General features: G+C 55.1%; 53 protein-coding genes. 36 read left to right on the top strand and 17 right to left on the bottom strand.

Annotated elements, in window-relative coordinates; translation table 11 throughout:
* Positions 1 to 122: 122 nt before the first annotated feature.
* The 5 genes from glgB to glgP all read left to right on the top strand — a co-directional run bounded on the left by glgB (position 123) and on the right by glgP (position 9,556).
* On the top strand, positions 123 to 2,309 hold the full coding sequence (gene glgB, locus LBW88_RS12170) for a 1,4-alpha-glucan branching enzyme (RefSeq protein WP_224932079.1): 2,187 nt from the start codon (positions 123 to 125) through the stop codon (positions 2,307 to 2,309).
* Complete coding sequence (gene glgX / locus LBW88_RS12165; protein ID WP_224932081.1) at positions 2,309 to 4,288, top strand: glycogen debranching protein GlgX; 1,980 nt, start codon at positions 2,309 to 2,311, stop codon at positions 4,286 to 4,288. Before glgB ends, glgX begins: the two co-directional genes overlap by 1 nt.
* A gap of 10 nt (positions 4,289 to 4,298) precedes the next feature.
* Positions 4,299 to 5,582, top strand: coding sequence for a glucose-1-phosphate adenylyltransferase (gene glgC, locus LBW88_RS12160; RefSeq protein ID WP_224932083.1), 1,284 nt, complete (start codon positions 4,299 to 4,301; stop codon positions 5,580 to 5,582).
* A gap of 71 nt (positions 5,583 to 5,653) precedes the next feature.
* Positions 5,654 to 7,087 carry a glycogen synthase GlgA gene (glgA, locus tag LBW88_RS12155; protein ID WP_224932085.1) on the top strand — a complete coding sequence of 478 codons (1,434 nt, stop codon included), beginning with the start codon at positions 5,654 to 5,656 and terminating at the stop codon, positions 7,085 to 7,087.
* A 21-nt stretch (positions 7,088 to 7,108) separates the two neighbouring features.
* Complete coding sequence (glgP, locus tag LBW88_RS12150) at positions 7,109 to 9,556, top strand: glycogen phosphorylase (protein ID WP_224932087.1); 2,448 nt, start codon at positions 7,109 to 7,111, stop codon at positions 9,554 to 9,556.
* 88 nt (positions 9,557 to 9,644) lie between these two features.
* Here glgP and LBW88_RS12145 read toward each other — a convergent pair whose 3' ends face one another.
* Both LBW88_RS12145 and LBW88_RS12140 read right to left on the bottom strand, forming a co-directional pair.
* Positions 9,645 to 10,202 (bottom strand): DcrB family lipoprotein, encoded by a 558-nt coding sequence (locus LBW88_RS12145; RefSeq protein WP_224932089.1) that lies wholly within the window; start codon positions 10,200 to 10,202, stop codon positions 9,645 to 9,647.
* Between the two features lie 125 nt (positions 10,203 to 10,327).
* Complete coding sequence (locus LBW88_RS12140) at positions 10,328 to 10,993, bottom strand: 7-cyano-7-deazaguanine/7-aminomethyl-7-deazaguanine transporter (protein WP_200573525.1); 666 nt, start codon at positions 10,991 to 10,993, stop codon at positions 10,328 to 10,330.
* 308 nt (positions 10,994 to 11,301) lie between these two features.
* Here LBW88_RS12140 and tusA point away from each other — a divergent pair, with 308 nt between their 5' ends.
* Complete coding sequence (gene tusA, locus LBW88_RS12135; protein ID WP_200573534.1) at positions 11,302 to 11,550, top strand: sulfurtransferase TusA; 249 nt, start codon at positions 11,302 to 11,304, stop codon at positions 11,548 to 11,550.
* Here tusA and LBW88_RS12130 read toward each other — a convergent pair.
* Entirely contained in the window at positions 11,547 to 13,823 is a 2,277-nt protein-coding gene (locus LBW88_RS12130; protein ID WP_224932091.1) for a zinc/cadmium/mercury/lead-transporting ATPase, read from the bottom strand. The two genes, tusA and LBW88_RS12130, sit on opposite strands and share 4 nt — an antisense overlap.
* A gap of 93 nt (positions 13,824 to 13,916) precedes the next feature.
* Positions 13,917 to 14,546, bottom strand: a complete 630-nt coding sequence (locus tag LBW88_RS12125) for a lysoplasmalogenase (RefSeq protein ID WP_100704241.1) — start codon at positions 14,544 to 14,546, stop codon at positions 13,917 to 13,919.
* A gap of 163 nt (positions 14,547 to 14,709) precedes the next feature.
* Between LBW88_RS12125 and LBW88_RS12120 the strand changes: the two genes are divergently transcribed.
* Positions 14,710 to 15,066: a DUF2500 domain-containing protein gene (locus LBW88_RS12120; RefSeq protein WP_200573538.1), complete on the top strand. Its 357-nt coding sequence runs from the start codon at positions 14,710 to 14,712 to the stop codon at positions 15,064 to 15,066.
* 27 nt (positions 15,067 to 15,093) lie between these two features.
* Here the strand turns inward: LBW88_RS12120 and LBW88_RS12115 are convergent, their stop codons facing one another.
* On the bottom strand, positions 15,094 to 15,363 hold the full coding sequence (locus LBW88_RS12115; protein ID WP_176970034.1) for a DUF1145 family protein: 270 nt from the start codon (positions 15,361 to 15,363) through the stop codon (positions 15,094 to 15,096).
* Positions 15,353 to 15,952 (bottom strand): 16S rRNA (guanine(966)-N(2))-methyltransferase, encoded by a 600-nt coding sequence (gene rsmD / locus LBW88_RS12110; RefSeq protein WP_224932093.1) that lies wholly within the window; start codon positions 15,950 to 15,952, stop codon positions 15,353 to 15,355. The genes LBW88_RS12115 and rsmD overlap by 11 nt, the downstream gene beginning before the upstream one ends.
* A gap of 230 nt (positions 15,953 to 16,182) precedes the next feature.
* Between rsmD and ftsY the strand changes: the two genes are divergently transcribed.
* The 4 genes from ftsY to rpoH all read left to right on the top strand — a co-directional run bounded on the left by ftsY (position 16,183) and on the right by rpoH (position 20,474).
* On the top strand, positions 16,183 to 17,727 hold the full coding sequence (ftsY, locus tag LBW88_RS12105; protein ID WP_224932095.1) for a signal recognition particle-docking protein FtsY: 1,545 nt from the start codon (positions 16,183 to 16,185) through the stop codon (positions 17,725 to 17,727).
* Positions 17,728 to 17,732: 5 nt separating this feature from the next.
* Positions 17,733 to 18,401 (top strand): cell division ATP-binding protein FtsE, encoded by a 669-nt coding sequence (gene ftsE, locus LBW88_RS12100; protein ID WP_224932097.1) that lies wholly within the window; start codon positions 17,733 to 17,735, stop codon positions 18,399 to 18,401.
* Positions 18,391 to 19,377: a permease-like cell division protein FtsX gene (ftsX, locus tag LBW88_RS12095; protein WP_224932099.1), complete on the top strand. Its 987-nt coding sequence runs from the start codon at positions 18,391 to 18,393 to the stop codon at positions 19,375 to 19,377. The genes ftsE and ftsX overlap by 11 nt, the downstream gene beginning before the upstream one ends.
* Before the next feature lie 239 nt (positions 19,378 to 19,616).
* On the top strand, positions 19,617 to 20,474 hold the full coding sequence (gene rpoH, locus LBW88_RS12090) for an RNA polymerase sigma factor RpoH (RefSeq protein WP_224932101.1): 858 nt from the start codon (positions 19,617 to 19,619) through the stop codon (positions 20,472 to 20,474).
* Positions 20,475 to 20,517: 43 nt separating this feature from the next.
* Here rpoH and panM read toward each other — a convergent pair whose 3' ends face one another.
* Entirely contained in the window at positions 20,518 to 20,904 is a 387-nt protein-coding gene (panM, locus tag LBW88_RS12085) for an aspartate 1-decarboxylase autocleavage activator PanM (protein ID WP_224932102.1), read from the bottom strand.
* Between the two features lie 404 nt (positions 20,905 to 21,308).
* Between panM and LBW88_RS12080 the strand changes: the two genes are divergently transcribed.
* The 10 genes from LBW88_RS12080 (at position 21,309) to ugpQ (ending at position 31,388) form a co-directional block, all read left to right on the top strand.
* Positions 21,309 to 22,436, top strand: a complete 1,128-nt coding sequence (locus LBW88_RS12080) for a branched-chain amino acid ABC transporter substrate-binding protein (protein WP_224932103.1) — start codon at positions 21,309 to 21,311, stop codon at positions 22,434 to 22,436.
* A gap of 154 nt (positions 22,437 to 22,590) precedes the next feature.
* Entirely contained in the window at positions 22,591 to 23,517 is a 927-nt protein-coding gene (gene livH, locus LBW88_RS12075) for a high-affinity branched-chain amino acid ABC transporter permease LivH (RefSeq protein ID WP_034827036.1), read from the top strand.
* On the top strand, positions 23,514 to 24,785 hold the full coding sequence (locus tag LBW88_RS12070) for a high-affinity branched-chain amino acid ABC transporter permease LivM (protein ID WP_224932104.1): 1,272 nt from the start codon (positions 23,514 to 23,516) through the stop codon (positions 24,783 to 24,785). The genes livH and LBW88_RS12070 overlap by 4 nt, the downstream gene beginning before the upstream one ends.
* Positions 24,782 to 25,549, top strand: coding sequence for a high-affinity branched-chain amino acid ABC transporter ATP-binding protein LivG (gene livG, locus LBW88_RS12065; RefSeq protein ID WP_038643684.1), 768 nt, complete (start codon positions 24,782 to 24,784; stop codon positions 25,547 to 25,549). Before LBW88_RS12070 ends, livG begins: the two co-directional genes overlap by 4 nt.
* A 1-nt stretch (position 25,550) precedes the next feature.
* Entirely contained in the window at positions 25,551 to 26,264 is a 714-nt protein-coding gene (livF, locus tag LBW88_RS12060; protein WP_224932105.1) for a high-affinity branched-chain amino acid ABC transporter ATP-binding protein LivF, read from the top strand.
* Positions 26,265 to 26,466: 202 nt separating this feature from the next.
* On the top strand, positions 26,467 to 27,783 hold the full coding sequence (gene ugpB / locus LBW88_RS12055; protein WP_224932106.1) for a sn-glycerol-3-phosphate ABC transporter substrate-binding protein UgpB: 1,317 nt from the start codon (positions 26,467 to 26,469) through the stop codon (positions 27,781 to 27,783).
* Positions 27,784 to 27,844: 61 nt separating this feature from the next.
* Positions 27,845 to 28,732, top strand: coding sequence for a sn-glycerol-3-phosphate ABC transporter permease UgpA (gene ugpA, locus LBW88_RS12050; protein ID WP_224932107.1), 888 nt, complete (start codon positions 27,845 to 27,847; stop codon positions 28,730 to 28,732).
* Positions 28,729 to 29,574, top strand: a complete 846-nt coding sequence (gene ugpE / locus LBW88_RS12045) for a sn-glycerol-3-phosphate ABC transporter permease UgpE (RefSeq protein WP_224932108.1) — start codon at positions 28,729 to 28,731, stop codon at positions 29,572 to 29,574. Before ugpA ends, ugpE begins: the two co-directional genes overlap by 4 nt.
* Entirely contained in the window at positions 29,575 to 30,648 is a 1,074-nt protein-coding gene (locus LBW88_RS12040; RefSeq protein ID WP_224932110.1) for a sn-glycerol-3-phosphate import ATP-binding protein UgpC, read from the top strand.
* Complete coding sequence (gene ugpQ / locus LBW88_RS12035; protein ID WP_224932112.1) at positions 30,645 to 31,388, top strand: glycerophosphodiester phosphodiesterase; 744 nt, start codon at positions 30,645 to 30,647, stop codon at positions 31,386 to 31,388. The genes LBW88_RS12040 and ugpQ overlap by 4 nt, the downstream gene beginning before the upstream one ends.
* Here the strand turns inward: ugpQ and LBW88_RS12030 are convergent.
* Positions 31,385 to 31,675: a DUF2756 domain-containing protein gene (locus LBW88_RS12030; protein WP_224932114.1), complete on the bottom strand. Its 291-nt coding sequence runs from the start codon at positions 31,673 to 31,675 to the stop codon at positions 31,385 to 31,387. The two genes, ugpQ and LBW88_RS12030, sit on opposite strands and share 4 nt — an antisense overlap.
* Positions 31,676 to 31,877: 202 nt before the next feature.
* Here LBW88_RS12030 and ggt point away from each other — a divergent pair, with 202 nt between their 5' ends.
* Positions 31,878 to 33,629 (top strand): gamma-glutamyltransferase, encoded by a 1,752-nt coding sequence (gene ggt / locus LBW88_RS12025; RefSeq protein ID WP_224932116.1) that lies wholly within the window; start codon positions 31,878 to 31,880, stop codon positions 33,627 to 33,629.
* A gap of 98 nt (positions 33,630 to 33,727) precedes the next feature.
* Here ggt and LBW88_RS12020 read toward each other — a convergent pair whose 3' ends face one another.
* Positions 33,728 to 34,219: a GNAT family N-acetyltransferase gene (locus LBW88_RS12020; protein WP_224932118.1), complete on the bottom strand. Its 492-nt coding sequence runs from the start codon at positions 34,217 to 34,219 to the stop codon at positions 33,728 to 33,730.
* A gap of 365 nt (positions 34,220 to 34,584) precedes the next feature.
* Between LBW88_RS12020 and LBW88_RS12015 the strand changes: the two genes are divergently transcribed.
* The 4 genes from LBW88_RS12015 (at position 34,585) to gntU (ending at position 38,475) form a co-directional block, all read left to right on the top strand.
* Positions 34,585 to 35,280 carry a pirin family protein gene (locus LBW88_RS12015; protein WP_224932120.1) on the top strand — a complete coding sequence of 232 codons (696 nt, stop codon included), beginning with the start codon at positions 34,585 to 34,587 and terminating at the stop codon, positions 35,278 to 35,280.
* A gap of 179 nt (positions 35,281 to 35,459) precedes the next feature.
* Positions 35,460 to 36,455, top strand: coding sequence for a gluconate operon transcriptional repressor GntR (gene gntR / locus LBW88_RS12010; RefSeq protein ID WP_224932122.1), 996 nt, complete (start codon positions 35,460 to 35,462; stop codon positions 36,453 to 36,455).
* Between the two features lie 140 nt (positions 36,456 to 36,595).
* Positions 36,596 to 37,132 (top strand): gluconokinase, encoded by a 537-nt coding sequence (gntK, locus tag LBW88_RS12005; RefSeq protein ID WP_224932124.1) that lies wholly within the window; start codon positions 36,596 to 36,598, stop codon positions 37,130 to 37,132.
* Between the two features lie 2 nt (positions 37,133 to 37,134).
* Positions 37,135 to 38,475 (top strand): gluconate transporter, encoded by a 1,341-nt coding sequence (gene gntU, locus LBW88_RS12000; RefSeq protein ID WP_224932126.1) that lies wholly within the window; start codon positions 37,135 to 37,137, stop codon positions 38,473 to 38,475.
* 32 nt (positions 38,476 to 38,507) lie between these two features.
* On the opposite strand, the gene LBW88_RS11995 is transcribed toward gntU, so the two are convergent.
* The 6 genes from LBW88_RS11995 to LBW88_RS11970 all read right to left on the bottom strand — a co-directional run bounded on the left by LBW88_RS11995 (position 38,508) and on the right by LBW88_RS11970 (position 44,941).
* Positions 38,508 to 40,133 (bottom strand): Na/Pi cotransporter family protein, encoded by a 1,626-nt coding sequence (locus tag LBW88_RS11995; RefSeq protein WP_224932128.1) that lies wholly within the window; start codon positions 40,131 to 40,133, stop codon positions 38,508 to 38,510.
* Between the two features lie 180 nt (positions 40,134 to 40,313).
* The gene (locus LBW88_RS11990; RefSeq protein WP_224932129.1) at positions 40,314 to 41,306 is read right to left on the bottom strand and encodes an ABC transporter ATP-binding protein; all 993 of its coding nucleotides are present in this window, start codon (positions 41,304 to 41,306) and stop codon (positions 40,314 to 40,316) included.
* A 2-nt stretch (positions 41,307 to 41,308) separates the two neighbouring features.
* A complete protein-coding gene (locus tag LBW88_RS11985; RefSeq protein WP_224932132.1) occupies positions 41,309 to 42,094 on the bottom strand; it encodes an ABC transporter permease in 786 nt (261 codons plus the stop codon).
* Between the two features lie 3 nt (positions 42,095 to 42,097).
* Entirely contained in the window at positions 42,098 to 42,946 is an 849-nt protein-coding gene (locus LBW88_RS11980; protein WP_166933937.1) for an ABC transporter permease, read from the bottom strand.
* Positions 42,947 to 43,756: an alkaline phosphatase family protein gene (locus LBW88_RS11975; protein WP_224932133.1), complete on the bottom strand. Its 810-nt coding sequence runs from the start codon at positions 43,754 to 43,756 to the stop codon at positions 42,947 to 42,949.
* Positions 43,757 to 43,879: 123 nt separating this feature from the next.
* Positions 43,880 to 44,941, bottom strand: a complete 1,062-nt coding sequence (locus tag LBW88_RS11970) for an ABC transporter substrate-binding protein (RefSeq protein WP_224932134.1) — start codon at positions 44,939 to 44,941, stop codon at positions 43,880 to 43,882.
* A 224-nt stretch (positions 44,942 to 45,165) separates the two neighbouring features.
* Between LBW88_RS11970 and LBW88_RS11965 the strand changes: the two genes are divergently transcribed.
* The 4 genes from LBW88_RS11965 to ubiA all read left to right on the top strand — a co-directional run bounded on the left by LBW88_RS11965 (position 45,166) and on the right by ubiA (position 47,845).
* Positions 45,166 to 45,864, top strand: coding sequence for a UTRA domain-containing protein (locus LBW88_RS11965; protein ID WP_182056453.1), 699 nt, complete (start codon positions 45,166 to 45,168; stop codon positions 45,862 to 45,864).
* A gap of 70 nt (positions 45,865 to 45,934) precedes the next feature.
* The gene (gene psiE, locus LBW88_RS11960; RefSeq protein ID WP_224932135.1) at positions 45,935 to 46,345 is read left to right on the top strand and encodes a phosphate-starvation-inducible protein PsiE; all 411 of its coding nucleotides are present in this window, start codon (positions 45,935 to 45,937) and stop codon (positions 46,343 to 46,345) included.
* A 90-nt stretch (positions 46,346 to 46,435) separates the two neighbouring features.
* Complete coding sequence (gene ubiC, locus LBW88_RS11955; RefSeq protein WP_224932136.1) at positions 46,436 to 46,954, top strand: chorismate lyase; 519 nt, start codon at positions 46,436 to 46,438, stop codon at positions 46,952 to 46,954.
* Between the two features lie 24 nt (positions 46,955 to 46,978).
* Positions 46,979 to 47,845 carry a 4-hydroxybenzoate octaprenyltransferase gene (gene ubiA, locus LBW88_RS11950; RefSeq protein ID WP_224932546.1) on the top strand — a complete coding sequence of 289 codons (867 nt, stop codon included), beginning with the start codon at positions 46,979 to 46,981 and terminating at the stop codon, positions 47,843 to 47,845.
* A 61-nt stretch (positions 47,846 to 47,906) separates the two neighbouring features.
* On the opposite strand, the gene plsB is transcribed toward ubiA, so the two are convergent.
* Positions 47,907 to 50,330: a glycerol-3-phosphate 1-O-acyltransferase PlsB gene (gene plsB, locus LBW88_RS11945; protein WP_224932137.1), complete on the bottom strand. Its 2,424-nt coding sequence runs from the start codon at positions 50,328 to 50,330 to the stop codon at positions 47,907 to 47,909.
* Between the two features lie 126 nt (positions 50,331 to 50,456).
* On the opposite strand from plsB, the gene LBW88_RS11940 reads away from it, so the two are divergent.
* The 4 genes from LBW88_RS11940 to LBW88_RS11925 all read left to right on the top strand — a co-directional run bounded on the left by LBW88_RS11940 (position 50,457) and on the right by LBW88_RS11925 (position 53,370).
* Positions 50,457 to 50,825, top strand: a complete 369-nt coding sequence (locus LBW88_RS11940) for a diacylglycerol kinase (protein ID WP_224932138.1) — start codon at positions 50,457 to 50,459, stop codon at positions 50,823 to 50,825.
* A gap of 105 nt (positions 50,826 to 50,930) precedes the next feature.
* The gene (gene lexA, locus LBW88_RS11935; protein ID WP_224932139.1) at positions 50,931 to 51,545 is read left to right on the top strand and encodes a transcriptional repressor LexA; all 615 of its coding nucleotides are present in this window, start codon (positions 50,931 to 50,933) and stop codon (positions 51,543 to 51,545) included.
* Positions 51,546 to 51,671: 126 nt separating this feature from the next.
* Entirely contained in the window at positions 51,672 to 52,994 is a 1,323-nt protein-coding gene (gene dinF / locus LBW88_RS11930; RefSeq protein WP_224932141.1) for an MATE family efflux transporter DinF, read from the top strand.
* 163 nt (positions 52,995 to 53,157) lie between these two features.
* Positions 53,158 to 53,370, top strand: a complete 213-nt coding sequence (locus tag LBW88_RS11925; protein WP_034826959.1) for a CsbD family protein — start codon at positions 53,158 to 53,160, stop codon at positions 53,368 to 53,370.
* A gap of 70 nt (positions 53,371 to 53,440) precedes the next feature.
* Here the strand turns inward: LBW88_RS11925 and zur are convergent, their stop codons facing one another.
* Complete coding sequence (gene zur, locus LBW88_RS11920) at positions 53,441 to 53,962, bottom strand: zinc uptake transcriptional repressor Zur (RefSeq protein WP_224932143.1); 522 nt, start codon at positions 53,960 to 53,962, stop codon at positions 53,441 to 53,443.
* A 452-nt stretch (positions 53,963 to 54,414) separates the two neighbouring features.
* Between zur and traF the strand changes: the two genes are divergently transcribed.
* Both traF and dusA read left to right on the top strand, forming a co-directional pair.
* Positions 54,415 to 55,665, top strand: coding sequence for a conjugal transfer protein TraF (gene traF, locus LBW88_RS11915; protein ID WP_224932145.1), 1,251 nt, complete (start codon positions 54,415 to 54,417; stop codon positions 55,663 to 55,665).
* 94 nt (positions 55,666 to 55,759) lie between these two features.
* Positions 55,760 to 56,755: a tRNA dihydrouridine(20/20a) synthase DusA gene (gene dusA / locus LBW88_RS11910; protein WP_224932146.1), complete on the top strand. Its 996-nt coding sequence runs from the start codon at positions 55,760 to 55,762 to the stop codon at positions 56,753 to 56,755.
* The last annotated feature ends 47 nt before the right edge of the window (positions 56,756 to 56,802 follow it).

The following is a 56,802-nucleotide window of genomic DNA, read 5'->3' as shown; positions in this document are numbered from 1 at the left end:
ATCTTTTCCCATGGACGGTGTCCTCCCTTGCTGGTGTACGTATGGCTCAATGAAAAGCAGCGCACCAGAGGCGACAATGTTGTCCACTCCGGTCGCCTGCGCAAAATCATAGGAAGAAAGTCATGTCAGAGCTTCCCGATCGCCATGCGATCAATGCCCTTTTTGCCGGGAATTATGCCGATCCCTTCTCTTTCCTGGGGATGCACCAGACTGTCGAAGGCCTTGAAGTGCGCGCGCTGCTGCCCGATGCCTCCGAAGTCTGGGTGATTGAAACCAACACTGGTCGTAAATGTGCGCAGCTAAAATGTCTCGATTCACGCGGCTTCTTCTGCGGAGTGGTTCCGCGCCGTAAAAACCTGTTTCGCTATCAGCTGGCGGTCACCTGGCACGGCCAGCAAAACCTGATCGATGATGCCTATCGCTTCGGCCCGTTACTCGCCGAAATGGATGCCTGGCTCCTTGGCGAAGGCACGCATCTGCGCCCGTATGAAACGCTGGGGGCGCACAACGCCACCATTGATGGTGTCAGCGGCACTCGTTTCTCGGTGTGGGCACCTAACGCTCGCCGGGTTTCCGTGGTCGGCGAATTCAACTTCTGGGACGGTCGTCGTCACCCGATGCGCTTCCGTCGCGAGCTGGGTATCTGGGAGTTATTTGTGCCTGGCGCGGTCAATGGTCAACTGTACAAATATGAAATCATTGATGCGTCTGGGCAGATGCGGATCAAAGCCGACCCGTTCGCCTTTGAAGCACAGATGCGCCCGCAAACCGCCTCAATGATCTGCGGTCTGCCACCTAAAGTGGAGATGCAGCCGCAGCGCAAAGCCGCCAATGCCTTTGATCAGCCGATCTCGATTTACGAAGTGCATCTGGGTTCGTGGCGCCGCCACACCGACAACAACTTCTGGCTGAGCTACAAAGAGCTGGCTGAACAGCTGGTTCCTTACGTCAAAGAGATGGGCTTCACCCACATTGAGCTGCTGCCGATCAACGAGCATCCGTTTGACGGCAGCTGGGGCTATCAGCCACTGGGCATGTATGCGCCAACGCGCCGCTTTGGTACGCGTGATGAGTTCCGCCACTTTATCGCCGCGGCGCACGATGCGGGCCTCAACGTGTTGCTCGACTGGGTGCCCGGCCACTTCCCCAGTGACGACTTCGGTCTGGCGAAATTTGATGGCACCGAACTGTATGAACACAGCGATCCCCGCGAAGGTTTTCATCAGGACTGGAACACGCTGATCTACAACTTTGGCCGCCGTGAAGTCAGCAACTATCTCTCCGGCAACGCACTGTATTGGATGGAGCGCTTTGGCATTGATGGGCTGCGCGTGGATGCCGTGGCATCGATGATCTACCGCGATTACAGCCGCAAAGAGGGCGAATGGGTGCCCAACCACTTCGGTGGTCGCGAAAACCTCGAAGCCATCTCGTTCCTGCGCCACACCAACCGCACCCTGGGTCGCGCCGCGCCAGGCACCATCAGCGTGGCAGAAGAGTCCACCGATTACCCTGGCGTGACCCGTCCTTCTGAAGATGGCGGACTGGGATTCTGGTTTAAATGGAACCTCGGCTGGATGCACGACACGCTGGACTACATGAAGCTCGACCCCGTACATCGCCAATATCATCACAATCTGATGACCTTCGGCATGCTCTACAACTACACCGAAAACTTCGTGCTGCCGCTGTCGCACGATGAAGTGGTGCACGGCAAACGCTCGATTCTCGATCGTATGCCCGGCGATGCGTGGCAGAAGTTCGCCAACCTGCGTGCTTATTACGGCTGGATGTGGGGCTTCCCGGGCAAAAAGCTGCAGTTTATGGGCAACGAGTTTGCCCAGGGACGTGAGTGGAACCACGATACCAGCCTGGACTGGCATCTGCTGGAAGGGGAAGACAACTGGCACAACGGCGTGCAGCGCTTAGTGCGCGATCTTAACCACAGCTACAAACACTTCACGCCATTACATCAACTGGATTTCGATGCACAGGGCTTTGAGTGGCTGGTGGTTGATGACCACGAAAACTCGGTGTTTGTGTTTGCACGCCGCGATCGCGAGGGCAATGAAATCATCGTTGCCAGTAACTTCACCCCGGTAGCGCGTCACGATTATCGCTTTGGCGTCAATCAACAAGGTGGCTGGCGTGAAGTGCTGAATACCGATCAGCAAGACTATCACGGCAGTGATACCCGCAATCACGGCATTGTGCACACGGACAATATCGAGAGCCACGGCCGTGCTCAATCGCTGAGCCTGACCTTGCCGCCACTGGCCACGATTTGGCTGGTGCGGGAGGGCGACTGATGCTGGAAACCGGGCAGCCAACGCCGTTGGGCGCCCATTATGACGGGCGCGGCGTTAACTTCACGCTGTTTTCCCGCCATGCCGAGCAGGTGGAGCTGTGCCTGTTTGATGCGCATGGTGCTGAACGGCGCTTTACGCTGCCCGCACGCAGTGGCGATATCTGGCACGGCTATTTTCCGGCGTTAAAGCCCGGCCAGCGCTATGGCTATCGGGTACACGGCCCGTGGGCTCCGCAGCAAGGACATCGGTTTAATCCGGCTAAATTGCTGGTCGATCCCTGCGCTAAAGCGGTCGCCGGGGATATACCTGACGATCCGCGATTTCTTAGCGGCGAGCAGGAACGCGACCTGCAGGATAACGCCGCCATCGCGCCAAAATCATTGGTGATCGCCGAAGATTTCGACTGGGACGATGAAAAACCGCTGCGCACGCCGTGGGGCAATACGGTGATTTATGAGGCGCATGTGCGTGGCTTGACCCGGCAACATCCGGAAATTCCGGAAAGGCTGCGCGGGACTTATGCGGCACTGGGCCATCCTGCTATGGTGAAGTACTTACGCCATCTCGGCATCACTGCGCTTGAGTTGCTGCCCATTGCCCACTTCGCCAATGAACCGCGTCTGCAGCGGCTGGGGCTGAGTAACTACTGGGGCTATAACCCGTTTGCGCTGTGGGCGGTGGATCCACGCTACGCCTCAGGCGACCACGGCCTTACGCCCTTGCAGGAGTTTCAGCAGGCGGTTAAAGCGCTGCATGCGGCGGGTATCGAGGTGATCCTTGATGTGGTGTTCAACCACACCGCCGAACTGGAAGAGTTTGGCCCCAACATATCGCTGCGCGGCGTGGATAACGCCAGCTATTACTGGCTCGACGCGCAGGGGGAATACCAGAACTGGACCGGCTGCGGCAACACGCTGAATCTGAGCGATCCGCAGGTGATGGAATGGGCATTAGAAGCGCTGCGTTACTGGGTGCGCGATTGCCATATTGATGGCTTCCGCTTTGACCTTGCCAGCGTGCTGGGCCGTACGCCTGAATATCGTCAGGATGCCCCGCTGTTCGCCGCCATCAAAGCCTGTCCGCTGCTGTCACAGGTCAAATTGATTGCTGAGCCGTGGGATATCGGGCCCGGAGGCTATCAGGTGGGCAATTTTCCTGAGGGATTCGCCGAGTGGAATGACCATTTCCGCGATGCCGCGCGCCGTTATTGGCTGCACGCCCAGCTCAACAACGGTGAATTTGCCCGGCGGTTTGCCGCGTCCAGTGATGTGTTACAGCGAGAAGGGCGCCTGCCACACGCCAGCGTCAATCTGATCACCGCGCATGACGGCTTTACGCTGCGTGACGTGGTGAGTTTCAACCACAAACACAATCAAGCCAACGGCGAAGACAATCGTGACGGCAGCAGCAGTAACTTCAGCCATAACCATGGCAAAGAGGGGCTGCAGGTCAATTTCGATATTGTCGAACGGCGGCGGCGCAGCGTGCACGCCTTATTGACCACGCTATTACTGGCACAAGGCACGCCGATGTTGCTGTCGGGTGATGAGCGCGGTCATAGCCAGCACGGCAACAACAATGCGTACTGTCAGGACAACCCGCTGACCTGGTTGAACTGGCATCAGGATGATTTTGGACTGGTCGACTTCACTGCCGCGTTAATCCGGCTGCGTCAGCGCATTCCCGCGCTGACAGCGGACCGCTGGTGGCAGGAGGGCGATGGCAACGTGCAGTGGTTCAATGCCAGCGGCAAACCACTGGGAAATGAGGAGTGGGAACAGGGGGCGCACAGAATGCAGATCCTGCTCTCCAGCCGCTGGTTAATAACAATCAACGCCACGGAATCGGTGAGTGACCTTGCCTTACCAGACGGAGAGTGGCGTGCCATTCCTCCTTTCGCCGGGGAAGATAACCCCATCCTGACAACTGTCTGGCACGGGCCCGCACACGGCGTGTGTGTGTTCCTAAAGCAATCATAAGGAGTCAGACATGGTTAAGTTAGATAGAACAGACCCACTGATGCTGGCGCGCCAGCTCCCTACACAAACGGTGGCGTTGATCCTGGCTGGTGGACGCGGTACGCGTCTGAAGGATCTCACCGCAAAACGCGCCAAACCTGCCGTTCACTTCGGTGGCAAGTTTCGCATCATCGACTTTGCGCTGTCGAACTGCATCAATTCAGGTATTCGGCGCATCGGTGTTATTACCCAATATCAGTCACATACGTTGACGCAGCATATTCAGCGTGGCTGGTCCTTGTTCAATGAGGAGATGAACGAATTTGTCGATTTACTGCCTGCGCAGCAGCGTGCCGCGACCGAACATTGGTATCGCGGGACTGCCGATGCCGTTTCGCAGAACCTCGACATCATTCGTCGCTACAACGCGCAGTACATCGTGATTCTCGCCGGGGATCACATCTACAAAATGGATTACTCGCGCATGCTGCTCGACCACGCTGACAAAGGGGCGAAATGCACTATTGCCTGTTTGCCCGTCCCGTTGGCGGAAGCCACGGCGTTTGGCGTGATGGCGGTGGACGCGGAAAACAACGTTATCGATTTTGTGGAAAAACCCCCCAAGCCGCCGTCAATGCCGGGAGATGACACCAGGGCGCTGGCCAGCATGGGCATTTACGTGTTCAACGCTGATTACCTCTATCAGTTACTGGAGGAGGATTTGCTGATACCCGAATCCAGCCACGATTTCGGCAAAGATCTGCTGCCGAAGATTGTCGCCAGCGGTGAGGCGTATGCGCACTCCTTTACCTTGTCTTGCGTACAGAACGATGAGAATGCCGAGCCGTATTGGCGTGACGTCGGGACGCTGGAAGCTTACTGGCGCGCCAATCTTGATCTGGCTTCTGTCACGCCGGAACTGGATATGTACGACCACGACTGGCCGATTCGCACCCATATGGAACCGTTGCCGCCCGCCAAGTTTGTGCAGGATCGCTCGGGCAGCCACGGTATGACGATGAATTCGCTGGTATCTGGCGGCTGCATCATCTCTGGCTCCGTGGTGGTGAATTCGGTGCTGTTCCCGCGCGTGCGCATTAACTCGTTTTGCAATATTGACTCTTCGGTGCTGCTACCGGATGTGGTGATCAATCGTTCCTGTCGTCTGCGTCGTTGCGTGATCGATCGCGCCTGCGTCATTCCGGAAGGCATGGTGATTGGTGAAAACCCTGATGAAGACAGCCGCCGTTTTTACCGTTCAGATGAAGGCATCGTTTTGGTGACGCGCGCCATGCTGGCCAAACTGGCTGGCTGACTACGCAAGTAACGAACAAGCACACAGGCAATCGACGCGGGGAACGCGCGATAACACAATAGGGGTCCAGGATGCAGGTTTTACATGTCTGTTCAGAACTTTTCCCGCTGTTAAAAACCGGCGGGTTGGCTGATGTTGTCGGCGCATTGCCTCAGGCTCAAATTGCCGGTGGAACGGATGCGCGGGTACTGATTCCCGCGTATCCGGATCTGCGTAAAGGGATTCCTGATACCGAAATCGTGGCGGAGTTACACACTTTTGCCGGGCCGGTCCGTTTATTATTTGGACAATTCAACGGTGTTGGCATTTATTTAATAGATGCGCCGGGATTGTATGAACGTCCCGGCAGCCCTTATCACGACACATCGCAGTTTGCTTACGTGGATAACTATCTGCGTTTTGCGCTACTGGGATGGATGGGCGCAGAGATCGCCAGCGGGTTGGATATACAGTGGCAACCCGATGTGGTGCACGCGCACGACTGGCATGCAGGGTTGACCTGCGCCTACATTGCAGCACGAGGTCGCCCGGCGAAAACGGTGTTTACCGTGCATAACCTGGCGTACCAGGGCTTGTTCAATGCGCGTCACCTGGATGAGATTCAGCTACCGCGCGCCTTTTTCGACATGCACGGGTTAGAGTTTTTCGGGCAAATTTCGTATCTCAAGGCGGGATTGTTTTATGCCGATCATATTACGGCAGTCAGCCCGACGTATGCTCTGGAGATCACCCGACCTGAGTTTGGGTATGGCATGGAGTCGTTACTGGAACAGCGGCTGAAAGAGGGGCGGTTGAGCGGCATTCTTAACGGGGTCGATCCCGGTATCTGGGACCCGGCGCATGACCTGCTGCTCACCGCGCGTTACGACCGCGAAACGCTGGAGAGCAAGGCCGAGAACAAGCGTCAATTGCAGATCGCCATGGGGCTGAAGATTGATGAGAAAGCGCCAGTCTTCTGTGTGATCAGCCGCCTGACCAAACAAAAGGGGCTGGATCTGGTGCTGGAAGCCTTGCCAGGGTTATTAGCTCAGGGCGGCCAACTGGTGCTGCTGGGCCAGGGCGATGCGGAGCTGCAACAAGGTTTTCTCGCCGCGGCGGCTGAGCATCCGGGTAGCGTCGGCGTCCAGATCGGTTATCACGAAGCCTTCTCGCACCGCATTGTCGGTGGCGCAGATGTGATTATGGTGCCAAGCCGCTTTGAGCCGTGCGGCCTGACACAGTTATACGGTTTGAAGTACGGCACACTGCCGTTAGTGCGCCGTACCGGCGGGCTGGCGGATACGGTACAAGACAGTTCGCTGGAGAACCTCGCTGACGGGGTCGCAAGCGGTTTCAGTTTTGAAGACAGTAACGCCTGGTCGCTGCTCCGCGCGATTCGACGTGCTTTTGTACTGTGGTCCCGTCCTTCACTCTGGCGTTACGTTCAGCGGCAGGCGATGGGGATGGATTTTAGTTGGCAGGTGGCCGCACAAGCCTACCGCGATCTTTATCAACGTTTGCTGTAATCAGAGATTGGGATACTGGATATGAATGCACCTTTCACCTATGCCTCACCCACGCTAACGGTTGACGCACTGAAGCACTCCATCGCCTATAAACTGATGTTTACTATTGGTAAAGACCCGTCGATTGCGAATCAACATGAGTGGCTCAACGCCGCGCTGTTGGCGGTGCGTGACCGCATGGTCGAGCGCTGGCTGCGTTCCAGCCGTGCGCAACTGTCGCAGGATGTGCGTCAGGTTTATTATCTGTCGATGGAGTTCCTGATGGGACGCACGCTGGGCAATGCGTTGCTGGCGATGGGCATTTATGACGATCTCAATCAGGCACTGGATGAAATGGGTCTCGACCTCAGTGAACTGATGGATGAGGAGAACGATCCAGGGCTGGGTAATGGCGGCCTGGGACGTTTAGCGGCCTGCTTCCTGGATTCTCTCGCCACGCTCGGCTTGCCGGGACGCGGTTACGGTATTCGCTACGACTACGGCATGTTCAAACAGAATATCGTTGATGGCCAGCAGCGCGAATCGCCGGATTACTGGCTGGAGTATGGCAATCCGTGGGAATTCCAGCGTTTTAACACGCGCTACAAAGTGCGTTTTGGCGGTCGCCTGCAACACGAGGGCGCGCGCGTGCGCTGGCTGGAAACCGAAGAGATTATCGCGGCGGCTTACGATCAAATCATCCCGGGTTTTGACACCGATGCGACCAATACGCTGCGGTTATGGAGCGCGCAGGCCAGCAATGAGATCAACCTCGGCAAGTTTAACCAGGGCGATTACTTTGCTGCGGTGGAAGACAAAAACCACTCGGAAAACGTGTCGCGCGTGCTTTATCCCGATGACTCGACAAACTCAGGTCGAGAACTGCGTCTGCGCCAGGAGTATTTCCTCGTGTCGGCCACGGTGCAGGATATTCTCAATCGCCATTGGCAGATGCATGAAACCTGGGACAATCTGGCGGATAAAATCGCCATCCATCTCAATGACACTCATCCGGTTTTAGCCATCCCCGAATTAATGCGCTTGTTGATTGACGAGCACAAATACACCTGGGATGACGCCTTTGAAGTCACCTGTCAGGTGTTCTCTTACACCAACCACACGCTGATGAGTGAGGCGTTGGAAACCTGGCCGGTGGATATGTTCGGCAAGATCCTGCCGCGCCATCTCAGCATCGTGTTCGAAATCAACGATTACTTCCTGAAAACTATCCAGGAGTACTATCCGGATGACTGGGATTTAATGTCGCGCATCTCGATTATCGATGAGAACAACGGCCGTAAGATCCGCATGGCGTGGCTGGCGGTGGTGGTCAGCCACAAGGTGAATGGTGTATCGGAGCTGCACTCAAATCTGATGGTGCAGTCGCTGTTTGCGGATTTTGCGCGCCTGTTCCCTGGTCGCTTCTGTAATAAAACCAATGGCGTGACCCCGCGTCGCTGGCTGGCACTGGCCAACCCGGCGCTGTCCGAGGTATTGGATGAGACCATTGGCCGCACCTGGCGTACCGACCTCAGTCAGCTGAGCGAACTGACGCCGCACGTTGATTATCCTGCCTTCATTGAGCAGGTTGCCGACGCTAAGTTTGCCAACAAGAAGCGTTTAGCGGATTGGGTGGCGAAGAACATGGACATCGTGCTGGATCCGCATGCGCTGTTCGATGTGCAGATCAAACGCATCCACGAATACAAGCGTCAGCTGCTAAACGTGCTGCACGTGATCACGCGCTACAACCGCATCAAAGCCGATCCCACTGCGGATTGGGTGCCGCGCGTCAATATCTTCGCCGGTAAAGCGGCGTCGGCCTATTACGTGGCGAAGCACATCATTCACCTGATCAACGACGTTTCCAACGTGATCAACAACGATCCGCAGGTGAAGAACAAGCTGAAAGTGGTGTTTATCCCCAACTACAGCGTGAGCCTGGCGCAGATCATTATTCCGGCGGCGGATCTCTCTGAACAGATTTCTACGGCGGGCACCGAGGCATCGGGCACCAGTAACATGAAGTTTGCGCTGAATGGCGCGTTGACGATTGGTACGCTGGATGGCGCGAACGTTGAGATGCGCGAGCACGTTGGCGCGGAGAATATCTTTATCTTCGGCAACACCACGCCGCAGGTCGAGCAACTGCGCAAGGATGGTTATAACCCGCGTAAATATTATGAGGAAGATGCCGAGTTGCATCAGGCACTGACGCAAATTGCCAGCGGTGCATTCAGTCCGGGTGAACCGGGTCGCTATCGTAATCTGTTTGATGCGTTAGTGAATTTCGGCGATCACTATCAATTGCTGGCCGATTATCGCAGCTATGTGGATGCGCAGGATAAGGTGGATAAGCTTTATCGTCAGCCGGATGAGTGGCAGCGCCGTGCGGCATTGAACATCGCCAATATGGGCTATTTCTCATCGGACAGAACGATTCAGGAGTACGCGGACGAGATATGGCATATTTCGCCGGTGAGATTGTAAGGTGTGAATGGGGTCGTCATAAATGACGACCCTACACTGAATAGATGAGATTTTCGTAGGGTGCGCATTCATGCGCACCTGGAAAGCATTACTTGAGGGTGATGCTTTTCACGATAGCATCAGCATCGCTCTGCGCCTGCTGCTGATTGTCGGCTGGCAGAGTGATCTGCAGGGTCAGCAGTTTGCCATCCACTTTTGCCAGAATCACGGAAGACCACGACGTCTGGTTGTTGGCCGAAATTACGGTATCCAGCTGCTGAGCAGGCTGATCTTTCAGCGTCACGGCTTTATTGGAAACGACCTGCAACTGCGGATCGCGACCGCGCTGTTGCTGCTCCAGACGCTGTGCCAGTGCATCCAGCGCTTCGTTGGTCGGATCGCCCGCAATCACGATAATCGCGCGCTGGCCGGTTTCGTCGGCATACACATGCATATTGGTAGATTCAGAACCAAGCTTGCCGCTCTTATCTGACATGCCCGCAGGCAGACTGAAGCTCAGCTTACCGTCCATCAGGTTGACCGTTTGAGCTGACTGGCTGGCGCTGGCACCGTTACTGCCTGCAGCCGCATCCTCTTTCTTCTGATCACAGGCCGCAAGACCTAACACCAACAAACCAATACCCGCATATTTCACTAAGTTACGCATTCTTTTCCCTTTGATGATCCCAGTCAGGTGCTTTCTACCCGGTATAAAAACGGAATCGGCGGTCAAAAGCAACCGCCGGTTTGTCAGGAAATCTTAGCGCGCTGCGGCGTTTCGTCTATGTGCAATTAGCCGAAATTGATCTGACGCTGTGTCGAGCGCTCTGCCAGACGTTTCAGCAGGCTGTTCAGCAGTACACCGTAAGCAGGCAGGAAGAAAATCATGCAGATCAGCACTTTGAAGCTGTAATCCACCAACGCAATCTCTACCCAATGCGCGGCCATAAACGGGTCCGGACTCTTGTAGAAGGCGATGAAAAAGAAGGCCATCGTATCGCTGATATTACCGAGGAACATGGCGGATGCAGGAGCAATCCACCACTGCGGTAAACGACGCAAACGGTTAAAAACGTGGATATCCAGAATCTGACCGAGCGCATAAGCCATAAAGCTGGCGCTGGCGATACGCGCGACAAACAGGTTCACCTGCTCCAGCGATGCCCATCCCTGCCATTCGCCCTGGTAAAACACACAGGACACGACGTAAGAGATAAACAGCGCCGGGATCATCACCGCCAGAATAATACGACGGGCTAACGGCGCGCCAAAGATGCGCACGGTGAGATCGGTAGCGAGGAAGATAAACGGAAAACTAAACGCACCCCAGGTGGTATGGAAGCCGAAGATGGAAACCGGCAGCTGTACCAGATAGTTACTGGAGGTGATCACCAGCAAATGGAATAGCGATAGCCAAAACAGCGCATGCATGCGCTGACGTGCAGAAAAATCAATCATGTCTGACCTTTTTGAGTAATGGGGTGAGGGAACCCAACAATCCTCTTCATACTTCAAATTATATGTGCGTTGGCTACGCTCGTTCACCCCAGTCACTTACTTAAGTAAGCTCCTGGAGATGACCAAGCTTGCCGCCTTGCGACAACGTGAATTATTTCGAGGATTAAGCAATTTGGTAAAAAAACGGCGGCGATCTTAGCGCGTTGCGCAATTAATGCAATGGTTAATTTTAACGCAATCGTTATCGCCTTGCGCTGTGTATTTAGCGCGCTAGAATGAGCGCCCACCTTGAATGAAGACAGAGAATCATGAGCGATCCCTTTTCTGCGCCGGACCACACGCTTGATGCACTTGGCCTGCGCTGCCCGGAACCGGTAATGATGGTGCGTAAGACCGTGCGCACCATGCAGGCGGGCGAAACCTTACTGATCATTGCCGACGATCCGGCTACCACGCGTGATATTCCTGGTTTCTGCCGTTTTATGGAACATCAGCTACTGGCACAGCAGACGGAAACGCTGCCGTACCAGTATCTGATTCAGAAAGGTGCGGCTTAACGCTGACGCAGTAATCGCAAGGCGTTGGCCGTAACCAGCGCCGTCGCGCCTGAATCCGCCAGCACCGCCAGCCACAAACCGGTAAAGCCAAGCAGCGTGGTGACGAGGAAAATGCCTTTCAGCCCCAGCGCTATCGCGATGTTCTGACGGATAATGGCGCGCGTGCGGCGTGCCAGTGCGATGGTGCGCGGCAGGATCGCCAGACGGTTTTGTGTCAGTGCGGCGTCGGCGGCCTCCAGCGCGACATCGGTGCCGCTGCCCATGGCAATGCCCATCGTGGCGGCTTTCATCGCCGGTGCATCGTTAATGCCATCACCTACCATCGCCAGTGACTGCTGCTCTCCCAGTTTGCGCACCGCCTCCACTTTATCGGCAGGTAAAAGCCCGGCGCGATAATCAATGTTGAGTGCAGCCGCCATCGCCGCCGCTGCACGCGGGTTATCACCGGTCAACATCAGGCTATTAATGCCCATCGCTTGCAACTGTGCCAGCGCGGTGACGGCTTCCTCTCGCAGTTGATCCTGTAACGCCAGGCTGCCGAGCACCGTCTCATCCTGCAACAGCACCACCACGGTTTTACCCTCTGCTTCGCGTTGCGCTATCGCCTGCTGCTGGTCGACCGTGAGTGTGGTGACATCACGCGGCGCCAGCAGCTGATAGGCCGCGCCATCAATCTGCGCGCGGATGCCGCTGCCGGCCAGGGTTTGCTGCAGCTGGGCGTGGGGTAGCGTGAGCTGGCGCTGTTCGGCCTCGCGCACGATGGCGATTGCCAAAGGATGGCTGGAACCTTGTTCAACTGCGGCTGCAATGCTCAGCAGCGCGCTTTCTTCCAACGCGCTAAAAGATTCGACCTCGGTCACCTGCGGTTTGCCGAGGGTGAGGGTGCCGGTTTTATCGAATGCCATGGTCTGGATGCGGCTGAGACGCTCCAGCGCGGCGCCCCCTTTTATCAGGGCGCCCTGACGCGCTGCCGCCGCTAAGCCAGAGGTGATCGCGGCGGGTGTTGAAATCACCAGCGCACAAGGGCAACCAATCAATAGCAGCGTCAGGCCTTTATAAATCCACGGCAACCAGGCGGCACCTGCCAGCAGTGGCGGTAGCACCATCACCAGCAGCGCCAGCAACATAATGGCGGGTGTATAGATGCGGCTGAAGCGATCGATAAAGCGCTCAACCGGTGCACGGTGGCTTTCAGCTTCTTCAATGAGCTGCAGGATGCGATCAATCGCGCTATTGCCGGGTTGGGAAATGACTTTCAGCGTGACCAATCGATCCACGCTGGTCGCGCCTGCCATCACCGCTTCGCCCGGCTGACGAGCAACCGGCACTGATTCACCGGTCAGCGCGCTTTCATCAAAGCTGGCGCCCAGTTTAAGCAGCTCACCATCCGCAGGTAAACGACCGCCAGCAGCGACTTCAATCGTATCGCCGGGACGTAAGTCAGCCAGCGCCACCTGCTCACGTTGGGTGCCGGTCAACCGCGTAGCGGTGTCGGGACGGAGTGCCATTAATGCGGTCACACCGCGACGGGCACGCGAAGCGGCGTAAGATTCAAGACGTTCGCCCAGCTGGAACAGCAGCAGCACCATGGCAGCTTCGGCGTGCGCACCAATCACTAACGCACCGGCGGCGGCGAGGGTCATCAGCGTTTCGATACTGAACGGGGAACCGCTTCGCAGCAGTTTCCAGGCGCTAAGTGCAATGGGCGCTAAGCCTATCAGCGTGGTCGCCACAAACAGGCGATCGCCCCATACAGGAGACACCTGACTCAATAGCCAACTGGCGAGCATCAGCAATGCCAGTAATAGCAAACCGGCATTTTCCTGCCAGCGGCGTTGAGGCGCGGGCTGAGTTTGCGGATCGGTTGAGGTCAGGGTAAAACCGACATTTTTCACGGCCTGTTCGATGGCCGGGCGGATATCCTGGTCGGCATCCACCTCCAGTTTTTCACTGGCAAAAATCACGCGAGCGGTGCGCACATGCGCCAGTTGTTGTACGGCAGTTTCAATTTTTCGCGCGCAGCTGGGGCAATCCATACCGGCAATCTTCCAGCGGAATTGATGGGAGGTGGACGAGAGCCTGTCGCTTTCGGCGTCGCTTTCGCCGCCGGGACTGCCGCTGTCGTTATCGCAGCAGCCGCAGCCACTTTCGGGTGTGGCGGGCAGGGCAGCCGAGATTTTTAGCGCGGTAGGCGTTGCAGAGCGAATGCTGCACAGCGGCTGGAGTTTGCTGTGGGATTTCCCACAACGGCATGAATGAGAATGAGCGTGCATATGACCTCCGGGATCAATGCGGGCCACTGCCCGCATCCCGAATGCTACACTCTGGAGTCAACTCCAGAGTCAAGCAGTAAGGTCATCTTTTCTTCAATACAGCCACAGTGAACGCACAATCATAAAGTGACCGGCGAAGTAGCAAGCGGCAACAATGGCGCTATCGGCACTGAAACGGCGGCGATAGTGGGTGATAAACCAAACAATATTGCCTAACAGTAGCAATCCTGCACCAACCAGCAGCGAGAAGCTGTAATCCGTCGGACGGAAGAAGTAATTCTCTGCTGCCATCCAGTTCATCACCAGCGTCATGCCAATCAAGGTACAGATTGGCCAGCGCAAATCTTCCAGTTTCGACCAAATCACGCCGATGACGACGGCCCCAATCACCAGCAGTGTCACTGGAATCGGCCAGAAGAAACTCATGGTCATGTGCGCGGCGAAGCTGATGGTGTAGAGCAGGTGCGACAGGAAGAATGCACCCAGCGCATACAGCATTTGCTGGCGAGGCAGTAACGTCAGCGCATCGCCCACCAGGGTAGCAACCAGACCCGCCAGAATCAGGTAATCGGTAGTGTTGAGTGTGGGCGCTTGCCAGGCCCAGGCGACCAGCAACAGCAAGGTAACAGGTTTGAACAGCCAGCGTTGCCACTGCGGGCCACGGTATGAAGCATCAACGTAAAGCCAACCGGAAAAAAGTACGGCAAGGAAAGACCAAAGCATGTTTTCTCCCTTTTCTGAACGCAGCGTCCAGAGTCATGAATTTTCCCAAAATAGCGATCTCAGTGTAAGTTACCGGCGACGAATGTGACAATCGGTCAACTCTGGTTGTATGCTTTGTCGTCTTTTTACTGTTCCGACACTAACGCAAAGCGCGAGAGAAATCATGAGCAAACCACCGCTAATCTTTTTTATCGTTCTGGCGATTATTGCCGTTTTGGCGACCCGTCAGTTTATCAAGCAACGCCGTGAAACCGCGGTAAATGATGCTTCACCGGTTCGCTCACTGAGCGTTGAAGTGAAAACCAAACGTGAGTTCCCCTCGCCTAATCGTCGTTCGCGGCAGCGTGAAGAGATTGTGGCGGAAGATATGAAGTATGAAGCCTGGTTCCACCCGCTCAATGGGGCGAGTGACATCAAAGTGGTGGTGAGCGCCAATGACTATCATCACATTGATAAGGGCGCGAAAGGGGAGTTGAAAATGCAGGGCAGTCGCTTTGTTAGTTTTACCCCCGCGCAATAACAAGGGCCGCTGTAGCGGCCCTGAACGTTACATCTTCGGATAATGCTTCTTTTGCCACGCCAGCAGTTCGAACACACCAAAAAAGAAAATTTTCGCTTGAGTGACACCACTGAGTTTTGGCGCATCCTTCGGCTGCGTGGCGCGCAGTAGCACCAGCTGCAAGCCATGCATGATCACCATGAAGAACAGTGCCACATGCACGAAGTAGCGCAGCGGTGTCGGGAAAGGGTGCACCAGATTCAGCAGCAGAAATGCCCAGACGCAAATCATCAATAGTCGTCCCAGATTAAGCCACATCGTGCGTCTCCTGTTGGCGTTGGTAGAGGCGATAAGCCACCTGTCCGGCAATTTTCTCGCGGTATAAATCCCAGTTAGCGGGCGCGACCGGCGAACCGTGCTCCACTTCGCTTTCGACGTAAATCAGTGCGTTCTCCGCCAGCCAGCCGTTATTTTCCAGCAGCGTCAGGGTTTCTAAAAGCAACCCTTTACGGAATGGCGGGTCAACAAACACCACATCAAACGGCTCACCCGGTTGGCTCAGCCACTGCAAGGTATTGGTCTGCACGACTTTGCCCTGTGTCGCACGCAGCGTTTGCAGATTCTGCGACAGCTGCTGGGCGACGGAACGTTCCATCTCAAGCAGCGTAGCAGATGCCGCATAGCGTGACAGTGCCTCTAACCCGAGTGCACCGCTGCCGGCGAAGCAATCGAGGCAGCGCGCTTCCTGAATGTCCGGCGCTAACCAGTTGAACAGGGTCTCACGCACACGATCGGTGGTAGGGCGCAGACCCGCGCTATCTGGCACCGGTAATTTGCGGCCACGCCACTGTCCGCCAATGATACGAATTTGGCCAGCAGCGCCGCTGCTGCGGGGGGATTTACTCATTTCGCTCACAACTCGTCATAATTTGTTGCGTAGTTTAACGGGCGTAGCAGGCAGAAGAAACGTAAAAAAGGGTGCTGTGGTGCGCTGGCTGGAAAGTGTTAGACTACTGAGTTGATATGGTGCGCGTAATTGCCTGATTTTTACGCCGCTCGCGAACAAAAAATTGAATTTTTTATCCCCTGGGAACAGCGTGCTACCGGGAATAAGCCATCGAGGAGTGTGGTTACACAATGGCAAAAGAGAAAAAACGTGGCTTTTTTTCCTGGCTAGGCTTTGGCAAAGAAGAAGAGAAGCAGCAGCCTGCGGAAGAGCAGCAACCGGCCGAAGCGCCGCAACAGCCGATCGCTGAAGAGAGCGCGTTAGCAAGCGCCGAAGCGCAGGCAGAAGAGACGGTTGCCGTTACTGAGCACGTAGCTGAAGAACAACTGGCACAGCCAGAAGCGGTGGTGGCCGAGCCGATCACCGCGATTGAAGAGGAAGTGCTGCCGGAAGAGGAAATCCATCCGGAAGTGGCACCTGTCGAAGAAGAGCCGCAGGCAGAAGAACTGATTATTGACGCGCCTGCTGCGCAGCATGAGCCAGAGATCGAAGAAGCGGTCGTCGAGCCAGGGATTGTGCAGCACGAGCCGGAGATCGACGAAGCGGTCGTCGAGCCAGTGATTGTGCCGCATGAGCCGGAGATCGACGAAGCAGCCGTTGAACCGGAAGACGACGCGTTAAGCGACGAGGAACTGGAAGCGCTGGCGTTGGCAGAGACCTGCGCGGAAGACGCTGAAACCGAAGCGCAGGATACCGTCAGCGACTTACCGCTGGCCGCTGCGCCACTGGTGACGCAAGAGCAGGAGCGCCCGACGAAAGAGGGCTTCTTTGCTCGCCTCAAGCGCAGCCTGGTTAAAACGCGTGAAAACCTCGGTTCTGGCTTTGTCAGCCTGTTCCGTGGCAAAAAAATTGATGATGACCTGTTTGAAGAGCTGGAAGAGCAGCTGCTGATTGCCGATGTCGGAGTGGAAACCACCCGCCGCATCATCACCAATCTGACTCAACAGGCCAATCGCAAGCAGTTGCGTGACGCAGAAGCATTGTACGGGCTGCTGAAAACCGAAATGGCCGGCATTCTGGAAAAAGTTGATCGGCCGCTGGATGTAGGCGGCAAAGCGCCGTTTGTTATCCTGATGGTAGGCGTCAACGGTGTCGGTAAAACCACCACTATCGGTAAGCTGGCGCGTCAGTATCAGGCGCAGGGCAAATCAGTGATGCTGGCGGCAGGTGATACTTTCCGCGCAGCAGCAGTTGAACAGCTGCAGGTCTGGGGCGAACGTAACAACATTCCGGTGGTCGCGCAGCACACCGGTGCTGATTCCGCCTCCGTCATTTTTGACGCTATTCAGGCCGCTAAATCTCGCAATGTGGATGTGCTGATTGCGGATACTGCGGGTCGCTTGCAGAACAAAGCGCACCTGATGGAAGAGCTGAAGAAAATCACTCGTGTGATGAAAAAGCTGGATGGCGATGCGCCGCACGAGGTGATGCTGACCCTTGATGCCAGCACCGGGCAGAATGCTGTGAGCCAGGCCAAACTGTTCCATGAAGCAGTGGGCTTGACCGGCATCACCCTGACCAAGTTAGACGGTACCGCCAAAGGTGGCGTGATCTTCTCGGTTGCCGATCAGTTTGGTATTCCGATTCGCTATATCGGTGTCGGGGAAGGCATCGAAGATTTACGGCCATTTAAGGCCGCCGATTTTATTGAGGCACTGTTTGCCCGAGAGGATTAATTGGGATGATTCGCTTTCAAGAGGTCAGTAAAGCTTACCTGGGGGGACGTCAGGCGCTGCAGGGAGTCGATTTCCATCTGCGCCCCGGCGAAATGGCATTCCTGACCGGCCACTCTGGCGCCGGGAAAAGTACCTTGCTGAAGCTGATTTGTGGCATTGAGCGCCCGAGCGCCGGGCAAATCTGGTTTAGCGGCCACGATATTTCGCGTCTGCGTCGCAGTGAAGTGCCTTTCCTGCGACGTCAGATCGGGATGATTTTCCAGGATCACCACTTGCTGATGGATCGCTCGGTCTATGACAACGTGGCGATCCCGCTGATTATTTCCGGCGCCAGCGGTGAAGATATTCGTCGTCGCGTATCGGCAGCGCTGGATAAAGTCGGCCTGCTCGACAAAGCGAAGAGTTACCCGATCCAGCTCTCTGGCGGTGAACAGCAACGTGTCGGCATTGCCCGTGCGGTGGTGAATAAACCTGCGGTGCTGCTGGCGGACGAACCCACCGGTAACCTGGATGACGCGCTGTCGGAAGATATCCTGCGTCTGTTTGAAGAGTTCAACCGCGTGGGTGTGACCGTCTTGATGGCCACGCACGACACCGGTTTGATTGCACGCCGCAATTATCGCTTGATGACGCTGAATCAGGGACGCCTGCACGGAGGCCATGATGGTCAATAAACGCAATAAGCGCCCGGCGGCGCCAAAGGCGACGAAGCAGCCCTCCAAAAGCAAGGCGCTGAAAGGCGGCTGGCAGGAGCAGTGGCGATATGCACTGCGCGGCACGCTGTCGGATATGTGGCGTCAGCCGCTGGCGACGCTGCTGACCGTGATGGTGATTGCCATCTCACTGACGCTGCCCAGCGTCTGCTACATGGTGTGGAAGAACGTCAGCCAGGCTGCCACGCAGTGGTATCCCGCGCCGCAGCTGACGGTGTATCTGGATAAAGCGTTAGATGATACGGCTGCCGAGAATGTGGCGGCTGAACTGAAAAAGTTAGATGGCGTAGATAACGTCAACTATCTGACGCGTGAAGAAGCGCTGAATGAGTTCCGTAACTGGTCTGGTTTCGGTGGCTCGATGGATATGCTGGAACAAAACCCGCTGCCAGCCGTCGCTATCATCACGCCGAAGCTGAATTTCCAGAATTCAGACACCATGGCTAATCTGCGTGATAGCGTGGCGAAAGTGCAGGGCGTGGATGAAGTGCGCATGGATGACAGCTGGTTTGCCCGTTTGGCGGCATTAACCGGGCTAGTGGGGCAAATCGCTTCGATGATTGGCCTGCTGATGGTGGTGGCGGTGTTCCTGGTGATCGGTAACAGCGTGCGCCTGAGCATCTTTGCCCGCCGCGATACCATTAACGTGCAAAAGCTGATTGGTGCCACCGATGGCTTTATCCTGCGCCCATTCCTCTATGGCGGCGCACTGTTAGGTTTCAGTGGTGCAGTGCTTTCACTGCTGCTGTCCGAAGTGCTGGTGCTGCGTCTGCAATCAGTTGTAGCGCAGGTGGCGACGGTGTTTGGCACCACCTTTGTTCTGGAAGGTTTTTCCTGGGATGAAGGGCTGCTGCTACTGTTGATTGCCGCCATTATTGGCTGGATTGCCGCGTGGTTAGCGACTGTACAACATTTACGCCGATTTACGCCGCAGTAACCAACAGCAACGTTTTTTGATATAATCTTCCTCTGCTGCCGACGATCTGGGAGCAGAGGATTTTTCCTATTTCCCCCGCCGTCATCTGTGTGTAAAATATTCACTGCTATAATTGAACTTGTGGATAACTTTGTCGTCAAAGTAGCACAGATTGCTTTTGGTTTTTTCGCGACGTTGACATAATGTAACGTCTGCGCAAAACACCGTGCAGCAAGTCCATTGAATTTGTGAGGGTTTGAATGACCAAAGAAATGCAAACTTTAGCGATTGCGCCTCTGGGTAACCTGGAATCTTACGTCCGGGCTGCTAACAACTGGCCGGTACTGACGGCAGAACAGGAGAAGGCATTAGCGGAGAAACTGCATTACCAGGGCGATCTGGATGCAGCTAAGACGCTGATCCTGTCTCACCTGCGCTTTGTTGTTCATATTGCTCGTAACTACTCCGGTTACGGCCTGCCACAGGCGGACCTGATTCAGGAAGGTAACATTGGCCTGATGAAGGCGGTGCGTCGCTTCAACCCTGAAGTCGGCGTACGTCTGGTGTCATTTGCCGTGCACTGGATCAAAGCAGAAATTCACGAATACGTGCTGCGTAACTGGCGTATCGTGAAGGTCGCGACCACTAAAGCACAGCGTAAGCTGTTCTTTAATCTGCGTAAAAGCAAACAGCGTCTCGGTTGGTTCAATCAGGACGAAGTGGAGATGGTTGCGCGCGAGTTAGGCGTGAGCAGCAAAGACGTACTCGAGATGGAATCTCGTATGGCCGCGCAAGATATGACTTTCGACATGTCTTCGGATGACGAAGCAGGCGAAGGCAAGCCGATGGCACCGGTGCTGTATCTGCAGGATAAAACCTCCGACTTTGCCGATGGCATTGAAGAGGACAACTGGGATGCACACGCTGCCGACAAGCTGAGCGATGCCATGCTGAGCCTTGATGAGCGCAGCCAGCACATTATCCGCGCCCGTTGGCTGGATGATGAGAACAAAACCACGTTGCAGGAGTTGGCCGACAAATATGGCGTCTCTGCAGAGCGTGTGCGTCAGCTGGAAAAGAACGCCATGAAGAAACTGCGTATGGCGATCGAAGCCTGATTCGCATCAGGTAAAAACGGGGCGACTTTCATAGTCGCCCTTTTTATTTTACCCAGCCATCTGCCTGCGCGCGAAAACCACAGGCCTGCATAAACGCCGCGCGGACACTCTGATCGGCTTCGCCGTCATCGGCTATCCACCAATCCGACAGTGCGCTGTTCTGCGCCATGGTCTCTTCCAGTAAATATTGCCCGACGCCGCGCCGCTGCGTCACTTCGCGCACGCTAAGGTGCGAAATCTTCCCCTGCGTGCCACAAATCTCCAGCTGTAACCCACCCAACAGACGATCGTTAAACCTTGCCGCATAAAAGCGCTGCGTCTCGCTTAATGCGGTTTCCAGTTGCGAAATATCGATCTGCGGCCAGACTTTAGCTAAATCCAACTGATCCTGCGGCGTGAGTGCGGTGATTCGCTGAATAGTGAGCTTCATTACCCTTACCTGTACTGCCAGAAAGGCCATAGTGTAGCGAATTTAGACAGTCAGCGTGCTGTCACTTTTTTGCAATGAAAATAGGTCAAATGCCAGCCACTTTGCCAGGATTGTGGAAGAAGGCATCAATGATCGTCGAAAAAGCCAGCATAAAGCCCTGGTAACCTGACTAAATTGCGGCCAGATAAACCAGATGATTCTGCTGTTCCACGCGACTAATACTGAATATGTCAGTTGATTTACAGAAGAAAGTTCCTGTTTAATAACCTGAAAAATAAAGCCTTCTTAACAAAAAATGCCAGAAAAGTGCGCTAACTCATTATTCTAAAATCAGTTTTCCTCTTTGACTGGCTGAAAATAAACCAAACACAACGACACACGACACAACAGATGGGGAAGTTCGCATGAAAATGAGTAAAGGACGCGCATTATTGGCAGGTTGCGTCGCGCTGGCGCTGAGCCACGCGGCACTGGCGAAAGACATCAAAATTGCCATCGTTGGCGCAGCAACCGGCCCGGTTGCGCAATACGGTGATATGCAATTCACCGGTGCAGCGCAGGCGATCAAGGACATCAACGCCAAAGGTGGCGTTAACGGTGACAAACTGGTTGGCGTGGAATATGACGACGCCTGTGACCCGAAACAAGCGGTTGCGGTTGCCAACAAAGTGGTTAACGACGGTATCAAATACGTTATCGGTCACCTGTGCTCCTCTTCTACTCAGCCTGCATCTGACATCTATAACGATGAAGGCATTCTGATGATCACCCCAGCGGCAACCGCACCGGAACTGACGGCACGTGGCTATGCGGACGTGCTGCGTACTACCGGTCTGGATTCCGATCAGGGCCCAACCGCTGCGACTTATATCCTCGACCAGATCAAACCAAAACGTATCGCTGTCGTGCATGACAAACAGCAGTACGGTCAGGGCCTGGCAGAATCGGTGCAGAAAACCCTGAAAGCCAAAGGCGGCAACGTGGTGCTGTTCGAAGGTATCACCGCGGGCGATAAAGATTTCTCAACGCTGATTGCGCGTCTGAAGAAAGAGAACGTCGATTTCGTTTACTACGGCGGTTACTACCCAGAGCTGGGCCAGATTCTGCGTCAGGCTAAATCAGCCGGTCTGAAAGCGGGCTTCATGGGGCCAGAGGGCGTGGGCAACGCTTCACTGTCTAATATCGCCGGTGATGCTTCAGAAGGTCTGTATGTGACTCTGCCGAAGCGTTATGACCAGCTGCCAGAGAACAAGGCGATTGTTGACGCGATCAAAACCAACACTGCCTCAAACCGTAAGGATCCAACCGGCCCGTTCGTGTGGACCACTTATGCTGCGATTCAGTCACTGGTGGCCGGTATCGAGCGTAGCAAGAGCGATGAGCCTGATGCGATTGCTAAAAACCTGAAAGAAGGCGCTGCGGTGCCAACCGTGATGGGCAACCTGAACTGGGATCAGAAAGGCGACCTGAAGGGCTTCGAATTTGGTGTCTTCAAATGGCACAAAGACGGTTCTTCTACCGCTGTTAAGTAATTCCCGAGCTCAAATAGATTGGCCCTCTCTCTTGCCGGAGAGGGCTGGGAGAGGGACAGCGCGCACGACTCTCATGACGCGCGCTTCTGTTCCCTCACCCTAACCCTCTGCCAAAAGGGAGAGGGGATTTTTAGTCCACATGCAGGTCCTCACTATGTCCGAGCAGTTTCTCTATTTCATTCAGCAGATGTTCAACGGGGTCACCCTCGGAAGCACCTACGCGCTGATCGCCATCGGTTACACCATGGTTTACGGCATTATCGGCATGATCAACTTCGCCCACGGCGAGGTGTATATGATCGGCAGCTATGTCTCCTTTATTGTGATTGCCGCCCTGATGATGATGGGCATCGATACCACGTGGCTGATGATTGCCGCCGGTTTCGTGATGGCGGTGATCATCTCCAGCGCCTACGGCTGGAGCATCGAGCGCGTGGCGTATAAACCCGTGCGCTCCTCTAAGCGTTTGATCGCGCTGATCTCGGCGATCGGGATGTCGATCTTCCTGCAGAACTACGTCAGCCTGACGCAAGGTTCGCGCGATCTGGCGTTGCCAAGCTTGATCACCGGCCAGTGGACGCTGGGCGAGAGCAACGGTTTTGCCGCCACGCTCTCCACCATGCAACTGGTGATTTGGGTAGTGACCTTCCTGTCAATGCTGGCCCTGACGCTGTTCATCCGTTATTCACGTATGGGCCGCGCCTGTCGCGCCTGTGCTGAAGACCTGAAAATGGCCAGCCTGCTGGGTATCAACACCGACCGCGTGATCTCACTGACCTTTATTATCGGTGCCGCGATGGCCGCAGTGGCTGGCGTGCTGCTGGGCCAGTTCTACGGCTCGATTAACCCGTTCATCGGCTTTATGGCCGGGATGAAGGCGTTTACCGCTGCGGTATTGGGCGGCATCGGCAGTATTCCGGGCGCGATGATTGGTGGTCTGGTGCTGGGTATCGCGGAAGCGCTGACCTCGGCTTATCTGTCGACGGAATATAAAGATGTGGTGTCATTCGCGCTGCTAATTGTGGTGCTGCTGGTGATGCCGACCGGGATTCTGGGCCGTCCGGAGGTAGAGAAAGTATGAAACGCCTCGGTCTGGTCAACGCCGTTATCTCTACGGTGATGTTATTGATCCTTGCCACCTTCTTTATGGGCGTCCGTCTCGATCTGGATGGCACCAAACTGGTGGTGGCTAACGCTGGTGCCGCACGCTGGAACTGGATTTTCATCGGCTGTGCGGTGGTGTTTGTCTTCCAGCTGCTGCGTCCGCTGTTCCATGGCAAGTTTAAGCGCAGCGGTAAAAGCTTCGTGCTGCCGGGCTTCGATGGCTCTACGCCGAAACAAAAGTTGGTGATGGCGCTGCTGATCGTTGCTGCGGTGCTGTGGCCGTTTCTGGTGTCACGCGGCAGCGTAGATATCGCGACGTTAACACTGATCTACGTGATGCTGGGTCTTGGCCTCAACGTGGTGGTGGGCCTCTCTGGTTTGCTGGTGCTGGGCTATGGTGGTTTCTATGCCATCGGCGCATACACCTTTGCGCTGCTCAATCACTATTACGGCTTTGGTTTCTGGGAAAGTCTGCCACTGGCGGGGATTGTTGCGGGTGCGTTTGGCTTGATGCTGGGCTTCCCGGTGCTGCGTCTGCGCGGTGACTATCTGGCGATTGTGACACTCGGTTTCGGTGAGATCGTGCGTATTCTGCTGCTCAACAGCACCTCGATCACCGGCGGTCCGAACGGTATCGCGCAAATTCCTAAACCGAGCCTGTTTGGCATTGAGTTTGGGCGTCGCGTCAGTGAAGGCGGCTGGACCACCTTCCACGAGCTGACGGGCCTGCAATACGATCCCAACCACCGCGTGATCTTCCTCTATCTGGTGGCGCTGCTGCTGGTGGTGCTGACGCTGTTCGTGATCAACCGTTTGCTGCGTATGCCCTTGGGTCGTGCGTGGGAAGCGCTGCGTGAAGATGAGATCGCCTGTCGCTCGCTGGGCCTCAGCCCAACGCGTATCAAGCTGACCGCTTTCACCATCAGTGCCGTGTTCGCCGGTTTTGCCGGCACGCTATTTGCCGCACGTCAGGGCTTTGTCAGCCCGGAATCCTTCACCTTCGTCGAATCAGCCTTTGTGCTGGCGATTGTGGTACTGGGGGGCATGGGTTCGCAGTTTGCGGTGATCCTCGCGGCGGTACTGCTGGTGGTGTCACGCGAATTGATGCGTGATTTGAACGAGTACAGCATGCTGGTGCTGGGTGGTTTGATGGTGCTGATGATGATTTGGCGTCCACAAGGGCTGCTGCCGATGAAGCGTCCTCACCTGAAGTTGAAAAGCAGTAAACAAGGAGAGCAGGCATGAGTCAGCCTTTGTTAGCCGTTGAAGGCTTGATGATGCGCTTCGGCGGTCTGTTGGCCGTCAACAACGTGGCGCTGGAACTGCATCCCCAGGAAATCGTGTCACTGATCGGGCCGAACGGCGCCGGTAAAACCACGGTGTTCAACTGCCTGACCGGCTTCTATAAGCCGACCGGCGGGACTATTAAGCTGCGCGACCAGGAGTTGCAGGGCCAGCCGGGCCAGAAGATTGCGCGCATGGGCATCGTGCGTACTTTCCAGCACGTGCGTCTGTTCCGTGAGATGACGGTGATTGAAAACCTGCTGGTGGCGCAACATCAGCATCTGAAAAGCGGCGTGTTCTCCGGCCTGTTCAAAACCCCGGCGTTCCGTCGTGGTGAGAGTGAAGCGCTCGATCGTGCGGCCACCTGGCTGGAGCGTATCGGTTTGCTGGAGCTGGCCAATCGCCAGGCGGGTAACCTCGCTTACGGCCAGCAGCGTCGTCTGGAAATTGCGCGCTGCATGGTGACGCGTCCGGAAATCCTGATGCTGGATGAACCTGCAGCCGGACTTAACCCGCGTGAAACCCACGAACTGGATGAGCTGATTGCTGAACTGCGTGGCGAGCACAAGGTCTCCGTGCTGTTGATTGAACATGATATGAAGCTGGTGATGGGTATTTCTGACCGCATCTATGTGGTGAATCAGGGAACGCCGCTGGCCAACGGGACACCGGAAGAGGTGCGTAACAATCCGGATGTGATCCGTGCTTATTTAGGTGAGGCGTAATATGGCAAACCCGATTTTAACTTTACAGGGTATCAATGCCCATTACGGCCCGATCCAGGCACTGCATAACATCAACCTGCACATCAGTCAGGGTGAAATTGTCACCCTGATTGGTGCTAACGGCGCGGGCAAAACCACGCTGTTGGGTACGCTGTGCGGTGAACCTCGCGCCACCAGTGGCACTATCGTGTTCGACGGTAAAGAGATCACAGACTGGCAAACGGCAAAAATCATGCGTGAAGCGATTGCGATTGTGCCGGAAGGCCGCCGCGTATTTTCGCGCATGACGGTGGAAGAGAACCTGGCGATGGGCGGCTTCTTCGCTACCCGTCAGGAGTATCAGCAGCGCATTGAGCGCGTTTACCAGCTGTTCCCTCGGTTGGCAGAGCGTAAAGTGCAGCGTGCGGGCACCATGTCCGGTGGTGAGCAACAGATGCTGGCGATTGGTCGTGCGCTGATGAGTCAGCCACGCTTGCTGTTGCTGGATGAGCCTTCACTGGGTCTGGCGCCGATTATTATTCAGCAGATTTTCGATACGATTGAACAGCTGCGCAAAGAGGGCATGACCATCTTCCTCGTTGAGCAAAACGCCAACCAGGCGTTGAAGCTGGCCGATCGTGGCTACGTGCTGGAGAACGGTCATGTGGTGCTGGAAGACAGTGGTGAAGCGTTACTGTCCAACGAAGCGGTACGCAGTGCTTACCTCGGCGCCTGACCTGGCTTACTTACCGCCAACGGTCTGAACAGTGGCACGAGTTTGCGATAACTCGTGCCACTTTAAACTTTCTAATACGCGCAATCCCTGTCACATCTCCGTCATAAACCTGTTATTAATCCGTCATTTCCCCGTGTCATGTTACTTCGCGAACAAAAAAATGCGTGATATCGCGCGTACCTAACAGCACAGGAAAAAACTTATGTCCGCTTTTACGCTTCGTCCCCGCCTGATGAGTGTGTTGCTCGGTCTGGCGCTCAGCGGTAACGCGCTGGCAGCAACTGACATCCCTTTCTGGCACTCAATGGAAGGCGAGTTAGGCAAAGAAGTCGATTCTCTGGCACAACGTTTTAACCAGGCTCACCCAGAATACAAAATCGTACCGACTTACAAAGGTAACTACGAGCAGAGCCTGGCAGCGGGTATCGCTGCTGTGCGTACCGGTAAAGCGCCGGCTATTCTCCAGGTTTACGAAGTGGGTACGGCGACCATGATGGCCTCGAAAGCTATCGTGCCAGTGCATGACGTGTTCAAAGACGCGGGCGTGCAGATGGATCCAAAACAGTTCGTGCCAGCAGTCGCGGGCTATTACAGCGACAGCAACGGCCAGCTGATCTCTCAGCCGTTCAACAGCTCAACGCCTGTGTTGTACTACAACAAAGATGCTTTCAAAAAAGCCGGCCTGAACCCAGATCAGCCGCCAAAAACCTGGCAGGAACTGGCGAAAGACGCCGACGCACTGCGTAAAGCGGGCATGACCTGTGGTTACGCCAGCGGCTGGCAGGGCTGGATCCAGATCGAGAACTTCAGCGCCTGGCATGCACTGCCGGTTGCCACCAAAAACAACGGCTTCGATGGCACTGACGCGGTACTGGAGTTCAACAAGCCAGTACAGGTGCGCCACATCCAGATGCTGGAAGACATGAACAAGAAGGGTGATTTCACCTACTTCGGTCGTAAAGATGAATCTACCGCTAAGTTCTATAACGGCGACTGCGGCATCACCACGGCCTCTTCTGGTTCTCTGGCAGATATCAAGCATTACGCCAAGTTCAACTTCGGCGTTGGCATGATGCCTTACGACTCAACTGTGCCTGACGCACCGCAGAACGCCATCATCGGCGGCGCGAGCCTGTGGGTGATGAAAGGCAAAGATGCCGACACCTATAAAGGCGTAGCAGAGTTCATGAAGTTCCTGGCACAGCCAGAAATCGCCGCAGAATGGCACCAGAAGACCGGTTACCTGCCGATCACCACTGCTGCGTATGAGCTGACCAAGAAGCAAGGTTTCTATGACAAGAACCCAGGCGCAGACATCGCCACGCGTCAGATGCTGAACAAAGATCCCCTGCCGTTCACCAAAGGCATGCGTCTGGGCAACATGCCACAGATTCGTACCATCGTGGACGAAGAGCTGGAAGGCGTGTGGACCGGCAAACAGGCCCCACAAGCTGCACTGGATAACGCTGTGAAGCGCGGAAACGAACTGCTGCGTCGTTTTGAACAGCAAGTGAAGTAATTCCGTTGTCTCGGGGCTGGCGCATAGCGTCAGCCCCGATTTCTCTTTTGGCGAGTCTGCTATGTCCTCATCACGCCCCGTATTTCGCTCCCGATTTTTGCCTTATTTGCTGGTTGCACCGCAGCTGGTGATTACCGCCATTTTCTTCTTATGGCCTGCCGGTGAAGCGCTGTGGTACTCACTGCAAAGCATCGATCCCTTTGGTATTTCCAGCACCTTTGTCGGGTTGGAGAACTTTAAACGTCTGTTCAGCGATGAGTATTACCTCGCGTCGTTCTGGACCACCATTGAGTTCAGCGCACTGGTCACCGTGTGTGGCATGACTTTCTCGCTGCTGCTGGCGGCGCTGGTCGATTACGTCATACGGCTGAAAAAACTTTATCAAACCTTGCTGCTGCTGCCTTACGCCGTTGCGCCCGTGGTTGCCGCGGTACTGTGGATGTTCCTGTTCAATCCCGGCCTCGGCCTGTTCAGCCATCTGCTGAACCAGATCGGTTACAACTGGAACTACGCGCAAAACAGCGGTCAGGCGATGTTCCTGATCGTGCTGGCGTCCATCTGGCAGCAGATGAGCTACAACTTCCTGTTCTTCTTCGCCGCGCTGCAGTCGATTCCCAAATCGCTGGTGGAAGCCGCGGCGATTGACGGGGCCGGTCCGGTGCGTCGCTTCTTCAATCTGTCACTGCCGTTAATCACCCCGGTGAGTTTCTTCCTGCTGGTGGTTAACCTGGTGTATGCGTTCTTCGATACCTTCCCGGTGATCGATGCCGCGACCGGCGGGGGTCCGGTGCAGGCGACCACCACGCTGATTTACAAAATTTATCGCGAAGGTTTTACCGGTCTGGATCTTTCGTCTTCTGCCGCGCAGTCGGTGGTGCTGATGCTGCTGGTGATTGGCCTGACGATCCTGCAATTCCGCTTTGTCGAGCGTAAGGTGCAATACCAATGATTGAGAATCGACGCGGGCTGGATATCTTCAGCCATACCTTGCTGGTGCTCGGCGTGCTGACCATTCTGTTCCCGCTGTACGTGGCGATTGTCGCCGCCACGCTGGATAACGAAGCGGTGTATCAGGTGCCGATGACCTTAGTGCCCGGCACGCATCTGTGGGAGAACATTTCGCGCATCTGGACCCAGGGCGTCAACGGCAGCGGTCCGGCCTTTGGCATGATGATGCTCAACAGCCTGATCATGGCGCTGGGCATTACGGTGGGCAAAATCGCGGTGTCGATGCTCTCCGCGTTCGCGCTGGTGTGGTTCCGTTTTCCGCTGCGCTCGCTGTTCTTCTGGCTGATCTTCATCACCCTGATGCTGCCGGTGGAAGTGCGTATCTTCCCCACGGTGGAAGTGATTTCAAACCTGAACATGCTCGACAGCTATAGCGGCTTAACGCTGCCGTTGATGGCCTCGGCCACCGCAACGTTCCTGTTCCGCCAGTTCTTTATGTCACTGCCGGATGAGTTGATTGAAGCGGCGCGTATTGATGGCGCCAGCCCGATGCGTTTCTTCTGGGATATCGTTTTGCCACTGTCCAAAACCAACCTTGCCGCGCTGTTCGTGATCACCTTTATCTACGGCTGGAACCAGTATCTGTGGCCGCTGTTGATCATCAACGATCCGAGCCTCAGCACCGCGGTTGCCGGGGTGAAAAGTATGATCAACACCAGCGGTGGCCCAACGCAGTGGAACGAAGTGATGGCGGCAATGTTATTAACCCTGATCCCACCGGTGGTGGTGGTTCTCGTGATGCAACGTGCCTTTGTGCGTGGCCTGGTGGAGAGTGATAAATAAATGGCAGGCGTAACCCTTCAGACCGTCACCAAATCGTATGACGGCAAAAATCAGATCATCCAGCCGCTGAATATTACCATCAATGATGGTGAGTTTATGGTGATGGTCGGCCCTTCCGGCTGTGGCAAATCGACGTTGCTGCGCATGGTGGCGGGGCTGGAACGTGTGACTTCGGGCGATATCTACATCGACGACAAGCGCGTCACCAATATGGAACCGAAAGATCGCGGCATCGCCATGGTGTTCCAGAACTATGCGCTTTATCCGCATATGACCGTGGGCGAAAACATGGCTTACGGCCTGAAAATTCGCGGCATGGGCAAAGAGCAGATTGAGCAACGCGTGATGGAAGCGGCGCGCAGCCTGGAGCTGGATCATCTGCTGGCTCGCCGTCCACGTGAGCTGTCGGGCGGTCAACGTCAGCGTGTGGCAATGGGCCGTGCGATTGTTCGTGAACCGGCGGTATTCCTGTTTGATGAGCCGCTGTCGAACCTCGATGCACGTCTGCGTGTGCAGATGCGTCTGGAGCTGCAACAGCTGCATCGTCGCCTGAAAACCACCAGCCTGTACGTGACACACGATCAGGTAGAAGCCATGACGCTGGCTCAGCGCGTCATGGTGATGAACAAAGGTGTGGTCGAGCAAGTGGGTACGCCAGTTGAAGTGTATGAGCGTCCGGCGAGCCAGTTTGTGGCATCGTTTATCGGTGCGCCTGCCATGAACCTGCTGCCAGGCCAGATCAACAGCGACGGCACGCGCTTTACGCTCGATGCGCTTAATAGCCTGCCATTGGGTGAAAGCAAAGCGAAGTGGGCGAATCGTCCCCTCACGTTGGGCATCCGTCCTGAACATCTGGTGCTTAGCACGCAGGCGGCGGGCGGTATCCCGCTGGTGGTTGATACGCTGGAGATGCTGGGTGCGGATAACCTCGCGCACGGCCGTATCGGCAATACCCGTCTGGTAGTGCGTTTGCCGCACAGTGAGCGTCCACAATCGGGCAGCACCTTATGGCTGCAACTGCCGCCAGATGCGTTACACTTCTTCGATTCAACCCATGGAAAGCGTCTGGAATGAGTGTAGAAAATTGGCCATACCCACAGATCGTCGCCCATCGTGGCGGCGGTAAACTGGCCCCGGAAAATACCCTGGCGGCGATTGATGTCGGCGCGCAGTACGGCCACACCATGATCGAGTTTGATGCCAAGCTGTCGGACGACAAGCAGGTGTTCCTGCTGCATGACGATACGCTGGACCGCACCAGCAACGGCTGGGGCGTGGCGGGCGAACTTAGCTGGAGTAAGTTATCGCAGCTGGATGCCGGTAGCTGGTACAGCCGCGAGTATGAAGGTGAGCCGCTGGCGTTGCTGCGTGACGTGGCCGATCGCTGTCGCCAGCATCAGATGATGGCGAACATCGAGATCAAACCGACCACTGGCAAAGAGGTGGAAACCGGACGCGATGTCGCTTTAGCCGCACGTGAACTGTGGCAGGGGCAAACCGCACCGCTGTTGTCTTCCTTCTCTTATGAAGCGCTGGAAGCGGCGATGCAGGCGGTGCCAGAGCTGCCGCGAGGGCTGTTGCTGGATACGTGGCACGATGATTGGTTAGCACTCACTTCTGCGCTGGGCTGCGTCTCCATCCATCTTAACCACAAACTGCTGGATGCCGAACGCACCGCGCAGCTAAAAGCCGCCGGATTGCATATTCTGGTGTACACGGTGAATCAGCCCGCGCGGGCGCGCGAGCTGTTGAGTTGGGGCGTCGATGCCATCTGTACTGACCGCATCGATATCATCGGTCCAGACTTCCATTAATTCCCGCTCTGAGAATTACCGTTCTGCTGGCCCGGCTGCGATTGAATCACGCGCTGCTGGGCACTATCCCGCCGCTCCTGCATTTTCCGCTGCAATTCCTGATTCTGCTGTTGCTGATCCTGTTTCAGCTTCAACTGTTGTTGCTGCTGCTGAGTCTGCATTTGCGACTGCATGCGCTGCTGACTTGGGTTATAGCCAGGCTTGTTCGGGTCATTTGTGCTGTTCAGCATATTTGCCATGCTGCTTAATGGCAGCAACGCAGCGATAACGATTAGCCATTTTTTCATGGTCTTCCTCCATTAATGCAGCCTGCTGTGTGCTGTTGCCATCAGTATGGCAACAAGGGCTGCTGTCATAAGTTTATGCGATGTCACAAAGTCCTGAACCAGGAGTGCGCCGAATTTGGCTTACTGCTACGCTTTTTATCGTGTTTGCAAACACTTGCATCAAAAAATAACAAATGTAAATAACCGCAAAGGAAGATCGCAAATGAGACTAAAGGGCAGCGTGCGCCAGGTTGGCTGGGCATTATTGATGAGTTTTACCGTGGTGCAGGGCGCGTTTGCCGCGCCAGCCAGTGCGCCACCGGTGTCATACGGGGTGGACAGCGATACCTTCCATCCGGTGAAGGCACAGCACGGTATGGTGGCGTCAGTGGATGCGATGGCCACTCAGGTCGGCGTCGATATTCTGAAGCAGGGCGGTAACGCCGTGGATGCCGCTGTTGCCGTCGGCTTTGCGCTGGCGGTGACCCATCCGCAGGCCGGTAACCTCGGCGGCGGCGGCTTTATGATGCTGCGCACCGCATCGGGCCGCACTGCGGCGATCGATTTCCGTGAAATGGCACCCGCTCACGCCACGCGCGATATGTTCCTCGATAAACAGGGCAATGCCGATCCTAAGCTGTCGCTCACTTCTCACCTGGCCTCCGGCACGCCGGGCACTGTTGCCGGTTTTGCGTTGGCGGCACAGAAATACGGCACGCTGCCGCTGAGCACTTTGCTGGCGCCGGCCATTAAGCTGGCGCGTGAAGGCATCATTGTTAACGATGCGCTGGCGGACGATCTGGCGACCTACGGCAAAGAGACGCTGATCAATCACGACAACAGCCGGGCGATTTTCTACAAAGCCGACGGCAAGCCGTATCAAAAAGGCGAGCGTCTGGTGCAGAAAAACCTCGCGCACAGCCTGCAGCTGATTGCCCAACAAGGGCCTGATGCGTTCTATAAAGGCAAAATTGCTGATGAGATCGCCGGAGAAATGGCACAGCATGGCGGGTTGATTGGCAAACCGGATTTGGCGGCCTATCGCGCAGTGGAGCGTAAGCCGGTCAGCGGCACCTATCGCGGTTATGAGGTGTTCTCAATGCCACCTCCGTCATCGGGTGGCATTCACATCGTGCAGATCCTGAATATCCTCGAAAACTTCGATCTGGCGAAGTGGGGCTTTGGCAGCGCCGATGCGATGCAGGTGATGGCCGAAGCTGAGAAGTACGCTTATGCCGACCGCTCGGAATACCTTGGCGATCCTGATTTCGTCAAAGTGCCGCAGCAGGCACTGACCAGCAAAGCCTACGCCAAAACCCTGGCGCAGCAGATTGATGTCAATAAAGCGCGTCCATCGAGCGAAATTAAACCGGGCAAGCTTGAGCCGTACGAAAGTAACCAGACCACCCACTTCTCGGTGGTGGACAAAGACGGTAATGCGGTCGCAGTGACCTATACCCTGAATACCTACTTCGGCAGCGGCATCGTCGCCGGCCAGAGCGGCATCCTGATGAATAATGAGATGGATGACTTCTCCGCCAAACCGGGCACGCCGAACGTCTATGGCTTAGTCGGCGGCGAAGCGAATGCGGTGCAGCCGGCGAAGCGCCCGTTGTCATCCATGTCTCCGACCATCATTGCCAAAGACGGTAAAACCTGGCTGGTAACCGGCAGCCCTGGCGGCAGCCGTATTATCACCACCGTGCTGCAAATGGTGGTGAACAGCATTGATTTTGGGATGAACGTAGCCGAAGCTACCAACGCACCGCGCTTCCACCATCAGTGGTTGCCGGATCAGCTGCGCGTGGAGAAAGGCTTTAGCCCGGATACGCTGCGTTTGCTGGAAGCCAAAGGTCAGCATGTGAAAGTGATGCCCGCGATGGGCAGCACCCAGAGCATTATGATTGGGCCGGATGGTATGCGTTACGGTGCTTCCGATCCGCGTTCGGTGGATGATTTAAGTGCCGGGTATTAACCAGCGCGCTTAATGGTCGCCATAAATGGCGACCCTACATTGTTAGGTGTGGTTTTCGTAGGGTGCGCATTTATGCGCACCTGGATTCATCGCGCAAGTTATTTCAAGCGCGCCATGTAGTGCGTATCAATCATCTCGCCGTCGCGCGTCGCAAAACGCTTCGCGGTGCCTTCGATCTCAAAGCCAAACTTCTGATACAAACCAATCGCTTTATGATTATCGGCGAACACGGTTAACTCGATCCGCGTTACCTGCAGCCAGTTGTCACACAGGTCAATCATCGCGGCCATCAGCGCAGAGCCTACGCCGCGACGGTGAAAGGCGGGATCGACACCCATGCCAATCGATGCAGCATGGCGGCGACGTGCCACCGTAATGCCATCCAGCGATAGTTGACCCACAACCTGTTCATCAATGCACGCCACCAAACGGTACTGGCCGGGACGCATCTCTTTAAGACGTTCCTGCCATAGCGCCGGTGATTGGTAGGGCAGATGCAACGTGCCGGCCTGAGTTTCTTGCTGGCTGTAAAGATGGGTTAATGCGGCAGCATCTTCCGGCGTTGCGTGACGAACAGTGACCTGACTCATAAAGCGACTCCTTGTGCAAAGTGAATAAAATCCCCTTTAACATCAAGGAATTCTCGCGAGTCGTCAATTGAAAATAATTCTCAAAAGGGGTTTACAGACGCGAATGATAATGATTATTATTGTCATGCGGACTCGGGAACGTCTCCTGACAGAACGGGTAAGCACGACATTGCTCACATTGCTTCCAGAATTACTTAGCCAGCTCGGGTGCTGGCTTTTTTTTTGCCTGCTACTCACCTTTTTCATCCCCCTTGTTCGAATCCTTCTAAAACGTTCAGCTTTTTTGAACAGAGGCGTGAAGTTTTTCAGCTATCAATCAATCCCCCTCAAGCCCACACTGTAAAAAACATTGAGGAGAATTGAACATGATCTACGTACGCAAAGCAGAAGAACGCGGTCACGCTAACCACGGCTGGCTCGATAGCTGGCACACGTTTTCCTTCGCCGATTATCATGATGCGAACTTTATGGGCTTCTCAGCCCTGCGCGTTATCAATGAAGACGTGATCGATGGCGGCCAGGGTTTTGGTACTCATCCGCATAAAGACATGGAAATTCTGACCTACGTGCTGTCGGGCACCGTGGAGCATCAGGACAGCATGGGCAACAAAGAGCAGATCCCAACGGGTGAATTCCAGATCATGAGCGCCGGTACCGGTGTGCGTCATTCGGAATACAACGCCAGTGATAAAGATCCGCTGCATCTGTATCAGATCTGGATCATTCCAGAGCGCAAAGGCATTGAGCCACGTTATGCCCAGCGCCGCTTTGAAGACGTGAAAGGTCGCCAGTTTGTGCTGTCACCGGATGAGCGTGAGGGATCGCTGAAAGTGTTCCAGGACATGACGCTGTCGCGTTGGGTGTTTGCTGAGGGTGAAACCGATGCCGTCACGATCGAAGCGGATCGTCGTGTGTGGATTCAGGTGGTAAAAGGCCTGGTGAGCGTCAATGGCGAACAGGTCGGCACCAGCGATGCGCTGGCTATCTGGGATGAAAGCGCGTTAACCCTTAAAGCCGACAGCGATGCGGAGATTCTGCTGTTTGACCTGCCGCCGGTTTAACAGAATGTCAATGAAACATGTTCGGTCGCCATGAATGGCGACCCTACATTTTTCGGCGAGTATTCGTAAAGGGCGCATTCATGCGCTCTTGGTTAAAGCGGGAATCTACGGTTTTCCGCAAAACCAGAAAATGACAAAAAATGATAGACTCATCGTATCTCTGACCTCAGGCGCATACGATGAAAAAGAAAAGGCCGGTACTACAGGACGTTGCCGATCGCGTCGGCATCACAAAAATGACCGTCAGCCGCTACCTGCGTAATCCCGATCAGGTCTCGCTGGCGCTACGCGATAAGATCGCCGTGGCGCTGGATGAACTCGGTTATATCCCCAATCGTGCCCCCGATATGCTCTCCAATGCTACCAGTCGCGCTATCGGCGTGCTGTTACCTTCGCTCACCAACCAGGTGTTCGCCGACGTATTGCGCGGCATTGAAACCGTCACCGACGAAGCCGGTTATCAAACGCTGGTGGCGCACTTTGGCTACAACGCGGACAAAGAAGAGTTACAGCTGCGTTCGCTGCTGGGCTGGAACATCGACGGCGTGATCCTCACCGAACGCACCCACACGCCGGGCACGCTGCGCATGCTGGAAGTGGCGGGCATTCCGGTGATTGAGATGATGGATTCGGTCACCCCGTGCCTGGATATGGCGGTGGGCTTCGATAACGTCGAAGCGGCGCGGCAGATGACGCATGCTATCCTGAAAAAAGGCCATCGCCACACCGTTTACCTGGGTGCACGGCTCGATGAACGTACTCTGCAAAAACAGCAGGGCTACGAAAAAGCGATGCGTGAAGCCGGGCTCACTCCGCACAGCGTAATGATGGAAGATGCTTCTTCCTTCAGCGCCGGAGCGCAGCTGCTGCGTGAGGCGCAGAAACGCTATCCCGAAACCGACAGCCTGTTCTGTACCAACGATGACCTCGCAGTCGGCGCGATGTTTGAGTGTCAGCGTCAGGGCTTAAATGTCCCTGCGCAGATGGCGATTGCCGGATTCCACGGTCACGATATTACGCAGGTGGTCACACCTCGCCTGGCCACGGTGCTCACGCCGCGTGAACGCATGGGGCGTGAATCGGCAGCGATGTTGCTGGCGCGTATTGGCGGCGATCGCAGCGTGACCGAGCCGTTGGATGTCGGGTTTGAAATTGCAGAAGGTGGCAGCATCTGACTTTGGCGATTATTTGAGTCAGTTCACACTTTCGTGCTTTTCCGCCTAACAAGGGTTGCCAGTCCCGCAGTGGCCTCCGACAATGATAATCAAATTTGTTATCGGTAACATTGGCAGCCAACCTGCCGGAGCGCAAAACCATGACTACGCCATCTCCATCGCACCACGTGTTTATCCTGATGGGCGTTTCTGGCAGCGGAAAATCTGCTGTCGCCAATCAGGTTTCTCATCAGCTGAACACCGCCTTTCTGGATGGGGATTTCCTCCATCCGCGCAGCAACATCATGAAAATGGCCGACGGTCATCCGCTGGACGATAACGATCGTCAGCCATGGCTGCAGGCTCTTAACGATGCGGCGTTCGCCATGCAGCGCACCCAGGCAGTCTCGATTATCGTCTGCTCGGCGCTGAAAAAGTCTTACCGCGACATCCTGCGTCAGGGCAATCAGAACCTGAAATTCATCTATCTGCAGGGCGATTTCGAAACCATCGAATCCCGTCTGAAAGCGCGTAAAGGTCACTTCTTTAAGCCGCAGATGTTGGTCACACAGTTTGAGACCTTGCAAGAACCTGGGGCAGACGAGCCCGATGTACTGGTGGTTGATATTAATCATTCACTGGATGAAGTCGTTGCGGCCACGGTTGCGACCATTGAGGAAGCAATCAACAAGGGTTAGTGATGAGTACCGCAACGCTGGTGTTAACTGCAGCAGGCTCCGTCCTGCTGCTGCTGTTTTTGGTGATGAAAGCGCGTATGCATGCTTTTGTCGCCCTGATGTTAGTCTCTATTGGTGCCGGTCTGTTCTCCGGTATGCCGCTGGATAAAATTGCTGACACCATGCAAAAAGGCATGGGCGGCACGCTCGGATTTCTCGCCATCGTGGTGGCATTAGGCGCGATGTTCGGCAAAATCCTGCATGAAACCGGTGCGGTCGATCAAATCGCTATCCGCATGTTGAAAGCCTTTGGTGAAAACCGGGCGCACTATGCGATGGGGATTGCCGGACTGATTTGCGCATTGCCGCTGTTCTTCGAAGTCGCCGTAGTATTGCTGATTAGCATCGCCTTTGCCGTGGCGCGTCGTACCAACGGTAATTTAGTAAAATTGGTGATCCCGTTGTTTGCCGGTGTGGCTGCTTCAGCGGCGTTTCTGCTGCCGGGACCGGCGCCGATGCTGCTGGCTTCGCAGATGCACGCGGATTTTGGCTGGATGATTCTGCTCGGTTTGTGCGCAGCGATTCCCGGTATGTTGATCGCCGGTCCGCTTTTCGGCAACTTTATTGCCCGTCACGTTAGCTTCAGTGCACCGCCGGAAGATCATCAGCCGGAAGTGGAAGAGGGCAAGCTGCCGTCGTTTGGCTTCAGCCTGTCGCTGATCCTGTTCCCGCTGCTGCTGGTGGGTCTGAAAACCATCGGGGCACGCTTCACCACGCCGGGCACAGGGTTGTATGAGTGGCTGGAATTTATCGGCCATCCGTTTACCGCGATTCTGCTCGCTTGCCTGGTGGCCATCTATGGACTGGCTTATCGTCAGGGCATGGATAAAGAGAAGGTGATGCAGGTGTGTGGCAGTGCGCTGCAACCGGCAGGCATTATTCTGCTGGTGATCGGTGCAGGCGGCGTGTTCAAGCAGGTGCTGGTGGATTCGGGTGTCGGTCCGGTACTCGGTCATGCACTTACCGGGGCCGGGATGCCAATTGCGCTGGCGTGCTTCATTCTTTCTGGCGCGATCCGCGTGATTCAGGGCTCGGCGACGGTCGCCTGCTTAACCACCGTTGGCCTGGTGATGCCGGTGATTGAACCGCTGCACTACAGCGGCGCGCAGTTGGCGGCCTTGTCGATTTGTATCGGCGGGGGCTCCATCATCATCAGCCACGTGAACGATGCCGGTTTCTGGCTGTTCGGCCGCTTCACCGGTGCGACTGAAGGCGAAACGCTGAAGACCTGGACGCTGATGGAAACCATTCTGGGTACCACCGGTGCCATTGTCGGAATGATCGCGTTTAGTTTGCTGTCGTAACTTTCCAGGTGCGCAGGAATGCGCACCTGATCTTAATCCTCATCCCGCTCGTCATCCGGCTGATCCAGCACCGTATACGCCACCGCACAGAACAGTGAGTTCAGACGCTTCATATCCCCCAGCAACCCTAAATGCAGGGAACTGGTTTCGATGCTCTGCACATTCTTCTGATGTAAACGCTCAACGTGCGCGTGCGAAAAACGGCGGATCAGGATGCGGAAACGGTGTTTGGAACGGCGCAAACGGCGTGCGCTCGGGATATCCTTGGAGAGAAACACCGACAAACTGAGGCGCAGGTTGTTGAGCACCTGCTCCTGTAGCGTGTTCAATTCTTCCAGACCTTCGGGTGAAAATGCCCGGCGGGCGTTCAGCGATTTCACCGCAACATCCGCGCACATGCGTTCAATAATATCGCCCGCCTGCTCAAGGTTGAGTGCCATCTCAATCACCTCGGCCCAGCGACGCGAATCCTCTTCGGCCAAATCCTCTTTTGGCATCCGCGCCAGATAAAGTTTGATGGCGGTATATAGCACATCGACATCATCATCCAGCCGCCGCACCGCGCGCTCTTCACGCAGTTCGCCATGTACCACTTTATTAAAGGATTCCATCATATGCTCGACGACATCGCCGATACGCAGGGTTTCGCGCGCGGCATTGGCTAATGCCAGCGCAGGCGTGTCCAGCGCGCTGCGGTCGAGATGTTTGGGGCGTAAATGCACATCGGTTTCCGGCTCATCGGAAATCATGCGACGGCACAAGCGCGCCATCGGTTCAGCGAACGGCACCATAATCAGGCAGCGGATCAGGTTGTAGAAAACGTGGAAGAAGATCACCAGCTCTTCGTCATCGACTGGCATTTTATCGAGGATATCGGCGATGTAATTCACCAGCGGCAAAATCGCCAGACTGCCGATGAGCTTGAACAGCAGGCTGCCCAGCGCCACGCGTTTACCAGCGGCATTGGAGCCGCTGGCATTTATCATCGCCAGCAAACCACTGCCCAAGTTGGCGCCAATCACCAGGCAGAGAGCCACTTTGAAAGAGATGACGTCGGCGGCCGTCAGCGTGGCAGTGATCAGCACTGCCGCCAGGCTGGAATAACTGATGATGGCAAATACCGCGCCCAGCAAGGCATCCAGCATCACATCGCCGGTCAGCGTGGAGAACAGCACCTGCAAGCCTGCAGCCTGGGTAATGGGCTTGGCGGCGGCGACAATCAGCTGCAAGGCCAGCAAAATCAGCCCGAGGCCAATCGCGGCGCGCCCCATTTGCCCGGCACGCGTCTGTTTACGACTGAGGAAAAACACCACGCCGAAGAAAATGAACAGCGGTGACAACCAGGAGAGATCAAAGGTCAGAATACGCGCCATGATGGCGGTACCCACATCAGCTCCGAGCACCACCACCAGCGCAGGCGTCAGGCTAACAAGGTTTTGTGCAACAAAGGAAGTGACGAGCAGGGTAGTGGCGTTGCTGCTTTGCACCAGCGCGGTGACGCCAATCCCGGCGAGAAACGCCATTGGCTTCCTTTCCACGCTGCGGCTGAGCACGCGCCGCAAATCGGCACCGTACACGCGCATGATGCCGGTTCGCACTATGTGCGTGCCCCACACTAGCAGGGCCACGGCTGATAACAGATTGAGCAGGGTCAACACGTCGGGCGGTTCCTTATCCTCAGACTTTCATTGCATCAACTGCAAGCCTGTGGGTGAGTACCGAAGTGCCGGGCGCACCGGAGTGCGGCCACGGGCAGCCTAAAGGCCGCCGCGACAACGATTAACAGGCTGCATTAACGCTGAATGCTGCCGCGTTGCGTTGCCAATTTTTCGTTAAATTTAAGCAACCTGGCGCAACGTCGACATCTCTAACTGTAGACCAATTTGCATGCCAGCAGGGTGCAAATCCGCCACGCTGCGGTTCAGCACATCCACCGACAATTCAACGCCGTGCGCCAGTACACGATAACGAATCACGTTACCGAGCAGGCTGTGACTGACAATGGTGGCAGGGATGCCGTCTTGTGGCGCGCTCAGGCGGATCGATTCAGGTCGAATCGCCACCTGGCCACTAAATGTCTGGCCGGTGAGGTGCGTGGCTTGTTCGGCGCTCAGCAAATTGTAGTTGCCAATAAATCCGGCAGCGAACAAATCGGCAGGCTGGGTATAAAGCGCCTCGGCGTTGCCGTTCTGTACGATCTTGCCACGGTTCATCAGCACGATACGGTCCGACAGCGTTAACGCCTCTTCCTGATCGTGGGTGACGAAAATGGTGGTGAGCTTCAGCTCTTGCTGGATATTACGAATCTGTTCACGCAGGTGGCGACGAATTCGCGCATCGAGCGCAGACAAGGGCTCATCCAGCAGAAGCAGGCGGGGACGGGTGATTAGCGAACGTGCCAGCGCCACACGCTGACACTGGCCACCAGAGAGCTGATGCGGATAACGGCGGGCAAAATCGGTCAATTCAACCAACGCCAGCGCTTCCATCACCCGTTTTTGAATATCACCGCCCGGCAGCTTCTGCATTTTAAGGCCAAAGGCCACGTTCTTCTCCACCGTCATATTGGGGAATAGCGCGTAGCTCTGGAACACCATGCCAATGGTGCGTTTCTGCGGCGGCAGCGGCACGATATCTTGGCCCTGCAGCAGAATTTTGCCGCTGTCGACATCGGTCAATCCAGCAATGCAGCGCAGCAGCGTTGATTTGCCGCAGCCGCTCGGGCCGAGCAGGGTAACAAACTCGCCTTCATCGGCACTGAAATCGATATTTTCAAAGATGCTGGTAGGGCCGTAGCTTTTGTTCAGCTGGGTGACGTTCAGATAACTCATGGTCAGCCTCGTTCAGGATTGAGGGCATTCGCCAGCCAGGTGACCAGCAGGACGACAGCAAAATAAGAGATCACCAGCGCACTGGTGAAGTGGCCGCTGCCGTTACGCATATTGTAGAGATACACCTGCAACGTCTCATAGCGGGTGCCGACTAACAGGTTAGCGAATACAAACTCACCTATCAGGAATGAGAAGGAGAGCAGCACTGCGATGAACACCCCTTTGCGCAGGTTGGGCAGCACCACAAATAGCGCGGCCTGCCAGGTGCTGGCACCCAGCAGATGTGAGGCATCAATCAACTCTTTCAGGTTAATCGCCTGCATATTGTTGGCAATGGCACGGTAAATAAACGGCAGCGCGATAGTGAAGTAACAGCCGACCAGAATCCACGGCGTGCCGGTGATCATCAGCGGTGAGGAAGAGTAGAGCTGCAACAGGCCAACGGATGACACCACCGGCGGCACGGCAAACGGCATCAGAATCAGCACGTTCATTACCGCATCCAGCTTCGGATAATAGTAAGCGATCACAAACATCGCAGGCAGCACCAGCACTAGCGAGAACAGCAGCGCGCCGAAGCAAATCAGCAAAGAGTGACCAAGCGCCGTCAGGAAGCGGGGATCGCTCCACAGTTCAATCAACCACTTCAGGGTGAAGCCCTGCGGCAAAATAGTGTCGCTCCAGTCAGTCGAGACGCCATACAGTAGCGTCGCCAGCAGCGGGGCGGCGAGGATGATCAGCAGCAGCCAGATAATCAGACGATGATAAATTTTTTCCGCGCGAGACACGTTCTACTCCTGTGATTTCGCGTTGAGATAACTGCGACGCACCAGATACTGCTGCACCACGGTAATCAGCGCCATAATGAACACCAGCAACATCGCTAGCGCACCGCCGGTATTCGGATCGAGCGAGATATCGCCTGATACCAGCGCGGCAATACGCACCGGCACCACGTTAAAGTTGCCAGTGGTCAGCGCATAAATGGTGGCGTAAGCGCCCAGCGCATTGGCCAGCAGAATGACGAAGGTGCCCAACAGCGCCGGGAACAGAATCGGTAAACCAATGTGCCACCAGTAGCGCCAGCGGCTGGCACCGAGCAGTGCGGCGGACTCCTCCCAATCTTTGCGCAGGCCATCAAAAGCCGGGTAGAGCAGCAGAATGCCGAGCGGGATCTGAAACCAGGTGTAAACCAGCACCATGCCGTCACGCGAGAACAGCTTGAACCCCTCCAACATGCCGAAATGGCGCAATAGCAGCGTCAGACAACCGTTCATGCCCAGCAGAATCACGAAGGCAAACGCCAGCGGCACGCCCGCGAAGTTGCTGGTCATGTTGGTGAACGACATCAGGAAGCGTTGAAAACGGCCGCTGCCCAACTGATGCAGCGAATAGCCAGCGATCAGCGAGATCAGCAGGCCGTAAATGCTCGACCAGATTGAGATATCCAGCGACAGGCGAAACGCCTGCAGATAAAACGGCGAAGTGAGGATATCGGTGTAATTATCGATACCCCAGCGCTCGTTCATGTCGCTCCAGAAGCTGTTGATGGCGATCCACAACAGCGGCGCGAGCTGGAAGGCGACCCAGAAAAAGGCGAACGGCAGCAGTAACAGCGTGGCGAGGGTTTTGCCCTTCATTTAACGCGGCTCCGCCAGCAAACCGTGGCACACCGGTTTATCGTGCTCAATGCCCAGCAGCGTGCAAACGATGCCGCACAGTTCAGTCTGTTGCGGTTCGAGATCGGGCTGACGTGAGAAGCCTGCGCCAAATACAAACAGCGGCACCTGCGTCTCTTCCGGCAAAATGCCACCGTGCGAGCGGTCATCGTTCATGCCGTGATCGGCGGTCACGATCACCTGATAACCTGCGGCCAGCCAACCGGGCATCCACTGTGACAGATAGCCATCAGCCATACGTGCGCGATTGCGGTATTGCGGCGATGACAGGCTATGCTTGTGCCCGGCATCGTCAATATTCATTGGATGGATCAGTAAAAAGTCCGGATCGTGATTGAGACGCAGGCTCTCGGCATCTTCAAACAAGTGGGAATCCGGATAACTGTCGTCCCAGTAAAAGTGGCCGTATTGAATCGGCAAATCCGGGGCGATGGTGTGGCGATCGCGCGCATTGTTGAACGGGGATTGGTTATACAGCTCACTCACCCAGTGATAGGCGGCAGCGGCCGTGGTTAAACCGGCGGCGCGGGCGTAATGGAAGATGCTGCGCTGATTGCTCAATCGATTGACGCCGTTATGAATAATGCCGCTCTGCACCGGCGGAATCCCAGTCAGAATGCATTCATACAGCGGACGCGACAGCGAAGGCAGTTCGCAGGTCAGCGTGTAATATTGGCCGTTGCCCTGTTTGCATTCGGCAAACAGATAGCCCATTGCATGCTGTGCCACCTGATTGCTCAGGCCATCCAGTACCACCAGGATTGTTTTCATTCCCGTTCCTTACATCGTTCAAATACGAGCACTGTGCGTAGCGGCGCAATTTATTGCGCACTTATCAGCAGAATCATTGCTTTACGTTGACGTGATAAATCACGCCGCCACGTTATGTGCAAATTACTGCTTCATGTTAATGATCACGTTCTCTTGCCACAGGCGCGGCAGCATTTTTGAAGTCTTATCCCATGCAGCCTGATCTTTGATCGGGCGGGCATTTTTGTACTCAGACTGCGGCAGCAGTTTGGCCTGCACGTCGGCTGGCAGGGTCAAATGCTCTGCACGAATCGGACGTGCGTAGCCTTTCGCCAGGTTGATCTGGCCGGCATCCGAGAAGATGTATTCACGCGCCAGTTTGGCGGCGTTCGGGTGTTTGGCGTATTTGTTGATGATGGTGGTGTAACCTGAAATCACGGAACCATCCGACGGGATCACCACTTCGTAGCGATTCTTGTCAATCTGGTCGCGGTAGTTCAAGCCGTTAAAGTCCCACACCACGGCAACCTGAATTTCGCCTTTCTCGATGTTGGCAATCACCGGATCGGTCACGCCCAGACGGCCTTCTTTAGCCAGTTCGCCAAAGAAGTTCAGGGCTGGCTTCAGGTTCTTCTCATCACCGCCCATCGCGTAGTTGGCTGCCAGTACGCCGTTAGCCGCCTGAGCTGCTACGCCAACGTCACCGATAGTCACCACATACTTACCTTTCTTCAGATCGGCCCAGCTGTGCGGTGCATCTTTTACCTGCTGCTTGTCGATCAGGAAGGCGATGGTGCCGGTATAAGCCAGCATCCAGTTACCTTCGTTGTCTTTCGCCCAGCCTGGGATCTGATCCCAATGCGTGGGTTTGTACGGTTGTGCCAGCCCTTTGGTCACAGCAACCGGACCGAAAGCGGCGCCCACATCACCGATATCGGCGCTGGCGTTCTCTTTCTCTGCATCAAATTTAGCCAGCTCCTGCGCCGATGACATATCGGTATCGCTGTGCTTAAGGCCATATTTGCTGTTGATGTCATTCCATGTGTCTTTCCAGTTCGCCCAGCTGTCTGGCATACCGACGCTGTTGACCTGGCCCTCAGCACGCGCGGCTTTTTCCAGCGCGGCAAGGTCGTTATCGGCGGCGTGCGCGGCGGGCAGCGCAAGCAGTACGGCACTGGCTACTACAGAGGAGATAAACGCTTTCATCTCGGTTGCTCCGGGTGTAAGTTGTGGGACGTCTTGGTCTAGTCCAGCAAGAACCGAGCCAATGTAGCCCGATCAGATGAAGGTTTTATGACCATGGTGGTGAAATGTGGTGTGACGCGCAGCTCCACATGCTGATACAGCGCGCGAAAGCGTGGGATATGCCTGTCATATTGTAGTCATCGAACTGTCATAGTGCAGATTTGCCCCAAAATGAGGCTGAAAAAATGTCGTCGAAAACGGTGGATGTGATTGCTGCGGCACTCAGCGAACGCATTGAAAACGGTGAATTTGCCAGCGGACGCTTACCGGCTGAACGCAGTTTGAGTGAACACTATTCCACCACACGCATTACCCTGCGTGAGGCGCTGGGCTTGCTGGAAGCGCAGGGCATCATCTACCGCGAACTGCGTCGTGGCTGGTTTCTCGCGCCACCGCGACTGGTGTATAACCCGGCCCATCACAGCCACTTTCATGCCATGGCGGCAGAACAAGGGCGGATTGCCATTACGGAAGTAATTGAGGCGCGGGAAGTCCCGGCACAGCTGGTGATAGCGCGGCATTTACAGCTATTAGAAGGGGACAGCGTCTTTCGCATTCGCCGTTTGCGTCGTATTGATGGGCGCGCGGTATTGTACGTGGAGCATTACCTTAATCCGGCCTTCTTTCCCGGCCTGTTAGAGGAAGACCTGACCCGCTCACTCACCGATCTCTACGATCAGCGCTATGGAATTCGCTACGGCGGCGCTCGCTTTACCATTCTACCCGGCCCGCTTCCTGCGCGCGCGGCACCGGCACTCAATGTCGCCAGTGGCACACCAGGATTACTCATTACACGCATTAACCGCGATCAGCAAAAGCGGGTGATTGACTGTGACTGTGAGTACTGGCGCTATGACGCGCTCTGTGTGGATGTTGATGTGTAGCATATTGTGATTTTGATCACACTACAGCATGATAACGCCAGAGAGTTTCCGTACTTTGAGGCGTATAAAAATGACAACAAAATCAGCACCGGGGCAACTTATTGCTTCGGTATTACAGTGGGTTCTGAATATTGGCCTGGTGACGTTGGCCGTCATCCTGGTGGTGTTTCTTGGCAAAGAGACAATTCATTTAGCCAATGTGCTGTTTAGTACCGGTGAGCAGGCTTCTTCATACCTGTTGATCGAAGGTATCGTTATCTATTTTCTCTATTTCGAATTTATCGCGCTGATAGTGAAATACTTCCAGTCCGGCTATCACTTCCCGCTGCGTTATTTCATTTATATCGGTATCACCGCGATCATTCGTCTGATTATCGTTGACCACAAAAATCCGTTCGACACGCTCTATTATTCGGCGGCCATTTTGATTCTGGTGGTTACGCTGTGGCTGGCGAATAGCAATCGGTTGAAGCGCGAATAATTCCCCTTCTGCCGGGTGTGGCACAACCAGCAGTGCCACGCCCGATTCTCTGCGTTAAACTAGGGCAACTTTTTCTCCGGAGATGTCCTGATGTCGCATCACGCGCTGCGCCAGTTACTCGCACTGCATTGGCTGCCAGCCACTTCCCCCTTGCTTTCCCCCCCTCTCCTTGACTGGTTGCTGGAGGAAGACTCCATGACGCGTCGCTTCGAGCAGCATTGCCAGCAGGTGACGGTGGAACTGATCCGTGAAAGCTTTATTACCGCTGACGAAGTCGCACCAGAGGCGGAATTTCTGCCCGCCGATGATCAGTTCTGGTTGCGCGAAATCGTGCTGTGCGGCGATGGCGAACCCTGGCTGATTGGGCGCACCGTGGTGCCGGAAAGCACCTTGAATGGCCCGGAGCAAATGCTGCAAAATCTTGGCACCCGTCCACTGGGGCGCTATCTTTTCGCCTCTTCAACGCTGAGCCGCGATTTTATCGACCCCGGCCAGGTGGATGATTTGTGGGGACGTCGCTCACGCCTGCGTTTATCTGGCAAACCGCTGTTGTTAACTGAACTGTTTTTACCGGCGTCGCCGCTGTATCGAGCGCTGGAGCAAGGATAAAGGACTGTGGAAAAAACCTTAACCATGACTAAGTGGCAGGCTTATCGCCGCCTGATGCGTATCGATAAACCCATCGGCACACTGCTGCTGCTGTGGCCAACCATGTGGGCCCTGTGGCTATCAGGCATGGCTGTGCCGCCTTTGTCTGTACTGGTGGTGTTTGTGCTCGGCGTCATTGTGATGCGCGCCGCGGGCTGCGTGATCAATGACTATGCCGATCGTAAAGTCGATGGGCACGTTAAACGTACCGCCTCACGACCACTGGCGAGCGGTGTGGTGACGGAGAAAGAGGCTAAAATCCTGTTTGTCGTGCTCGGCCTGCTGGCGTTTGCGCTGGTGCTGACCATGAATCGCATGACGATTTTGCTGTCATTTGGTGGACTGGCGCTGGCGTGGGTCTATCCGTTTATGAAGCGTTATACCCATCTGCCACAGGTGGTATTGGGTGCGGCATTTGGCTGGGCGATTCCGATGGGCTGGGCGGCAGTTAGTGAGTCCTTACCTTTAGTCTGCTGGCTGGTGTTCTTCGCTAACATTTGCTGGACGGTGGCTTATGACACGCAATATGCGATGGTGGATCGTGATGATGACCTCAGGATTGGCGTGAAATCCACGGCGATTCTGTTTGGTCGTTTCGATAAGTTGATCATTGGTCTGCTGCAGCTGGCTACGCTAGGGCTGATGGCGCTGGTCGGATTGATGTTGAATCTGAACGGTGCATTTTACTGGTCACTGCTGGTGGCGGGTGGTTTCTTTGTGTATCAGCAAAAGCTGATTGCTCAACGTGAGCGCGATCCTTGCTTCCAGGCCTTTCTGAATAATAACTACGTTGGTCTGGTGCTCTTTATCGGCGTACTACTCAATACTCAGCCGTTTATAGACCTGTTCTGAATCGTTGATGCCATAAAAAAAGGCGACCTGATGGTCGCCTTTCTGTTTTTCAGGCCACACGTTATTCGTGGGCTACTGCACTTTCAATGGTCAGACGTACATCGCTGGTCACCAGCTCTGCCAGCATCTGCCACATAATGTGAGTGCGTTCCGCATCGGCATCGCCCGAATCACTGATGTAACCTTCATCACGCAACGACAGTACCAGCGTGGTAAACACTGCTTTATCAAAGAATTCCGGCGCGTTAATGCCGTGCAACACAGACAGACGTTGCGCCAGCGTACGGCTTTCCTTCTCCAGCGTGCCGCGGTTGATCGTCGGCTTAGCACTCAGAATCGCAAAGGTGATAGCAAAACGCTGCAGTGTTTCACGGATACCGGCAGCCAGCAGTTGCAGCGAGCGATGACGCACAGGATTCATGCGTAATTGACCATCCTGCGTGGTGATCAAACCCTGTCGCGCCATCTCAGCACAGAGTGCATTCAGCACGCCTGGCAGTTCTGAGTTATCCCAACGCAGGAAAAGCTCACTCTTCAGCATCGGATACACCAGGCTCACCTGACGCAGCAACTCCGCCTCACTGATCTCACGATGCTGCTGCACGATAGCGGCAATCAGCGATGGCATGACCAGCATGTGGTGAATGTTGTTGCGATAATAGGTCATCAGGACTGCCTGCTCGCGCGGCAGAATGATGATGTCGCCAATACTGTCTTTTTCCGTCTCGAACTTATTCATGCCCATGGCGTGATCAAGCAGCGCTTCGGCAGTCATATCCGGCACGGTCGCTTCTGGCGAATAAGGCACGTTACGCAGCAGCTGGGTATAGCATTCCAGTTGCTCAATCAACTGTTCACGCGTCAAAGAGCGCTGACGTGAAGCCAGCAACGCGGTGACGCACAGGTTCATGGCATTGGCGGCACCGGCTTCGTTGATACGCACCATCAGACGTGCCGCGATGTCATTCACCGTCGGCGTCATCCATGCCGGACGCAGTGGCTCTATCGGATCGATCGCATCACGCCATTCCGGCACGTTTTTGTTCAGGTAGTTCATCAGCGGCAAGGGTTCGCCGAAGTTGACGTAGCCCTGACCAAGGTTGCGCAGTTTGCGCAGCCCGCGAACCATCTGCAGGAAGCTTTCTTTCTCTTTGGCCGCGCCACGTAGCTCTTTGGCGTAAGTCCCCACTTCCATGACGTGTTCATAGCCGATGTAGATCGGAACGAAGGTAATCGGGCGGCTACCGCCACGCAGCATGGCTTGCAATGTCATCGACAGTGTGCCGGTTTTAGGATCCAGCAGTCGGCCCGTACGCGAGCGTCCACCTTCAACAAAGTACTCTACCGAATAACCGCGGCTGAACAGCTCGCCCAGATATTCGCGGAATACCGTGGAATAGAGCTTGTTGCCCTTGAAGGTACGACGGATAAAGAAAGCGCCCAGGCGACGGAAAATCGGACCTGCTGGCCAGAAGTTCAGGTTAATGCCCGCTGCGATATGAGGCGGAACCAAACCCTGATGGTAGAGCACGTAAGAGAGCAGCAAATAGTCCATGTGACTGCGATGGCAGGGCACATACACAATCTCGTGGCCATCTTGCGCCAGCTGACGCACGCGCTCGCCACCATTGACGTTGATGCCCTGATAGAGACGGCTCCACAGCCAGCCCATGACGCGGTCGGTCACGCGGATGGCTTCATACGAGAAGTTCGCCGCGACTTCTTCCATCATCTCAACGGCGTTCTGCTGGGCCTTCTCGTGCGAGATTTTTTTGCTGCGCGCTTCATCTTCAACCGCTTTTTCAATCGCTTTGGATTGCAGCAGCTTGTTGAACAGATCCTGACGCGCAGGCAGACGTGGGCCTACAGCAGCCAGGCGTTGACGCGCAAAATGAATGCGTGCCACACGTGCCAGCTTTTGAGCAATCGACTTATCGGTACCGTGCTCCGTGGCCATCTGGCGCAGGGAAACGGTCGGCGAGAAGCGCACAAAGCTGTCACGTCCGTGCCACAGAATGGCGAAGAATTTCTCTATGCCATTAAGGATGCGCAGATGCGGCGTGTCTTCACCCTGAATTTCGCGTCCTGGCGCACGACCAAACATCACCGCAACCGGTAACATTTGTACGTCGAGATCAGGATTACTGCGGTGCAGATCGAGATAGTCGTGGAATAGCTTCACGGACTCAGGATTTGCTACGAAATAGGGGAACACGCGCGGACCATCGTGAATAAACACATGACGCGGCAGCAGGGTGCCATCGATCTCCAGCGGGGCCAGCGGATCGGGCAGATCATGGTTGAGACACTGCGCCCGTAATGTGAGCAGGTCAGCCTTTGAATCGTAAGGCAAAACATACATCACTGGACGAGTCGGATCGATCCCATGTTCAGAGACAGGATCGGTCGGAATGACCTTACTCTTTACTAAAAAAGAGAGTGGTAAATTCAATAGTTTGTAATAAAGTTTACGCCAACCTGACATAGACAACTTAAAGCCTCTTGTTAGCAAAGCGCGGCAAGCATACCAGAAAGTAAATCGAAGATCTGTGGCTGCACCATCTCATACAGCCCACTCATTGACGCCAAATCACCTCAAGGGTTCCACAGCATGGCAAATAACGTCACCGGTATTCAAAGAATAGTGAATGCAGCCGGTTATTCCTGGCAGGGCCTGCGTGCCGCCTGGCAACATGAAGCCGCATTTCGCCAGGAAGCCATTGCTGCACTGGTGGCCATTGTGGTGGCCTGCTGGCTGGATGTCGATGTGATTTCCCGAGTGCTGATGATTGGCTCCGTGGTGTTGGTGATCATCGTTGAAATCCTGAATAGCGCCATTGAAGCGGTAGTCGATCGCATTGGGCAAGAGCGCCATCCCTTAGCGGGACGAGCAAAAGATATGGGCTCAGCGGCGGTATTGCTGGCTATCTTACTGGCTCTGTTTGTCTGGATCGCGCTGCTCTGGTCGCATTTGCGATAGGTATTCCAGAATCTTCAAACCGCTGATTTTTCCCTCTGTTTTGGTTTTCATTTCGCCAATACCTGTATATACTCACAGCGACTGTATAAACAACCAGGGGGCGGGATGAAAGCGTTAACAGCAAGGCAGCAACAGGTCTATGATCTGATTCGCGACCATATCAACCAGACCGGCATGCCGCCAACGCGTGCGGAAATTGCTGCGCAACTGGGTTTTCGCTCGCCCAATGCGGCGGAAGAACACCTGAAAGCATTGGCGCGTAAAGGCGTCATTGAGATTGTCTCAGGTGCATCACGTGGTATCCGCCTGCTGATGGAAGAAGAAGTCTCCGAAGGGCTGCCGCTGATCGGCCGCGTGGCTGCCGGTGAACCGTTGCTAGCGCAGGAACACATCGAAGCGCATTATCAGGTTGATGCCAATCTGTTTAAGCCTACTGCCGATTTCTTGCTGCGCGTTAGCGGTATGTCGATGAAAGACATCGGGATTATGGATGGCGACTTACTCGCTGTACATAAAACGCAGGAAGTCCGTAATGGCCAGGTTGTGGTGGCGCGCATTGATGACGAAGTCACCGTCAAGCGCTGGAAAAAGCAGGGTGCCATTGTGCATCTGCTGCCAGAAAACACCGATTTTCAGCCGATTGTGGTCGATACCCGTGAGCAGGCGCTGACCGTTGAAGGTCTGGCCGTGGGCATCGTGCGTAACGGCGAATGGCTCTAACCTCTCGTTGAATTCCCCCGCTGCGGTTGGTCGCTGTGCTGACCGCAGTCTGATACATTGATTTTCCTCTTCAGGCTGATTGCCGGTTAATGGTCCAATTGACCAGCGCAACAATGGAACGGGCGAATGCGGCTGTTTTCCTCTTCAGATAAAGCATTGTGGCGGCTGGCGCTGCCGATGATCCTCTCTAATATTACCGTTCCGCTGCTCGGTGTCGTCGATACGGCAGTGATTGGTCATCTCGATAGTCCCATTTATCTCGGCGGCGTGGCGGTGGGTGCGACAGCGACCAGTTTCATCTTTATGTTGCTGCTGTTTCTGCGTATGAGCACCACCGGTTTGACCGCACAGGCATTTGGCGCGAACGATAAAACCGCACTGGCGCGTGCGTTGACGCAACCTTTGTTAATAGCCCTGGTGGCGGGCGTGCTGTTTGTATTGCTACGTACCCCCTTTAGTTTTGTCGCGGCCTCGTTAATGGGCGGCAGCCCAGAGGTGCAGCATCAGGCACAAATCTTTATCAACATCCGCTGGCTTAGCGCACCGGCAACGTTAGCCAATCTGGTGATATTAGGCTGGTTGCTCGGCGTGCAGTATGCGCGTGCACCAATGGTACTGCTCATCGTCGGCAATCTGGTGAATATCCTGCTCGACCTCCTGTTTGTGCTTAAACTGCACTGGGGCGTTGCGGGTGCAGCGGCAGCGACTGCTGTGGCGGAATACGTCACGCTGGGTGTGGGGTTATGGATGGTGGTTCGCGTGCTAAAGCTACGCGGTATCTCTTTCAATCTGCTGAAACGGAGCTGGCGTGGTGATGCAGCACGGCTGTTCCGCCTCAACCGCGACATCATGTTGCGCTCGCTGATGGTGCAAATCTGCTTCGCGTCCCTCACCCTGCTTGGGGCTCGTTTGGGGCCTGATGTTGTCGCTGTAAATGCGGTATTGCTGATGTTTCTCACTTTCACGGCCTATGCACTGGATGGTTTTGCCTATGCCGTAGAGGCCTGCTCGGGCGAAGCTGTGGGAGCGAGAGATCGCAGTCGCTTGTTATTGATTTGGCATGCCGCCTGTCGGCAGGCCGGTATCGTTGCCCTGGCGTTTGCAGCGATCTATGCGCTAACCGGCCCCCAAATTGTGGCGTTGCTCACCTCGCTTGAACCACTGCGTGAGATGGCCGATCGCTATCTGGCCTGGCAAGTGATTCTGCCGTTGGTCGGAGTCTGGTGCTATCTGCTGGATGGTATGTTTATCGGCGCCACGCGCGGGCGTGAAATGCGTAACAGCATGGTGATAGCCGCTATAGGTTATGGACTGGCGCTGTTGACACTCCCCTGGCTCGGTAATCACGGTTTATGGCTGGCGGTAGCGGTATTCCTCACTCTGCGTGGCGTGACGCTATGGTGGGTGTGGCGCCGTCACTGGCAGCATGACACCTGGTTTGGTGCTTAAATAAGCGAAGCGTAACCTACAGATTAATCTGTATTTTTTGCGCAATCCCAACTGGCTACTATAATTATCTCAAACGGCGCAATTGAGTAGCGCGTTGTGTGGGTGATTACCTTATTTCTTAGGGGATCATCACATCTCACTCAGGATGATGTGGAGGATTATTATGAACAAAGACGAAGCGAGCGGTAACTGGAAGCAGTTCAAAGGGAAAATGAAAGAGAAGTGGGGCAAGCTGACGGATGATGATATGACGGTCATCGAAGGTAAACGCGATCAGCTTGTTGGTAAAATTCAGGAACGCTACGGCTATGCGAAAGACCAGGCTGAAAGCGAAGTGAAAGACTGGGAAAGTCACAATAAAGACTACCGCTGGTAGCTTTTAGTGAATTAAGGAAGATGCTCCTACCCCGCCGATCACCCGTCGGCACGGCACAGGGAAGTGCCACTCAACCTTTTCTTACCTTCTTCTTCATATCCGTTTCATGGTCATGTTTGCAGCTATCATGATGTTTACAGGCAGCGACTTCAGCGCAGTTTTCGCATAAACCATGTGCTTCAATTACCGTGTGACGCAAAGAGAACCCCGCCTGATCGGCTAATCCCGCAATGATTTTCTCCACGCCATGTGCATGCTTTTCACTGACCGCAGCACAACCATCACAGACCAGCATCACTGACGTATGTGCAGGCTCGTCGAAATGGTGGCAAACCACATAGCTGTTATTCGATTCAACACGATGAATGAAGCCCTGCTCCAGCAGAAAATCCAGCGCGCGATAGATGGTCGGCGGTTTTGCCTGCGGCTCGCTGATGCGGAGTTGATCCAGCAAATCATAAGCACTGATCGAACCATTCTGCTCAGCCATTAAACGCAGCACTTCAGCGCGTTGAGTGGTCAGGCGCACGCCGCGGTCAAGACAAAGGGATTCTGCCTGAGTGAGCAGTTGTGCGGGCGTGAGGTTTGACATAAGTGTTCTCCAGGTTGCATGCGATGTTATTTTATCACACAAATTTTTACCCTGCTGTGATTGCTTTTTACCCGGTTAGAGTCCAGGAAAAATCCGGCTAATCAATTAATTAACTTAACCTTCCTCGTGTGCTCGTTACATCTCTTTTTACAGACCCTCTATTAGATCAGTGATATAGCGTAATTATCACACTACTTTTGCTTTGCAACTCACCGGCTTAGCGTCTAAGGTTCAAAAGGTCTTAAGTAATATCTGGTACCAATTTAGGCTTTGTTCATTTTTCTGCATAACTAAACAGCAGAATGGTGTGGTTGCATCCAATTCTGCGAACAGCAGTGCTATTTCCTTTTAATTCACAGCAATGATGCGTTAGCCAGGGTTCAGAATAGCGGCTAACTAAACTGTTTCGTTTCTGAGTTATTCAGCGACATTTCAAAGGTGATGGCAGGCTCATGGTGAAGACATTATTCAGGCACAAAAAAGTAGCTTATCTTGTTGGTTTGAATGCAGTATTTCTTTCTTCTTCAGCTCTGGCAGCAGGTACCTGGTATGACGCGCGCAACGATGCCATGGGTGGCACCGGCGTCGCTTCATCAACATGGAGTTCAGCGGTGCTGGCTAACCCGGCATTGATGACCAAAGCCAAACCTGAAGATAGCGTCAGCGTCATTTTCCCTTCAGCCGGTGTGCAGGTTACCGATAAAGACAAATTAATTAACAAAGTCGATGACATCACGGACAGTGTTGATCGCTACAAAGAGGTGATCGACAACCTGACGTTTGCTGACTATTTAAGAGGTTATCCGGAATTAAAGGCCGCTGCGGGTGACATGGCCAATCAGCTGGATGATTTAAAGGGTGATAAAGCACACGGTACAGCAGGTGTCGCTTTTGCTGTTACGGTGCCGAATGAGACGCTGCCTTTTGCCTTCATTACTAAAGCCTACGGAACAGCCAGCGTGCAAGCTAACGTTGTGGATAGCGATATTACCTATCTGCGCGGTGTGGCTAACGGCACGGTGATCCCCGTTCCGGGCGATCAGGATAAATTGAGTTCGAGCGGTCATGGTCTGGCAGCATTAGTCACGGACTATGGTGTGGCACTGGCACATGAGTTTGATGTCGCTGGTCATCCGGTTTCCGTTGGCGTAACACCTAAGCTGCAAAAAACCTGGCTGTATAACTACACCGCGAGTATTTATAACTTCGATAAAAGCAACATCAACAACAGCCAATACCGCAGTTCCGATACCGGCTTCAACATTGATGCAGGCATCGCGACCGACTTTGGTGAGCATTGGACGTTGGGCGTGACGGGGCAAAACCTGATCTCACGCGACATCGACACCAAAACGGTGGAAGGCTATCGCGATACCTATCAAATCCGTCCGCTGGTCACGACAGGTCTGGCCTGGAACTATGGCCCGTTCACGCTGGCTGGCGATGTTGATTTGACGCAAACCAAGCGCTTCAAATCAGAAGAGAGCAGCCAGTATGCAGGCGTGGGTGCGGAGTATCGTGTGCTGGATTGGTTAGCGCTGCGCGCGGGTTATCGTGCGGATATGAAATCCAACGATACCAATGTGTTCACCGCAGGTCTTGGCGTTTCACCGTTTAACAATACCGTGCATCTGGATCTTGCTGGCACTGTGGGTGATGACAATACCGTGGGCGGCATGCTGCAGCTCGGATTTAACTTCTAAAACCAGCAATAACGGGCGGCTGTGTCGCCCGTTATTGCTGTGATATGATTGCGCAGATTCTCGTCACTCACTAACTCCGGATTTGCTGCGTTTCATGACCGATACTTTCTCTTCGCAACGTTTTTCCATCGCCCCGATGCTGGACTGGACCGATCGCCACTGTCGTTATTTCCACCGCAAGTTAAGCGGCGACACGCTGCTGTACACCGAAATGGTGACAACGGGCGCCATTATTCATGGTAAAGGCGATTACCTCGCTTACAGCGAAGAGGAGCATCCGCTGGCGCTGCAGTTGGGCGGCAGCGATCCCGCGGCACTGGCGCAATGTGCCAAACTGGCGGAAGAGCGCGGCTACGACGAGATTAACCTCAATGTCGGATGCCCATCCGACCGCGTGCAGAATGGGCGTTTCGGGGCCTGTCTGATGGCTGACGCCGCACTGGTCGCCGATTGCATTAAAGCAATGCGCGATGTGGTGAGCATTCCGGTCACAGTGAAAACCCGTATCGGGATTGATGAGCAGGACAGCTATGCCTTCCTGTGTGATTTTGTTGGTACGGTGGCCGATAAGGGCAACTGCGATACCTTTATTATCCATGCGCGTAAAGCCTGGCTTTCAGGTTTGAGCCCGAAAGAGAACCGCGAGATTCCCCCGCTGGATTATCCGCGTGTGTACCAATTGAAACGTGATTTCCCGGCGCTGACCATGGCGATTAACGGCGGCATTAAGACGCTGGAAGAAGCAAAACTGCATTTGCAGCATATGGATGGTGTGATGATGGGCCGCGAAGCGTACCAAAATCCGGGCATTCTGGCGCAGGTCGACCGGGAGCTGTTTGGTCGTGATACGCCTTTAATCGATCCGGTCGCGGTGGTACGCGCGATGTACCCTTACATCGAAGCGGAACTGAGTAAAGGCACTTATCTTGGCCACGTTACACGTCATATGCTGGGTCTGTTCCAGGGAATCCCTGGCGCGCGCCAGTGGCGTCGTCATTTAAGTGAGAATGCTCACAAGCCGGGTGCCGATGTGCGCGTGCTGGAAGCGGCACTGGCATTGGTAGCGGATAAGATTCCACAGGAAGCCTGATTTTAGGTGAGCCGCGGAAGGCAAGAGGCTTGCCTTTCCCGTCCATT

The organism is Pantoea sp. alder81 (genome assembly GCF_020179835.1).
GTDB lineage: Bacteria > Pseudomonadota > Gammaproteobacteria > Enterobacterales > Enterobacteriaceae > Pantoea.
The sequence above is the reverse complement of the archived record's forward strand: the minus strand, read 5'-3'. Positions and strand labels throughout refer to the sequence as shown.

Excerpts from the sequence above, each read along its gene's own strand:
- ugpQ (WP_224932112.1), top strand. The coding sequence starts at position 30,645 with ATGAGTGTAGAAAATTGGCCATACCCACAGATCGTCGCCCATCGTGGC.
- ggt (WP_224932116.1), top strand. The coding sequence starts at position 31,878 with ATGAGACTAAAGGGCAGCGTGCGCCAGGTTGGCTGGGCATTATTGATG.
- LBW88_RS12070 (WP_224932104.1), top strand. The coding sequence starts at position 23,514 with ATGAAACGCCTCGGTCTGGTCAACGCCGTTATCTCTACGGTGATGTTA.
- LBW88_RS12040 (WP_224932110.1), top strand. The coding sequence starts at position 29,575 with ATGGCAGGCGTAACCCTTCAGACCGTCACCAAATCGTATGACGGCAAA.
- livG (WP_038643684.1), top strand. The coding sequence starts at position 24,782 with ATGAGTCAGCCTTTGTTAGCCGTTGAAGGCTTGATGATGCGCTTCGGC.
- ftsE (WP_224932097.1), top strand. The coding sequence starts at position 17,733 with ATGATTCGCTTTCAAGAGGTCAGTAAAGCTTACCTGGGGGGACGTCAG.
- glgB (WP_224932079.1), top strand. The coding sequence starts at position 123 with ATGTCAGAGCTTCCCGATCGCCATGCGATCAATGCCCTTTTTGCCGGG.
- LBW88_RS12080 (WP_224932103.1), top strand. The coding sequence starts at position 21,309 with ATGAAAATGAGTAAAGGACGCGCATTATTGGCAGGTTGCGTCGCGCTG.
- LBW88_RS12030 (WP_224932114.1), bottom strand. The coding sequence starts at position 31,675 with ATGAAAAAATGGCTAATCGTTATCGCTGCGTTGCTGCCATTAAGCAGC.
- LBW88_RS11940 (WP_224932138.1), top strand. The coding sequence starts at position 50,457 with ATGGCAAATAACGTCACCGGTATTCAAAGAATAGTGAATGCAGCCGGT.
- LBW88_RS12125 (WP_100704241.1), bottom strand. The coding sequence starts at position 14,546 with ATGCTTTGGTCTTTCCTTGCCGTACTTTTTTCCGGTTGGCTTTACGTT.
- livH (WP_034827036.1), top strand. The coding sequence starts at position 22,591 with ATGTCCGAGCAGTTTCTCTATTTCATTCAGCAGATGTTCAACGGGGTC.
- LBW88_RS12115 (WP_176970034.1), bottom strand. The coding sequence starts at position 15,363 with ATGTGGCTTAATCTGGGACGACTATTGATGATTTGCGTCTGGGCATTT.
- zur (WP_224932143.1), bottom strand. The coding sequence starts at position 53,962 with ATGTCAAACCTCACGCCCGCACAACTGCTCACTCAGGCAGAATCCCTT.
- gntR (WP_224932122.1), top strand. The coding sequence starts at position 35,460 with ATGAAAAAGAAAAGGCCGGTACTACAGGACGTTGCCGATCGCGTCGGC.
- glgA (WP_224932085.1), top strand. The coding sequence starts at position 5,654 with ATGCAGGTTTTACATGTCTGTTCAGAACTTTTCCCGCTGTTAAAAACC.
- lexA (WP_224932139.1), top strand. The coding sequence starts at position 50,931 with ATGAAAGCGTTAACAGCAAGGCAGCAACAGGTCTATGATCTGATTCGC.
- LBW88_RS12020 (WP_224932118.1), bottom strand. The coding sequence starts at position 34,219 with ATGAGTCAGGTCACTGTTCGTCACGCAACGCCGGAAGATGCTGCCGCA.
- LBW88_RS11970 (WP_224932134.1), bottom strand. The coding sequence starts at position 44,941 with ATGAAAGCGTTTATCTCCTCTGTAGTAGCCAGTGCCGTACTGCTTGCG.
- rsmD (WP_224932093.1), bottom strand. The coding sequence starts at position 15,952 with ATGAGTAAATCCCCCCGCAGCAGCGGCGCTGCTGGCCAAATTCGTATC.
- ubiC (WP_224932136.1), top strand. The coding sequence starts at position 46,436 with ATGTCGCATCACGCGCTGCGCCAGTTACTCGCACTGCATTGGCTGCCA.
- rpoH (WP_224932101.1), top strand. The coding sequence starts at position 19,617 with ATGACCAAAGAAATGCAAACTTTAGCGATTGCGCCTCTGGGTAACCTG.
- psiE (WP_224932135.1), top strand. The coding sequence starts at position 45,935 with ATGACAACAAAATCAGCACCGGGGCAACTTATTGCTTCGGTATTACAG.
- gntK (WP_224932124.1), top strand. The coding sequence starts at position 36,596 with ATGACTACGCCATCTCCATCGCACCACGTGTTTATCCTGATGGGCGTT.
- LBW88_RS12130 (WP_224932091.1), bottom strand. The coding sequence starts at position 13,823 with ATGCACGCTCATTCTCATTCATGCCGTTGTGGGAAATCCCACAGCAAA.
- ftsY (WP_224932095.1), top strand. The coding sequence starts at position 16,183 with ATGGCAAAAGAGAAAAAACGTGGCTTTTTTTCCTGGCTAGGCTTTGGC.
- dinF (WP_224932141.1), top strand. The coding sequence starts at position 51,672 with ATGCGGCTGTTTTCCTCTTCAGATAAAGCATTGTGGCGGCTGGCGCTG.
- LBW88_RS12140 (WP_200573525.1), bottom strand. The coding sequence starts at position 10,993 with ATGATTGATTTTTCTGCACGTCAGCGCATGCATGCGCTGTTTTGGCTA.
- LBW88_RS12145 (WP_224932089.1), bottom strand. The coding sequence starts at position 10,202 with ATGCGTAACTTAGTGAAATATGCGGGTATTGGTTTGTTGGTGTTAGGT.
- glgC (WP_224932083.1), top strand. The coding sequence starts at position 4,299 with ATGGTTAAGTTAGATAGAACAGACCCACTGATGCTGGCGCGCCAGCTC.
- ugpE (WP_224932108.1), top strand. The coding sequence starts at position 28,729 with ATGATTGAGAATCGACGCGGGCTGGATATCTTCAGCCATACCTTGCTG.
- ubiA (WP_224932546.1), top strand. The coding sequence starts at position 46,979 with ATGACTAAGTGGCAGGCTTATCGCCGCCTGATGCGTATCGATAAACCC.
- dusA (WP_224932146.1), top strand. The coding sequence starts at position 55,760 with ATGACCGATACTTTCTCTTCGCAACGTTTTTCCATCGCCCCGATGCTG.
- LBW88_RS12120 (WP_200573538.1), top strand. The coding sequence starts at position 14,710 with ATGAGCAAACCACCGCTAATCTTTTTTATCGTTCTGGCGATTATTGCC.
- gntU (WP_224932126.1), top strand. The coding sequence starts at position 37,135 with ATGAGTACCGCAACGCTGGTGTTAACTGCAGCAGGCTCCGTCCTGCTG.
- LBW88_RS11990 (WP_224932129.1), bottom strand. The coding sequence starts at position 41,306 with ATGAGTTATCTGAACGTCACCCAGCTGAACAAAAGCTACGGCCCTACC.
- LBW88_RS11975 (WP_224932133.1), bottom strand. The coding sequence starts at position 43,756 with ATGAAAACAATCCTGGTGGTACTGGATGGCCTGAGCAATCAGGTGGCA.
- ugpB (WP_224932106.1), top strand. The coding sequence starts at position 26,467 with ATGTCCGCTTTTACGCTTCGTCCCCGCCTGATGAGTGTGTTGCTCGGT.
- tusA (WP_200573534.1), top strand. The coding sequence starts at position 11,302 with ATGAGCGATCCCTTTTCTGCGCCGGACCACACGCTTGATGCACTTGGC.
- glgX (WP_224932081.1), top strand. The coding sequence starts at position 2,309 with ATGCTGGAAACCGGGCAGCCAACGCCGTTGGGCGCCCATTATGACGGG.
- glgP (WP_224932087.1), top strand. The coding sequence starts at position 7,109 with ATGAATGCACCTTTCACCTATGCCTCACCCACGCTAACGGTTGACGCA.
- LBW88_RS11980 (WP_166933937.1), bottom strand. The coding sequence starts at position 42,946 with ATGAAGGGCAAAACCCTCGCCACGCTGTTACTGCTGCCGTTCGCCTTT.
- traF (WP_224932145.1), top strand. The coding sequence starts at position 54,415 with ATGGTGAAGACATTATTCAGGCACAAAAAAGTAGCTTATCTTGTTGGT.
- plsB (WP_224932137.1), bottom strand. The coding sequence starts at position 50,330 with ATGTCAGGTTGGCGTAAACTTTATTACAAACTATTGAATTTACCACTC.
- ugpA (WP_224932107.1), top strand. The coding sequence starts at position 27,845 with ATGTCCTCATCACGCCCCGTATTTCGCTCCCGATTTTTGCCTTATTTG.
- livF (WP_224932105.1), top strand. The coding sequence starts at position 25,551 with ATGGCAAACCCGATTTTAACTTTACAGGGTATCAATGCCCATTACGGC.
- LBW88_RS12015 (WP_224932120.1), top strand. The coding sequence starts at position 34,585 with ATGATCTACGTACGCAAAGCAGAAGAACGCGGTCACGCTAACCACGGC.
- panM (WP_224932102.1), bottom strand. The coding sequence starts at position 20,904 with ATGAAGCTCACTATTCAGCGAATCACCGCACTCACGCCGCAGGATCAG.
- ftsX (WP_224932099.1), top strand. The coding sequence starts at position 18,391 with ATGGTCAATAAACGCAATAAGCGCCCGGCGGCGCCAAAGGCGACGAAG.
- LBW88_RS11925 (WP_034826959.1), top strand. The coding sequence starts at position 53,158 with ATGAACAAAGACGAAGCGAGCGGTAACTGGAAGCAGTTCAAAGGGAAA.
- LBW88_RS11965 (WP_182056453.1), top strand. The coding sequence starts at position 45,166 with ATGTCGTCGAAAACGGTGGATGTGATTGCTGCGGCACTCAGCGAACGC.